This window comes from Amycolatopsis sp. VS8301801F10 (genome assembly GCF_046195355.1).
Classification (GTDB): Bacteria; Actinomycetota; Actinomycetes; order Mycobacteriales; family Pseudonocardiaceae; genus Amycolatopsis.
This window is the reverse complement of the sequence record NZ_CP176065.1, coordinates 8,752,058-8,809,567: the sequence shown is the minus strand read 5'-3', so window position 1 is coordinate 8,809,567 and position 57,510 is coordinate 8,752,058. Positions and strand designations below refer to the sequence as shown.

The following is a 57,510-nucleotide window of genomic DNA, read 5'->3' as shown; positions in this document are numbered from 1 at the left end:
TCCACTTCTTCGTCGCGGGTCCGGTCCTCCGGCTTCAGGCAGAGGTGCAGCCGGTTCTTGCCCGCCTTGGGTTCGGGGACGGAGATGAACAGCAGCGTGACGCCGGAGTCGAGCGTGATGCCGATTTCCGGGTCGCCCTGACGGTCGTCCTCGCCGACCGGGCGGCCGGTCGCTTTGGTCCAGAACTGGGCCAGTTCCCACGGGTCCGCGCAATCGACGGTGATGTTGTCCACGACTGAGGTCATCGGGCTCCTTGTGCTCAGGGGTTCCGGGGCGGAGTCTGCCCGGAATGCCCGATGCGCGCGAGGGATTTCCTGTCGAGTGGCTGTCAGCTCGGGGTTCGGCTCGCGCGCCCGCGCGGAAGTCGCGGAGGATGGCGGGGTGGAGAACCCGAATCCGGTGCGGCTGCTCGTCGTGGACGACGAACCGCACATCGCCGACCTGGTCGCGACCGTCGCCCGGTACGAGGGCTGGCAGGCCGTGACGGCCGGATGCGGCGCGGACGCGCTCGCGCGCGCCGCGGAGTTCGCTCCCGACATCGTCGTGCTCGACCTCATGCTGCCCGACTTCGACGGCTTCACCGTGCTCGACAAACTGCGCGAGAAGCACGACGCGGTCCCGGTGGTGTTCCTGACCGCGAAGGACGCGACCGCCGACCGCATCGCCGGCCTCACCCGCGGGGGTGACGACTACCTCGTCAAGCCGTTCTCCGTCGAGGAGCTGATGGCGCGGCTGCGCGCGGTGCTGCGGCGGACGTCGGAGAAGCCGGACCCCCGCCCGGTCGTGCTGCAGGTGGGCGATCTCACTTTGGACGAGGAGACGCACGAAGTCCGCCGCGGCGGCAGGCTCGCCGAGCTGACGCCGACCGAGTACGAACTGCTGCGCTACCTGATGCGGCGCTCGCCGGCGGTGCTCACGAAGGCGCAGATCCTCGACCACGTCTGGGAGTACGACTTCGGCGGACGGTCCAATGTGGTCGAACTCGCCGTCTCCCGGTTGCGGCGCAAGCTCGACACGGAGGCCGAACCGCTGATCCACACCGTGCGCGGCGTCGGGTATTCCGTGCGGCAGGCGGGCCGGTGAACCGGATCGGGCGCTGGGCTCGCCGGTGGTACCGGGCTTGGCGCGCTTCGCGGCTGGGCACGCGGCTGGCGTTCGGGCTGGGCGCGCTGTCGCTGGTGGTGTTCGCGATCGTCGGCGCGCTGACCGTCGAGCTGATGCACGACTACCTCAACCGGCGGCTCGACGAGCAGCTCAAGACGAGCCAGGTCGCGCAGGTGCCGCATCTGCGCGAGTCGAAGGACAGCCCGGAAGTCGTCTACTCCTGGTACTCCGCGGTTTTCGAGGTGCGGGAGGGACACGCCGTTCCGCAGCCGGGCAGCACCTTGCCGAACGACGTGCGGCCGTTGGCGCGCATTGCCGAAGAGGCGACTGGCGGCGACCTTTTCCGCACGATCGCCTTGCCCGGCCAGGGTTCCTACCGCGTCCGCGCGTGCCCGGTGGAGACGTCGCAGAACGGGACCGCGGGCACCGTGCTGTTGAGTGCCGCGCCGCAAGCCGATCTCGACAACACGGTGCAGCAGCTGATGTTGATCGAAGTGATCGCGTTCCTGATCGCGTTGGCGATTCTCGTCGTCGCTGGCCGGGTCGTACTGCGGCGCGGCTTGCGGCCGTTGTCGGACATGGCTGGCACCGCGCACGACATCGCTTCGCACGATCTCACCGCGACCGCGGCGTTGCCGGTGCGCGCGTCCGGAACTGGCGGTGGCGCGGAGGTCGAGGAGCTGCGGACGGCGTTCAATTTGATGTTGAGCCACATCGAGTCCTCGCTGGCCGCGCGCACCGAGGCGAACGATCGGCTGCGCCGGTTCGTCGCCGATGCTTCGCATGAACTGCGGACCCCGTTGACGTCGATCCGCGGCTACGCCGATCTTTTCCGGTACGCCGCCGCGAACGAGCCGGAGGAACGCGAGGCGCACCTGGAGAAAATCCGGGCCGAGACCGCGCGGATGAGCGTGCTGGTCGACGATCTGCTGCTGCTCGCCCGGCTGGACGCCCGCGATGTCGAACCGCCGGTGCGCCCGCGGCGAATGGATCTCACGGAGGTCGCCGCGGCTGCCGCGGACGCGTTCCGGGCCGGTCGTCCGGGACATCCGCTGACGGTGTCGATTCCGGAGGAACCCGTGCTGCTGCACGCGGATCCGGCGCGGCTGCGGCAAGTCCTGGACAACCTGCTGGCGAACGCGGCCGTGCACACCGCGGAAGGAACCCCGGTGGAGCTGGCGGTGACGGCGGCGGACGGAATGGCCGTCGCCACCGTCGCCGACGCCGGGCCGGGGATTTCCGCGGAGGATCAGCAGCGGATTTTCGACCGGTTCTATCGCGTCGACAACTCCCGGACCCGCGCCGCGGGCGGCACCGGCCTGGGGTTGGCGGTGGTGCATTCGCTGGTGGTGGAGCACGGCGGGACGGTCTCGCTGGACAGCCGCCCCGGGCGGACGGTGTTTACCGTGCGGCTGCCGTTGTCTTCGTGACGCGCGCGGTGACGTGCTCGGGGACGGTCCAGCCTGGCGGCAGGTCGGCGGAGGGTTCCGGCTCGCCGAAGACCGTGCGCACTGGCAGCACCCCAGCCCAGGCGGCGTTGGCGGCGACGTCTTCCGGTTCGTCGTCCGGTCCTTCGGCGCGGAGTTTCACCGAGGCTTCCGTCAGGTCGAGCGCGAGGACCGAAACCGCGGCGAATTCCTTCTTGTTCACCGGCCGGGCGTGCTCCCACGAACCGGGGGAGAGGTGGTCGGTGAGCACGTGCAGGCCGCGCATTTTCTCGTCCGGGTCGGTCACCAGCCGGGCCTTGCCGAGGATGACCGCGCTGCGGTAGTTGACCGAGTGGTTGTTCACCGAGCGGCAGTAGACGATCCCGTCGAGCAGGGTGACCGTCACGCAGACGTCGGTTTCCCCGGTGGCGGCTCGCAGACTGGCCGCGCCCGTGGAACCATGCAGGTACAGGGTGTCGCCGTCGCGGCCGTATCCGGTGGGCAGCACCAGCGGGACGCCGTCGCGGACCACGCCGAGGTGGCAGATCAGCGCCTCGTCGAGCACGGCGTGCAGCACGGCGCGCTCGCTGGCGGCGCGGTGGCGTTTGCGGCCGAGCGTGGTGCGTTCGGTGGGCGAAAGGCTGCTCATGCGTTCAGTGTGCGGCGGGCAAGTGGCTACGTTGAATGTCCACTTCTTCTACACTTGAGAAGTCCACTTCGCTGTGAACGGAGGTCCGCCGTGTCCTACGCCGACACCGCCCTGCCGGTGAGTCTCGACCGCGAAGCGGCCACCCCGCTGGCCGTGCAGCTGGCCGACGCGCTGCGCGAAGCCGCGGCGGGCGGACACCTCCGCGGCGGCGACCGGCTGCCGTCCACGCGCGCACTGGCGGAACGGCTCGGAGTCTCGCGCACGGTCACTTCCGCTGCGTACGAGCAACTTCACGCCGAAGGCTGGATCGCCGGCCGGCACGGTTCCGGCACCTACGTGACCACTCCGCCGACCCGCGCCGCCGCGTCCGTCACGGTGCCCGGTTCTCTGCTCGCCGAGGCCGAATCGGCTCCGCTGCTCGACCTCGCGCCGGGTACGCCGTGGGCGGGCGGGCTCGATCGCGCGGCCTGGCGGCGGGCGTGGCGTGCGGCCGCCGATCCGGAGCCGCTCACGCGCGCGCACCGCGCCGGGTTGCCGGAATACCGCGCGACTGTGTCGGAACACCTGCTGCGCCACCGCGGTCTGGCCGCGGGCTCGGTGCTGGCGACCGGCGGGACGACCGCGGCGGTCGTGGAACTCGCCGCCGCGGTGCTGCGCCGAGGTGCGGTCGTCGCCTTCGAGGAACCGGGTTATCAACGTGCGGTGCAAGCGTTCCGGCAGGCCGGGCTCACCGTCGTGGGCGTGCCGGTGGACGAGGAAGGCCTGCGCCCGGACGCGATTCCGGCCGGAGCGCGCGCGGTTTACTGCTCGCCCGCGCACCAGTACCCGATGGGCAGCCGGATGAGCGCGGCCCGCCGCGTGCAGCTCGTGGAACGCGCTCGCGCGGAAGGCATGCTGGTCATCGAGGACGACTACGACGGCGAGCTGCGCTTCGACGTCGCCCCGCTGCCGATGCTGGCCGCGCTCGCCCCGGACGTCGTCGTGCACCTCGGGACCACCAGCAAAATCCTCACCCCGACGCTCGGCGCGGGCTGGCTCGTCGCGCCCGCCGCGGTGGCCGATTCCATTCTGGCGTACCGGGATCTCACCGGAACCCGTCCGTCGCCGGCCGGTCAGCGGGTGCTGGTCGAACTGGCCCGGACCGGCGATCTGGGCCGGCACCTGCGGAAACTGCGCCGGGAAATGGCCGAACGCCGGACGGTGCTGGTGGCCGCGCTGTCGAACGCCGGGATCCCGTTCGTCGGCGATGACGCCGGTGCGCACCTGGTCGTGCCTGCCGAGAGCGCCGAGGCCGAGGCCGAGCTGATCGCGGCGGCGGAGCGGCATTCGATCCGGCTCGACGGGCTGGCGCGGCATTTCGCGGGAACGCCGACGGTGCACGGCATCGCGCTGGGGTACGCGGGTTGTTCGCGGGAAGCGTTGATGGCCGCGGTGCCGACGCTGGTGGACCTTCTCCGCTGACCGGCTCGGCTCGGACCTCGGGCTCGCACGCCGTCCGACCAGCGCGGACACCCCCGGCGCGCGCTGCCGGCGATGCTCACCCGGTACGGTGACCGGCTATGAGCGCTGAAAAGATCCGGGTCGCGGTCGTGTTCGGTGGCCGCAGCAGCGAGCACACCATCTCGTGCCTGTCCGCGGGCAGCGTGATCTCGAACCTGGATCCGGACCGCTTCGAGGTGCTCCCGGTCGGCGTCACGCCGAGCGGCGGCTGGGTGCTCGGCACCGGCGACCCGAAGCAGCTCAGCATCCGGGGCCGCGAGCTGCCGTCGGTCGAGTCCGGCCGCGCGCTCGTGCTCGCCGGCGACCCGACCAGCCGCGAGCTGCGCACGGTCGACCCGGGCCAGGCCACCGAAGTGCTCGGCACCGTCGACGTCGTCTTCCCGGTGCTGCACGGTGCCTTCGGCGAGGACGGCACCATCCAGGGCCTGCTCGAACTCGCCGACATCCCGTACGTCGGCCCCGGCGTGTTCGCCAGCGCGGCGGCGATGGACAAGGAATATGCCAAAAAGCTGCTCGCCGCGGAGGGGCTGCCGGTCGGCACCTACGCCGCGCTGCGCCGCGGACAGTCCACTTTGGCCGAAGCGGACCGCGAACGCCTTGGCCTGCCGGTGTTCGTGAAGCCCTCGCGCGCCGGTTCGTCGGTCGGCATCTCGCGCGTCGCCGACTGGGCCGGCCTGGACGCCGCGATCCAACTGGCCCGGCGCACCGACCCGAAGGTGCTCGTCGAGGCCGCGGTGCGCGGGCGCGAGGTCGAATGCGGCGTGCTGGAATTCCCGGACGGCCGCGTCGAGGCGTCGCTCCCGGCGGAGATCCGGGTGCTCGCCGAGGGCGAGGACGCCTGGTACGACTTCGAAACCAAGTACCTCGGCGAGGACGCCGAACTGGACATCCCGGCCAAACTGGACGACGCGCTCGCCGACCGGCTGCGCGCGATGGCCGTCGAGGCGTTCCGCGCGCTCGACTGCCAGGGCCTGGCCCGCGTCGACTTCTTCGTGACCGAGGAGGGCGACCTGGTGATCAACGAGGTCAACACGATGCCCGGGTTCACCACGAAGTCCGCCTACCCGAAGATGTGGGAGGTGACCGGGGTGGACTACCCGACGCTGCTGTCGACCCTGATCGACACCGCGCTCGCCCGGGGCACCGGCCTGCGCTGATCGACCGGGTCCGCGGCTTCTCCAGACTGCGCACGCCGCCTGCCCTGAAAACGAACCTGCTCGCCGCGTCGGCGCTGGTCACTGCTCTGCTCGACCGGCGATCGAGGACCGGCATGACGCCGCCCGCGGCCGGTTGCTGAGCGAAGTTCTCGGCGCCGCTCGCGTGTGCTTACGATGCCCGTCGAACAAGCCCAGCAGGTCCCCGTCGTAAGGAAAACAGCGCGTGCAGATCGCTTCCCGGCTCGACCGGCTCCCAGTCACCCGGCGGCACCGGTACTTCGTCGGCGTGGTCGGCATCGCCACCTTTTTCGACCTCTACGACCTGTTCCTCGCCGCGACCATCAGCACCGTCCTCACCAAGGAGTTCGGTGTCACCCCGACGACGCTGAAGTACGTCCTGGCGTCGGCGTTCGTCGGCGCGTTCGTGGGCGCGGTGTTCCTCGGCAGGCTGGCCGACCGGCTCGGCCGGCGCCGCGCGTTCCTGCTCACCCTGGGCCTGTACTCGGTGTTCACCCTGCTCGGCGCGTTCAGCACCGACGTGTGGATGCTGGTGATCTGCCGCTTCATCGCCGGGATCGGCATCGGCGCGGAACTGCCGGTCGCCGACGCCTATCTCGCCGACCTGCTCCCCGCCCGCGCTCGCGGTCGCGCGACCGCCTGGGCCTACACGATCGGCTTCTGCGGCGTCCCCGCCGCCGGATTCCTCGCCCGCGCGCTCGTCGGCCACGCGCCGCTCGGCATCGACGGCTGGCGCTGGCTGTTCGTGATCGGCGCGCTGGGCGCGGCGATCGTCTGGGCGCTGCGGTTCACGCTGCCGGAATCGCCGCGTTGGCTTGCCGCGCAAGGAAGAATCGGCGAAGCGGACGAGATCGTGCGCAAGCTCGAAGCGAGCGCGCCGCAGCCGTTGCCCGAACCGGAGCCGGAACCGCCCGCGCCCGAACCGGTTCGCGCGTCGGCGTTGCTGCGTCCGCCGTGGTTCCGGCGCACGGCGATGCTGTACGTGTTCCAGCTGCTGCAGGCGTTCGGCTACTACGGTTTCGGTTCGCTGGTGCCGATTGTGCTGGCGGCCAAGGGTTTCGGCCTGGTCAGCTCGCTGACCTTCGCCGCGCTCACCTTCCTCGGCTATCCGATCGGCTCGGCGCTGTCCATCCCGATCATCGAACGGCTGGAACGCAAGTGGCTGATCGTCGCGAGCGCGGCGGCGATGGCGGTGTTCGGCCTTGCCTTCGGCTACGCGACTTCCGGCGTGCTGATCGCGGTGTTCGGCTTCTGCTACACCGCCGTCAGCAACGTCTTCTCCAACGCCTTCCACACCTACCAGGGCGAGCTGTTCCCGACGTCGCTGCGCGGCACCGCGGCCGGTTCGGCCTACGCGCTGTCGCGGCTGGCGACGGCCGCGATGCCGTTCGTGCTGCTGCCGATCCTGCATTCGGCGGGCGCGACGACGATGTTCGCCGTGGTCGCGGGCGCGATGGTGCTGCTGATGATCGACGTGGCCGTGCTCGGCCCGCGCACCACCGGCGAATCGCTGGAAACGATCGCGGCTAGAACGTCAAAGGCTTGACCGGCAGCTTCGCCGAGATCGCGTCCGAAATGGCCTGCAGCGGACCGGTGCCCGCGCTCGCCGGGACGGTCAGCGCCACGTACACCGGCCGGTCGACCGCGTACCAGGTGGCCGAGCCGCCCTGCTCGATCTGCAGCCACTGCACCTTGTTGACCACCCGCAGCTGCGCGGTCCGGGTCAGCTCCGGCGGGCGTTCGAGGCCGCAGCGCAGCACGACCGGATCCGGTTCGCCCCACGCGACGGTGGCCTTCGGCGCGGGCTCGGCGAGCGTGCGCGGCGAGAGTTCCTTGCCGTTCGACGTGAGCGTGCCCGGGACCCCGGCGATCAGCTTCGCGCAGTCCGGCGACCCGGCCCGCGGCGCGGGTACGGACACGAGCGCGAGCGGCTGGTTCTGCTCGGGCTGCCCGGAGGAGTTCTTCGTCAGCGCGACGACCGCGACCGCGACCGCCAGCGCGGCCACGAGCAACGACGCGGTGACGAGGACGACCTTCGGCGGGGCCCCGGTGTCGGTGTCTGCCACCGGCTCAGTGGACCACGGCTCAGAGATGCACGACCGGGCAGGTCAGCGTGCGCGTGATCCCTTCCACGTTCTGCACGCGGGCGACCACGAGCTGGCCGAGCTGGTCCACAGTGTCCGCGGCGGCGCGCACGATCACGTCGTACGGGCCGGTGACGTCCTCGGAGCTGGTCACGCCCGGGACCCCGGCGATCTCCGCAGCCACCGCGGCCGCCTTGCCGACCTCGGTCTGGATGAGGATGTATGCGTGGACCACGGCGTGCCCTTTCGTCGGTGGCGATCGAGTCGAGGTAGGAACGGTGTAGGCAACGTAGCGCCAGCCCTGGGAAAAACCTAGGGGATCCGATTGTCGGTGGCCGATCCGACACAGGCGAGGGAAACAGGAGGTGACCGGTGTCACCGGACGAGCACTCGGTGGCCGCGACAGGCGAGTTCGGCCTGATCCGGCGGGTCACCGAAGGACGCGCGCAGCCGCCGTCGACGCTGCTGGGCCCGGGCGACGACGCGGCGGTTCTGGCCGCGCCGGACGGCCGCGTGGTCGTGACGACCGACGTGCTGGTCCATGGCGTGCACTTCCGGCTCGACTGGTCGAGCCCGGAGCAGGTCGGGCGCAAGGCGGTCGCGGTGAATCTGTCCGACGTCGCGGCGATGGGGGCGAAGCCGACTTCGGTGGTCGTCGGGATCGCGTGCCCGGCGGACACTCCGGCGCAGGTCGTGACCGAGATCATGGACGGCATGTGGGCCGAGGCGGGTTCGGCCGGGATCGGAGTGTCCGGCGGGGACCTGGTGAGCGCGGACCAGCTCGTGCTCAGCGTCACCGCATTGGGCGACCTCGAAGACCGCGAACCGGTGACCCGGTCCGGCGCGCGTCCCGGCGACGTGCTCGCGGTGTGCGGACGGCTCGGCTGGGCCGCGGCCGGGCTCGCGGTGCTGCGCCGCGGCTTCCGGTCGCCGGTCGGCGTGGTGAACGCGCAACGCTGCCCGGAACCGCCGTACGCGGCCGGTCCGCAGGCCGCGCTCGCCGGCGCGACGGCGATGATGGACATCTCGGACGGCTTGCTCGCCGATCTCGCGCACCTGGCCGCGGCTTCCGAGGTCGGGCTCGACGTGCAGACCGCGCTGCTCGAGGTGCCGACGCGGCTGAAGGAGGTCGGCAGCGCGCTCGGCGCGGATCCGCTGCAGTGGGTGCTGACCGGCGGCGAGGACCACGCGCTGGTCGCGACGTTCCCGCCGTTCGACGACCTGCCGGACGGCTGGCGCAAGATCGGCGTGGTCACCATGCCCGGCTCCGGGGTCACTGTGGACGGACGGGAGTACGACCAGCAGGGCGGCTGGGAGCACTGGCAGCAGTGATCCTTCATTAGGCTGGCACCGTGGACATCCGTGTCGTGGCCTTCGACCATCCCGACGCCGCCAAGCTGATGGCCGAGGTGCAGCTGGAGTACGTGCGCCGCTACGGCTCCGAGGACGAGACCCCGATGGACCCCGCGGAGTTCGCGCCGCCGCGGGGCCTGTTCCTGGTCGGCTACCTGGACGACGTGCCGGTGGCGTCCGGCGCGTGGCGCGCGCACGACGGTCCCGAGCCGACGTTCCGGCCCGGCGACGTCGAGCTGAAACGGATGTACGTGGTCGAATCCGCGCGGGGCCGCGGTTTCGCCCGCGCGATGCTCGCCGAACTGGAACGCACCGCGGTCGCCGCCGGACGGCGCCGGGTGGTCCTGGAGACGGGCACCGAGCAGCCGGAGGCGATCGCCCTCTACCGTTCGTCGGGCTATGCCGAGATCCCGGCTTTCGGTTATTACGGCGATCTGTCCGAAAGCCGGTATTACGGCAAGGATCTCGCGCCCGACTACTGACCCGGAGGCGGCATTGGCCATCTACGCGCTCGGCGACCTGGTCCCGACGATCCACCCGGACGCCTACGTCCATCCCGACGCCACCGTGATCGGCGACGTCCGGATCGGCGCGCGCGCCTCGGTCTGGCCGCAGACGGTGCTGCGCGGCGACCACGGGTACATCGAGATCGGCGACCGCTCGAACGTGCAGGACGGCTGCGTCATCCACTGCACCGCGCGGCATCCGACGATCCTCGGCCCGTCGTCGGCGGTCGGGCATTCGGTGCACATCGAGGGCGCGAAGATCGGCACCGGCTGCCTCATCGCGTCCGGTTCGGTGGTGCTGAACGGAAGCGTGATCGAGGACGGCGGGATGGTCGGCGCGGGCGCGGTGCTGTCGTACGAATCGACGGTCGGCACCGGCGAGATCGCACTGGGAGTTCCGGCGAAAACGCGGCCGAACAAGTCGTTTTCGGAAGACCAGATCGCCGCGGTGGTGGATTCCTATGTCCGGCGCGGAGCCCGCTTCCGGGCCGAGTTGCGCAGGCTGGACCCGCCACAGTGACGCCCGGCACGTGGCGCTAGGCTCGCGGGCCGTGACTGGACGACCGCTGGACGAAATCGTCGAAGCCGGCTGGGCGAAAGCCCTTGAGCCGGTGGCCGCACAGGTCGCCGCGATGGGGGAGTTCCTCCGCGCCGAGATCGCCGCGGGCCGCACTTATCTTCCCGCGGGCGAGCACGTGCTGCGCGCGTTCAAGCAGCCGTTCGACGACGTCCGCGTGCTCATCGTCGGCCAGGACCCGTACCCGACCCCCGGGCACGCGGTCGGGCTGAGCTTCTCGGTGGCCCCGGACGTGCGGCCGATCCCGAAGAGCCTGATCAACATCTACCAGGAGTACTGCGAGGATCTGGGCCACCCGACTCCGTCCAACGGCGATCTGACGCCGTGGGCGGAGCGCGGCGTGCTGCTGCTGAACCGGTCGCTCACCGTGCAGCCGTACAAGTCCAACTCGCACCAGGGCAAGGGCTGGGAGCAGGTCACCGAGCAGGCGATCAAGGCGCTCGCCGCGCGCGGCGGCCCGCTGGTGGCGATCCTGTGGGGCCGCAACGCGCGGAACCTGCGGCCGATGCTCGGCGACGTGCCGTGCATCGAATCGGCGCATCCGAGCCCGCTGTCGGCGCGCAACGGGTTCTTCGGGTCGCGTCCGTTCAGCCGGGCGAACCAGCTTCTGGTCCAGCAGGGCGCGGAACCGCTCGACTGGAAACTTCCCTGACGCGGCGTGTCCCGTTCCGGCGGCCGGTTCCGACCACCAGGGTAAGCACCGGCTGAAACCCTGGAGGAAAACCATGACCGCCACCGTCACGTCCGCCGACGGCACCCCGATCGCCTTCGACACCTACGGCTCGGGCTCGCCGGTGCTGCTGGTCGGCGGCGCGGTGAACGACCGGACGACCGTCGCCGGGCTCGCCTCGGTGCTCGCCGACGCCGGTTTCACCGCGATCGCCTACGACCGGCGAGGCCGCGGCGACAGCGGCGACGCGCAGGTCTACGCGGTCGAGCGCGAGATCGACGACCTGGAAGTGCTGATCGAGGCCGTCGGCGGCTCGGCCGCGGTGTTCGGGCACTCGTCCGGCGCGATCCTGGCCCTGGAAGCGGCGGCGCGCGGCCTGCCGATCACGAAGGCGGCGGTGTACGAACCGCCGTTCGTCGTCGGCGACCGCCCGCGTCCCGCCGAAGACCTGGTGGACCGGGTCAGCGCCCGGCTCGCCGACGACGACCGGGACGGCGCGGTCGAGCTGTTCCTGGTCGAGGGCACCGGGACGCCGAAGGAGATCGTGGAGTCGATGAAGGCCGCGCCGGTGTGGGGCTGGTTCGTCGGCTTGGCGCACACCCTGCCGTACGACCTGACCGTCTGCGGCCGCGGCAACCACCTGCCGACGGACCGGCTGGCGGCGATCACCGTCCCGGTGCTGTCCCTGTCCGGCGGCGCTGGGGAGGCGTGGATGACGTCGTCGGCGAAGGCCGTCGCGGCCGCGGTCGGGCACGGGCGGTGGGAGGAGATTCCCGGGCAGGATCACGGGGTGCTGAACGCGCCGGAGACCCTGCGCGGGGTGCTGGCGGACTTCCTGAGGTGACGAAAAAGGGGCGGGTGCCGAAGCACCCGCCCCTTTTCCTGCAGCTTTACCCCGAAGGTGACCCCACGCGGGGGTCCAGGGGGCTTGCCCCCTGGCGGGGGCCCGGGGGTTCGACCCCCGGAAGACACGTAGCGACAAAAAATGGCGAGTGCTCTCCACGAGCACTCGCCATCCTTCACGTTGTCGCTACCCGCGGACGACCTTGCCAGCCTTGATGCACGAGGTGCAGGCGTTGAGCCGCTTGCGCTGGGACACGCCGACCTTCGCGTGCACAACCTGGATGTTCGGGTTCCACCGGCGGTTGGTACGCCGGTGGGAGTGCGAGACCGACTTGCCGAAGCCGGGTCCCTTGCCACAGACGTCGCACACGGCAGCCACGTCGAACTCCTCTGGATATGGGACAAAGAATGCGCGCCCGAACGGGCCGGGCAACTCGACCATAGTAACGAGTGGTCTCCGGGGCCTTGCCGCGGGGTCGTTACCCTCGCGGGGACCGGCTAGGAGGTTACGGGGTGCGGGTGCTGGACGCGGCGGCGGTGCGGGGCTGGGCGGCGGCTTCGGTGCGCAGCTTGGACAGGCTGCGCGGGGCGATCGACGGCATCAACGTCTACCCGGTCGCGGACTCCGACACCGGCTCCAACCTGCTGTACACGATGACCGGCGCGCACGAGGCGCTCGCCGCGGCGGAACCGGACGGCGCGGCCGAGGCGCTGGCCGCATTGGCACGCGGGGCGGTGGCGCACGCGCGGGGCAATTCGGGCGTGATCCTCTCCCAGGTCATGCGGGGGATGGCCGACTGGGCGGCCGCCGGCGGGGACCTCGACGGGGCTGGTCTCGCCGCCGCGCTCGGGCAGGCGGACCAGGCCGCCACGGGCGCGGTCAGCAGGCCGGTCGCCGGGACGATGCTGACCGTCCTGCACACCGTGGCCGCCGCCGTCCGGGGCTCGACGCGGACGTTGCCCGAGGTCGCGCGCGAGGTCGTCACGGTGGCTGCGGCGGCTTTGGAGGAGACGCCCAAGCAGCTTCCCGCGCTGGCCAAGGCGGGGGTCGTCGACGCGGGAGGCCGCGGTCTGGTCGCGGTGCTCGACGCGCTGGCCGGCGTGATCACGGGCGAACCCGTGGACCCCGGGCACGACCTGAAGGCGGTCGCTTCGCTGCCGGAGCCGGCGCCGTACGCGTGGGAGGTCATGTACTTGCTGGACGAGATCGACGAAGCCCGCCTGCCCGCGTTGCGGAAGGAGCTGAGCGGCTTCGGCGACAGCGTGACCGTGGCCGGCGACGGTTCGGGCAGCCACGCGGTGCACGTCCATTGCGCGGACATCGGCGCGGCGATCGAAGCCGGGCTGCAGCTGGGCCGGCCGCGGAAGATCCGCGTCGAACCGCTGCGCACGCCGACGCCGATCGAACCCGGAGGCGGCCTCGACCGGTCCGTGGTCGCGGTGGTGCGCGGCGGCGGGCTCGCCGAACTGCTGCGGGCCGAGGGCGTCGCGGTGCTGGCGGTGCCCGACGGCGAACTCCCCAGCGTCGAGGACATGATCGGGCTGTTCAACGAGGCGGCCGGACAGCATCTCAGCGTCCTGCCGGGCGGACCGGACCTCACCGCGGCCGCCGACGCCGCGGCCGGGCATCCGATGGCGGGCGAGCGCGACGTCGTGGTCATCCCGTGCGCGTCGCCGGTGCAGGTGCTGGCCGCGCTCGCGGTGCACGACAGCGGCCGCCGGGTCAACGACGACGTCGTCGCGATGGCCGAGGCGGCCGCCGCGACCAGGCGTGGCGAGCTGCGGATCGCGCACGAGGAGTCGCTAACCTGGGTGGGCCGGGCCCAGTCCGGCGACGTGATCGGCCTGGTCGACGACGAGGTGGTGCTGATCGAGCCCGCCCCGGCGTCGGCGACGAATCTCGTCGCGGCCGCGGTCAGCGTGCTGAACCGGATGCTGGCGCTCGGCGGCGAGCTGGTCACCGTGCTGAGCGGGGCGGACGCACCGCCGAGGGTGGCCGCCGAACTCGCCGAGCAACTGCGGCTGGAACACCCCGAGGTGGAGTTGACGAGTTACGCCGGCGGGCAAAGCGACGCTGTGCTGCTGATGGGGGTCGAATAATCATGGCCGGGCTTCGCGACAAGCTCCCGCTTCTGCTGGGCGCGAAAACGGCGAAGGCGTTGTCGACCGCGCTCGGCATCGAGACGGTTTCCGATCTGCTGCGCCATTATCCGCGCCGGTACGCCGAACGCGGCGAGCTGACCGACATCGCCGGACTGGAACTGGGCGAGCACGCGACCGTGCTGGCGCGGATCGAGAAGATCAGCAAGCGCCGGATGAAATCCCGCAACGGCACCATCCTCGACATGGTGATCACCGACGGCAAGCGGCGGCTCGCGTGCGCGTTCTTCAACCAGACGTGGCGCGAGAAGGAGCTGGTCCCCGGCAAAACCGGCCTGTTCGCGGGCAAGGTCACCGCGTTCCGGGACACGCTGCAGCTGGCCAACCCGGAGTACGAACTGCTCGACGCCGAACGCGAGGCCGAGGCGGTCGACAACTTCCTCGCCGAGATCATCCCGGTCTACCCGGCGGCGCAAGGCATGCCGACGTGGTCGATCGCCAAATGCGTGCGGCAGGTGCTGGACGTGCTGGAGGTCGGCGAGGACCCGATGCCCGAGGAACTGCGCAAGCGGCACGGATTGCCCGGCCTCGAGCGCGCGCTGCGCGGCATTCACCGTCCGGAGGACTGGGCGCACCTGGAGTCGTCGCGGCACCGGCTCAAGTGGGACGAAGCGATGGCCGTGCAGCTGATTTTCGCGCAGCGGCGGCATTCCGCGGTGTCGCGTCCGGCGAAGGCGAGCCCGCACGTCGACGGCGGCCTGCTCGACGCGTTCGACAAGCGGCTGCCGTTCGACCTCACCGCGGGCCAGCGCGCGATCGGCGACGAGATCGCGGCCGACCTGTCGACCGAGCATCCGATGAACCGGTTGCTGCAGGGCGAGGTCGGTTCCGGCAAGACGGTGGTCGCGCTGCGGGCGATGCTGCAGATCGTCGATTCCGGGCGGCAGGCGGCGATGCTCGCGCCCACCGAGGTGCTGGCCGCGCAGCACGCGCGCTCACTGCGCGAAATGCTCGGCGACCTCGGCATGGCGGGCGAGCTGGGCGCGGCCGAGAAAGCCACCCGGATCACGCTGCTCACCGGGTCGATGGGCGCGAAGGAACGCAAGAAAGCGTTGCTGGAGACGGTAAGCGGCGAGGCGGGCATCGTCGTCGGCACGCACGCGCTGATCCAGGACACCGTGCAGTTCGCCGATCTCGGGCTCGTGGTCGTGGACGAACAGCACCGGTTCGGCGTGGAGCAACGGGACGCGCTGCGCTCCCGCGGGGCCGATTCGACGAGTCCGCACGTGCTGGTCATGACGGCGACGCCGATCCCGCGCACGGTCGCCATGACGGTCTACGGCGACCTGGAAATCTCGGCGCTGCGCGAAATGCCGGTCGGCCGCTCGCCGATCAAGACGACGGTCGTGCCGGTCGCGGAGAAACCGGCGTGGTTCGACCGGGTGTGGCAGCGGGTCCGCGAGGAGGTCGGCAAGGGACACCAGGCGTACGTCGTGTGCCCGCGGATCGGCGACGAACCTCCGTCGGACAAGAGCGACAAACGCCCGCCGCTCGCGGTGCTGGACGTCGCGCCGGACCTCGCCAACGGCGCGTTGAAGGGGTTGAAGATCGCCGCGCTGCACGGCCGGATGCCGACCGACGAGAAGGACGCCGTCATGCGGGCGTTCGGCGCGGGGAAGATCGAGGTGCTGGTCGCGACGACGGTGGTCGAGGTCGGCGTGAACGTCCCCAACGCGACGGCGATGGTCATCCTCGACGCCGACCGCTTCGGCGTGAGCCAGCTGCACCAGCTGCGCGGCCGCGTCGGGCGGGGGAGCGTGCCCGGATTGTGCTTGCTGGTCACGGAAACCCTCGACGGCACGTCCACGCGCGAACGGCTGGCCGCGGTCGAGTCCACCACGGACGGGTTCGAACTGTCCCGGTTGGACTTGGAGCTGCGCCGCGAGGGCGACATCCTCGGCGCGGCCCAGTCGGGCAAGCGGTCCGGGCTGAAGCTGCTGTCGCTGCTGCGCGACGAGGACCTGATCACTGAGGCGCGGGCACAGGCGCAGGAGCTGGTGGCGGGCGATCCGGAGCTGGCTTCCCTGCCGGGCCTGGCGCAGATGGTGGCCGACGTGGTCGACCTGGAGCGGGCGGAGTACCTGGAGAAGAGCTGACGCGCTGGTTTCGGCTGAGGCGTGGCCCGGGGGTTTCCGGGCCACGCCTTTTGCTTGGTGGCGGCGGGTTTCGCGGTGCGTCAGGCGTCGTAGAGGTCGTCGTCGGAGTCGTAGCCGCGATTCCTGCGGCCGCTGCTGCCGCCTCCGTAACTGCCGCCGTAGCTCCCGCCATGGCTGCTGCTGCCGTAGCTGCCTCCGTAACTGCCGCCGCCGGAGGACCGGCTCGGTTTCGGCGGCACCAGATCCCAGTCGTGTTCCGGATTGCCCACGTAGCCGGATTGGTTCTTGTCCCAGTAGACCCGGTTGGAGTTCGACGGGTCCGGGGCCTTGAACCTGGGCTCCTGGGATCCGCTCGCGGCGGAGGCTTTCGCCGGTTCGAGGTGCTTGAAGATCCGGACGTCGGAGTTGTGCGCGAAGTTCTGCGCGGGAGTCTGGTGAATGCCGGTCTGGTTGAAGTGGGTTCCGGCCGACGGGTTGTGGCCCATCACGACATTGCTGTGGCTGCGGACGATGCCGGTGGGATTGCCCAGGTAGTCGTACGTCTGGTAGCGCCGCCTCGGGTCCATGTACCACTTCGTGTCCTCGCCGCGCCTGCGGAACGTCGGCGGCGGCGAAACCGCGTGCTGCTCGAACAGCGGCCGCATCTTGGAATGCCGGTGCGACAGGTTCTTGTAGCCGTAGTGCTCGCGCCTGCGCGCGCCGGCCGCGATGGTCGGCGGCCCCTCCTGGTAGACCCGGCCGCCGGGGGACCGCACCCGCCGCTCCCCGCTCGGGCCGGGGCTGGGCGTGCGCAGGCGGCTCCGGCCGCGCTGGGAACCGCCGCCGGGGCCCTGCCCGCCGCCGAGGCCGCGGGAGGTGTTGCAGGACCCGCCGACGAGGCCGAGCGGGTCGACCGAGACGTGCGGGTTGCTGACGTAGGCGTGCGGGTCCAGCCCGCCGCCGAGGCCGAGCGGGTCCGGGCTGAGGTAGCGGGCGAGCACCGGGTCGTAGTACCGGTGGAAGTTGTAGTGCAGCCCGGTTTCCTCGTCGAAATACTGGCCCTGGAAGCGGAGCGGGATCCCGGTTTCCCCGGACTCGGCGACCACCACGCCGAACAGGCTGCTGCGGGCCTGCCAGACGATCTCGCCGCGTTCGTCGAGCAGTTCGGTCGGCGTGCCGGACGGTTCGGCAACGATGGCGAAGAACTGCTCGTCGACGCGGTGCTGGTCCGCGGAACCGGTGCGCCGGCGCTGCAGCAGCGGCACGAAGGAATCCGGTTCGTAGTCCCACACCGTGGTTTCGGCGGTGTTCGGGCCGGACCTGGTCGCCTCGGCCAGTGTTTCGCCGTCCCAGGCGAAGTCGACGCGTTCGAGCAGCGTCCTCCGGTCGGCGGCGAAGTGTTCCTTGCGGATCCGGCGGCCGAGCGGGTCGTAGGTGTAGCGCCAGGCCGTGCCGTCCGGGACCTCGACCGCGACGAGCCGGTTCAGCGGACCCCAGGCGTAGGTCCAGGTCCGGCCGTCCTCGTGCCGCCGGGTGCGCATCCGGCCGGCCTGGTCGTAGGTGTAGCGGACGCCGCCGGCTTCGGTGATCACCGAAGCGGGTCCGGCCCGCCTGCCGCGCCGGTCCTCGTCCTCGGGCGCGGGCCAGTCGGCGTCGACGAGCCGTCCGGTCGGATCGTAGGCGTACTGCTCGTTCCAGCCCCTGGCGCGCACCGAGATCACCCGGCCCCGGACGTCCATCGCGAGCCAGCGCGATCCGGCCGTGCGGTCGTCGATCCGGTCGGGGAGGCCGTCGGGTCGGTAATGGTACTGCCGGTCCTGGCCGAATTCGCCGCTCGCGGACCGCACCGCCTGCCGGGCGAGCCGTCCGGCAGGGGTCCAGGAGCGGACGATCGCCGCGTCCTGGCCGAACGCGCGGAGGGTTTCGCGGCCCGCCCGGTCGTACTCGAACCGGGTGGTCCGGCCCGCGGCCCGCACCGCGGCCGGGACTCCGGCTTCGCGGTATTCCCAGACGCTTTCCGCTCCGGACGGCGTCTGCCGCCGGGTCTGGTTGCCGGAGGAGTCGAATTCGGAGCGGACGGTGCGGCCGTTGACCGTTTCGCCGACGATCCGGCCGGCCGCGTCCCGGGCGTACTCGATGCGGGTCGTCCCGTCGTCGAGAGCGACGAGTTCGCCGAGGACGTCGTACTCGAAGCGGGTGCGCAGGGTCCCGGACGGTCCTTCGACGATCTCCTCGGCGATGTTGCCGCGCACGTCGCGGAGCAGGGTGACGACCTCGCCCGCCTCGTTGCGGATTTCGGTCAGCTCGCCGGCGGCGTTGTAGCCGTAGGACGTGGAAGCGCCGCCGAAGTCGGTCTCGCGGGAGAGGTTGCCGGCCAGGTCGTATTCGTAGCGCCAGACCTGGCCCTGTTCGTTGGTCACCGCGGTGAGCCGGAGTTCGGTGTCGTAGGAGTATTCGAGCCGGGTGCCGTCCGGCCGGATCTCGGCCGAGACCAGGTCGAAGTGGGTCACCTCCCGCTGGGTGAGCGCCGAGGAGGCGTCGGAGTGCAGGCGGTTGTTGCCTTCGCCGTCGTAGCGCCATTCCTCCGTCGACCCGTCCGGCAGCCGGTGCCAGGCGAGCGCGCCGTCGACGGTGTAGCCGAATTCCTCGGTCGCGCCGTTCGGATCGACAATCGCGGAAAGCCTGCCGAAACAGTCGTAGGCATAGGCAGTCGTCGCGCCGCGGGCGTCGGTGACGGTGATCGGATTGCCCGCGTCGTCGGACACCACGGTCAGCGTCGAGCCGTTCGGATCGGTTACCGACGCGACGTGCCCCCACTCGTCGTAGGTGTAGCTGGTGACTCCGCCGCCCGGTTCGACGACGCGGGTCACGTTGCCGCGTTCGTCGTATTCCCACCGGGTTTCGACGCCCGGTGCCTCGGCCATGCGGACCGCCTGGCCGAAATCGTTGCGCTCGATGGTCAATTCCGTGCCGTCCGGCCGCTGGAGGGCGACCAGGTTGTTCATCTCGTCGTAGCGGTAGGTCCGCCGCCTGCCCAGTTCGTCGGTTTCGCCGACCAGCCGGTCCAGCGCGTCCCATTCGTAGGAGCGCGCCGCGCCCGTCGGGTCGACTTCGCGCACGACCCGGCCGGTTTCGTTCAGGTGGTAGGCACTGCGACGGCCCAGCGAATCGACGACGTGGGTGATCCGCGCGGCCAGGTCGTAGTCCATGGTGACGGTGAGGCAGTCGCCGGAGCCCTCGGTGCGCACGACCCGGCCCTCGCGGTCGTAGCGGAAGCGGTACCACTCGCCGTTGCGGTCGGTCCATTCGACGATCCGCCCGAAACTGTCGTAGGCGTAGCGGAACGGAAGGCCGGATTCGTTGACGATCTCGGTCAAATTGCCGTCGGTGTAGCCGTAACGGACCAGCGGCACCTCGTCCCCGTCGCCGGTCACCGTGGACAGCCCGGTCACGAGCCCGCCTTCGGTGGCGATCTGGATCAGGTAGCCGCCGCTGTGCCGCATCGCGACCGGCGTGCCGTGCTGGTCGCGCTGGAAGTGGATGTGCTCCTTGCCGCGGCCGCTGATCGAACGGATCGGCCGGACCGGGCCGGAGCCTCGCTCGAAGGTCAGCACCCGCTCGCTTTCGCGGTCTTCGAGGACGAACCCGCCGCCGGGTTCCTCAGCGAGATACCGCGCGGGCCCGTGCTCGGCGGCGACCCACTGGTCGCCGCGGGGGCGGGGGAACGCCTGGACGATCCCGTCCGCGCCGGCGAACCACACCTGGTCCTCGTGCACCTCGATCCGCTCGTCCAAAGTGGACACCCAAGCCGGGCCGAGCCAGCCGCCAGCGCGGAACGACGAGAAGTGCGTGCGCTCGAAGACCATCGGCAGCGCGCTGAGGAAGGTCGCGTCGGTCTCGGCCATCACCATCTGGCCGCTGGCGACGTCGATCGGATCGCCGGTGGTGCAGATGTTGTCGAGGCCGCGCGAGTTCTCGCCCTGTTTGTCGAGCGACCGGGAGCCGCCGCCGTTCCCGCCTCCGCCTGGGGCGGAACTGCCGGAGACCGACGTATGGCCGTCCTGCCCGCTGTTTTCGTGGTTGCCGTTCGTGTTGCCGGAATCGCCGTGGTGCCCGCGGGTGCCTCCGCCGGCGCTTCCGGCGCTGGAGGTATGCGTGCCCTCGTCCCCGCCGGGATGCGACCGGGCGCTGTCCCCGGATTTGACGTTGATGTCCTTCGGCTTGGGGCTAGGCTTGGTTTTGCCGCCCTTGAGCCCCTTCAACGCCTTCCCCGCGTCCGCGAACAGCGTCCCGGCCTTCTTCAGAAGCGGGATCAGCGCCTTGAGCGCCTTCACCAGCTTCGTCGTGACCTGCGTGATCTTCGAAGCCGTCTTCGCCACCGCGGAAATCACCTGCGGCACCACCCAGGCCATCCCGATCCCGAGCGTGAACACCACCTGCAACGCCCACGAAATCAAGTGCCCGACCAGATCCGCGATCGTGTCCCGAACCAACGACCGCACCGCGGCGACGATTTCCCCCGCGGTCTTCACCCCGCTCGCCGCGCCCTCGCTGCCCTTCTGCGCACTGGCGATCAACGCGGAAGTGTCCTCGGCCTTCTTGCGGTAGGCGTCGGCCGCCTCGCCCTGCCAGTCCTGCAGATCCTTCTTGACCAGCTCCGTCAGCTCCGCCGAAACGCTCTCCAGCTCCTTGGCGACATTCGTCCACGTCTCCGACTGGGACTTGATCTCGTCCGCGTTGCCGGTCAACGCGTCAAGCGCCTCCTTCAACGGCCCGACATGCTCCATCAGCCACCCGACCCCCGCGGCGAAAATCGCGCCGAACGGATCCATCACCGCGGTGAGCACATCCAGCGCGGTCCCCACCGCCCCGATCGCGACGGCCGCCCAGTTCTTGCTCTCGATCGCGGTCTTGAGGCCGGTCGCGTCCTCCAGCAACGGAACCCCGGCCATCGCCGACGTCTCCTTGACCGGTGCGATCAACGGGTTGGTCATCGGTTGTCCCATTTCCTGGTGCGCACGGGCAGGACGAAGGAGCGGAGCATGATCCGCCAATCCGACGAGGCTATCGGCCGATGCCCCCAGCCGCCGCCGAGACGAGGCGGCGATGCCTGAACTCCCGGACCCCTTTGCCCGAACTTTCCCCCTGACTGTCCTTTGTGGCCGCCCGAGCAAATCACGTGCGAGCAGGCATGCTCTCGTGCTGAACTGCCAGAAGCCCGCTCGACCCCCTGGAGGTACCGGTGCCCGCCCCGGAAATCCGCCCCGCAACCCCATCCGACGCGGCAGGCATCGCAACAGTCCACGTCGCCTCCTGGCAAGCGGCCTACGCAGGCCTGCTGCCGGAGGACTTCCTGTCTGCCCTGTCGATCGAGACGAGGGAACGGTTCTGGGCTTCGAACCTGGCAGACCCTTCCCGCCCGCACAGCATCCTGACGGCCCGGGCGGCGGACGAGATCACCGGCTTCGCAGTCTTCGGCCCCAGCCGAGACGACGACGCCACCCCGAAAACGGGCGAACTGTCATCGATCTACCTCCTGCCGTCCGAGTGGGGCAGGAGGACAGGCCGTGCGCTGCACGAGGAGTGCCTGCGCAGCCTGTCGACCCAGTTCGAGACGGTGACGCTGTGGGTGCTGTCGACGAACACGAGAGCCCGCGCGTTCTACGAGCGGGCCGGGTGGATCCCGGACGGAAAGACCAAGGTAGAGACGATGTCCGACGGGGCGGTGACGTTGGAGGAGGTCCGGTATCGGGTGGTGTTGGGGGAGTAGGCTTCGTTGCTTCGTTGCTTCGTTGCTTCGTTGCTTCGTTGCTTCGTTGCTTCGTTGCTTCGTTGCTTCGTTGCTTCGTTGCTTCGTTGCTTCGTTGCTTCGTTGCTTCGTTGCTTCGTTGCTTCGTTGCTTCGTTGCTTCGTTGCTTCGTTGCTTCGTTGCTTCGTTGCTTCGTGCCGCCGCCTGTCTCTTTGCTCTCGTTAGCTACTGCTCGGTCTCGCTCCCTAGGTAGCTTCTCGCCGTCGCCGTCGCCGTCGCCGTCGCCGTCGCCGTCGCCGTCGCCGTCGCCGTCGCCGTCGCCGTCGCCGTCGCCGAACCGCCGCCTACCGACGACCGCTGCATCCAGCCACCGGCAGACGACCCGCCCCCGTCCCGTCCCCGCTGTTGTCGCGAACGCAGCCACAGCCCTACGATCCGCGACCGAGCGGCGACTGCCCACCAACCCTGTTCCTCAAGCGCGCGCTGTGCCCGTCGCCGTTGTGCGGCAACTGCCTAGCCACCCTGTTCCTCAAACAGGCTTCGCCCGTCACCGTTTCGCGGCGACTGCCAGGTCCGCGAGCCCGACGTTCTCGGCGTTGTCGCCGTTAGGTGACGACTGCCTGGTCCGCGCCTCCGGGCACCCGGCTTTGTCGCCATTCGATGGCGTCTGCGTAGTCTGCCCGCTTCGGTCTGCTTGGCTTCGGTCTGCTTGGCGTTGTCGCCATTGAGCGGCGACTGCCCGGTCCGCGCGCCTGGGCCGCTCGGAGTTGTCGCCATTCAGTGGCGACTGCCCGGCCCGCGCGTCTCGGCCTGTTCGGTGCTGTCGCCACTCGGCGGCGACTGCCCGGTCCGCGCGCCTGGGCCGCTCGGAGTTGTCGCCATTCAGTGGCGACTGCCCGGTCCGCGCGTCTCGGCCTGTTCGGCGCTGTCGCCACTCGCCGGTGACTGCGGAGTCTGCCCGCCTCGGCCTGCTCAGCGTTGCCGTCATTCGGTGGCGACTGTCGAGTCCGCGCACACCCCGGGCACTAGGTGCTGCCGCCATCTCCTAAATCCGCCACCCGAACGCTCGACCTCGTCGCCATCCAGCGGCCACCAGCCTGCGAGACCGCTCCCCAACCGCCTCGCCTCCGCTGAGCACAGATGCTCAACCCCGGCTCGACACGGGACGTTCGCCGTTTCGCGGCAATTCCGAAACCACCTCATCCACCAGCCCCGCTCGTCTTTCGCCGTTCCGCGGCAACAGACGAGCCGTCCCCAGCCGCCCCGTTCCACCCGTCGCCATTTTCCGGCAACGACCCCTAACCCGCCCCGGGCAACAACCCCCAGCCCAGCCCCGGAATCAACCTCCGTCGCCATTCCCCGGCAACCGCCTGCCCAAGACCCCCGCCCGAGCAGCCGCAGCCCCCGCCTCCGCCGCGACCTCAGCCGTCTCCTCCGACACCGGTTCCCTCGACACGAACAGCCGGTAGAACACCGGCCCACACACTGTCCGCGTCACCTCGTCCGGATCGGTGTCGGCCGGAATTTCTCCGCGCGCGACCGCCCGCTCCACGATCACCGCGGCCCGGGCATGCCGGTCCTGATAAAACTCCTGCAACGCCTCGGCTGCCCGTTCCGAGTGGAACGCCGCCAGCACCGCAGCGGTCGGAAGCTCGCGTGGCCCCGGAGTGGTCAACGCGTGCACCACGTCCAACGCCATTTGCCGCAAATCGGCAACAAGCGAACCGGTGTCCGCCGGGCTCCACGGTTCGCCGGCACCGAACCGCAACGCGGCCGCGACCAGTCCTTCGATCGATTCCCACCGTCGGTAAACCGTCGTCTTGTGCACGCCGGATCGTTCGGCGACGGCCTCGACCGTCAGCTCGGTGAACCCGACCTCCGCCAGCAGATCGAGCGTCGCCCGCAAAACGGCGACGCGCGTGCGTTCCGTGCGCCCGCCCGGCCGGCTGGTCCCTGGTAACTCGGTTGCCAATCGCTACCCCTGTTGCATTAGTGTCCTCAGTATGACACCGCTGAGCACCCGTTCGCCGCTGGATGGCGACGTCGCCTCGATCACCAGCCTGATCGGTGACGCGCGCATCGTCGCGATCGGCGAGAACAACCACCACATCCGCGAGTTCGGCGAACTGCGCACCCGGTTGCTCCGCCGCCTCGTCGAGGATCACGGGTTCACGGTGCTCGGCTTCGAATCGGGATTCGCCGAGGGCGACCTGGTGCAGCAGTGGCTGAGCGGTGGTCCCGGCACGGTCGCCGAGGTCGCACGAGAAGGGTTCACCTTTTCCCTCGGCGATTCGGTCGAGGTGCATGAAATGCTGACCTGGATGCGCAGCCATGGCGGCCTCCGCTACTCCGGACTCGACTTGCCCAGCTCGAGCGGTTCACCGCAGCCGGCGTTGCGGATCGTCCGCGGCTTCGTGGAGGAGGTCGATCCGGAGGTTCTTCCGCTGGTCGACGCCGCGATCACCGCCTCCGAGCCGTATTCGGCGGTCAGCAACGCGGTCGCGCCTGGCCGTTATGCGGCAATGGCCGCCGCGGAGCGGGACGCGGCCACGGCTGCGTTGACCACGCTCGTGGCGCACCTTCGTTCTTTGTCGCCAGTTTATCGGCAACGGACTGACCCGGACCGGTACGCAATTGCGGAACACCACGCGGTTGGCGCGCTTCGCGTCGACACGTACCTGCGTGAGCTGAGCGCGATGATGGCGGGAACAGCACCGTCAGTCCAGGGGTCGTCTCGCGACACGTACATGGCTTCGACAGTGAAGCTGCTTCGCAAGCTGTATGGCGAAGGCGAGAAAATCGTGGTGATGGTCCACAACGGACACCTCCAGCGAGTGCCGTTCGCCGCCTTGCCGACCATGACGTTCCCTTCCGCGGGCACGCACCTCGCCGAGGAGTTCGGCGACGACTACTTCGCCCTCGGCCTGACCGCGGGCACCGGCACGACCACCGGCCTCGAACCGGACGAGAGCGAGCGTCTCGGGTTCCGGGTCTATGGACAGGAACTGGAGCCGCCCGTCGAGGGCAGCGTCGAAGCGGCTTTGACCGGCGCGGATCCGTGCGTGGTCGATTTGCGGCCAGACCGAGTGCGAGGACTGACCGGACCGTCGAGCATGCGGCACGCGCACATGTTCACGAAGGTCGACGTCGTGCAGGCCTTCGACGCGCTGGTCTACCTGCCGACAATGTCGGTGAGCGCGCACGTCCCAGCGGCGAAGTAGCTGGCGGACTGCCAACGGTTGGCCAGTTAACGGCAACATCTCTCGACCGGCCAACCGTTGGCCACTCAGTGGCGAGAGATCGGCCAACCGTTGGCCACCTGGCGGCGAGACCTGTCGATCGGCCGTCCGTTGGCCACCTAGCGGCGAGACCTGTCGGTCGGCCAACAATTAGCCACCTAGCGGCGAAACATCGGCAGGTGCAGATCATCGCCCCTCCGCACCTGTCGTTTGTTGGTACGGCCAGGCGGCCGACCGTCGGACCGCGACCAGCCCATCGTGTGACGTCGAGTTGCCGCTGGATGGCGACCGGGATACGACCGCAGGCATGCGGAACCGAGCGGCGCGTGGCCTTTTTTCGGCAACTCTGACATTTCTGCTGGTCGCCGGGGTGCAACCGGCCGCCCTGGCGGCGAGCGGGTTTCAGGCCAATCCGCCGAGCTGGGCGCTCGACCGGATCGATCAGCGAACCGGTCTCGATCAGAAGTACCACTACGACTCGGACGGATCTGGCGTCACCGTCTACGTGATCGACAGCGGTGTCGACGCCAAACACCCGGATCTGCGGGACCGGGTCCTGCCCGGCAAGGATTTCCTCACCACTGGCACGGACACGTCGGACACCAACGGCCACGGCACCCGGGTCGCGGGAATCGTCGCGGGACGCAGCTACGGCGTCGCCAAAGGCGCGCAGATCTTCCCGGTCCGGGTTCTCGACAAGGCTGGCGGCGGCGCGACCGACACGATTATCGCGGGTCTGAACTGGGTAGCCCAGAACGCACACCAACCAGCGGTCGCGGTGCTGGGCATCGGCGGCGTGCCGAACGAACAGCTCGACAACGCGGTCAAAGGAGTCGCCGCGGTCATGCCGATCGTGGTTCCGGCAGGGGAGGGCAGCACTGACGCCAGCCAAACTTCGCCCGCGCGAGTGCCGGAAGCCCTTACCGTGGGCGCGACCGATGTCCAAGACCAGGTCGCGCCGTTCTCGAACTTCGGCATGCCGCTCGACCTGTACGCGCCGGGCGTCGACATCCCCGCGCCCATCGCCGGTACCGCGGAGGTCGGGACGTTGTCCGGGACCTCCATGGCCGCCGCGGTGGCAGCTGGTGTCGTGGCCCTCTACCGGTCCGCGCGCCCCGACGCCGCGCCCAATGCGGTCAGCGAAGCAATTGTGCAGGACGCAACGCAGAACGTGGTCAAGAATGCGCCCTCCGGAACCGCGAATCGGCTGCTGTGCACACTGCCTGCGGGAACGCCCTGACGGTTGCGGCGCGGCGGCTCGGCCAGCATCATGCATGCAGGTCGGCGTGCATGATGTCCATCACCTGGACTACGGCTCCCGCACTGCGGGACTGACCGGGTAACGTGCCTTCGATACCGATCCGAAAAGGGAAGGACCGGGCATGTTCCGCAAAGTGCTGGTGGCCAATCGCGGCGAAATCGCGATCCGGGCGTTCCGCGCAGGCTACGAACTGGGCGCGGGCACAGTCGCTGTGTTTCCGCACGAAGACCGCAACTCGCTGCACCGGCTGAAGGCCGACGAGGCCTACGAGATCGGCGAACCGGGCCATCCGGTTCGCGCCTACCTCTCGGTCGAGGAGATCGTCAAGGCCGCCAAGAAGGCGGGCGCGGACGCGGTCTATCCGGGCTACGGCTTCCTGTCGGAGAACCCCGACCTGGCCATGGCCTGCGAAGAAGCGGGGATCACCTTCGTCGGCCCGAGCGCCGAAATCCTCGAACTCACCGGCAACAAGGCGCGCGCGGTCAAGGCGGCGCGCGAGGCAGGCGTCCCGGTGCTCGGTTCGTCGCAGCCGTCCAGCAACGTCGACGAACTGGTCGCGGCGGCCGACGAACTCGGCTTCCCGGTGTTCGTCAAGGCGGTCGCCGGCGGCGGCGGCCGGGGCATGCGCCGCGTCGAGGACCCGGCGTTGCTGCGCGAGTCGATCGAGGCCGCCGCGCGCGAGGCCGAGTCAGCGTTCGGCGACCCGACCGTGTTCCTGGAGAAGGCCGTGGTCGAACCGCGGCACATCGAGGTCCAGATCCTCGCCGACGGCGAGGGCAACGTGATCCACCTCTTCGAACGAGACTGTTCCGTACAGCGCCGCCACCAGAAGGTCGTCGAGCTGGCCCCCGCGCCGAACCTCGACCCCGAACTGCGCGACCGCATCTGCGCCGACGCCGTGAAATTCGCCCGGCAGATCGGCTACCGCAACGCGGGCACCGTCGAATTCCTGCTGGACCGCGAAGGCAAGCACGTGTTCATCGAGATGAACCCGCGCATCCAGGTCGAGCACACGGTCACCGAAGAGGTCACCGACGTCGACCTCGTGCAGTCCCAGCTGCGGATCGCCGCCGGGGAGACACTCGCCGACCTCGGCCTGTCGCAGGACAAGATCTACCTGCGCGGAGCCGCGCTCCAGTGCCGCATCACGACCGAGGACCCGGCCAACGGGTTCCGTCCGGACATCGGCATGATCAGCGCCTACCGCTCGCCGGGCGGTTCGGGCATCCGGCTCGACGGCGGAACCGCCTTCTCCGGCACCGAGATCAGCGCGCACTTCGACTCCCTGCTGGTGAAACTCACCTGCCGCGGCCGCGATTTCCGCACCGCGGTCGGCCGGGCCCGCCGCGCGGTCGCCGAATTCCGGATCCGCGGAGTGGCGACGAACATCCCGTTCCTCCAGGCGGTGCTGGACGATCCGGACTTCCGCGAGGGCAACGTCACCACGTCGTTCATCGAGGAACGGCCGCACCTGCTGACCGCCCGGCACTCCGCCGACCGCGGCACGCGCCTGCTGACCTACCTCGCCGACCAGACGGTGAACCGGCCGAACGGCGAGCGTCCGCGCACCCCCGACGCAGTGACGAAGCTGCCGAAGCTGCCCGCGGATCTCATTCCGCCGGACGGCTCCAAGCAGAAGCTGACCGAACTCGGCCCGGAGGGATTCGCGCGCTGGCTGCGGGAAACGCCGCAGCTCGGCGTCACGGACACCACCTTCCGCGACGCGCACCAGTCGCTGCTCGCGACGCGCGTCCGGACGAAGGACCTGCTCGCCGTCGCGCCGGTGGTCGCCGCGACTGTGCCGCAGCTGCTGTCCCTGGAGTGCTGGGGCGGCGCGACCTACGACGTCGCGCTGCGTTTCCTCGCCGAGGACCCGTGGGAACGGCTGGAGCAGCTGCGCAAGGCCGTGCCGAACATCTGTCTGCAGATGCTGCTGCGCGGTCGCAACACCGTGGGCTACACGCCTTACCCGACCGAGGTCACCACGGCCTTCGTCGAGGAGGCCACCGCGACCGGCATCGACATCTTCCGCATCTTCGACGCGCTCAACGACGTCGAGCAGATGCGGCCGGCCATCGACGCCGTCCGCGCCACCGGCACCGCGGTCGCCGAGGTCGCGCTCTGTTACACCTCCGATCTGTCCGATCCGAACGAAAAGCTCTACACGCTCGACTACTACCTCAAGCTCGCCGAGCAGATCGTCGGAGCCGGGGCGCACGTCCTGGCGATCAAGGACATGGCCGGCCTGCTCCGCGCGCCCGCCGCGGCTCGGCTGGTGACCGCACTGCGCAAGGAATTCGACCTCCCGGTGCACATCCACACGCACGACACCGCAGGCGGCCAGCTCGCCACCTACCTGGCTGCCATCCAGGCCGGTGCCGACGCCGTGGACGGCGCCGTGTCGTCGATGGCGGGCACCACGTCGCAGCCGTCGCTCGGTTCGATCGTCGCGGCCACCGACCACTCCGACCGCAGCACCGGCCTCGACCTGCACGCGATCGGCGACCTGGAGCCGTACTGGGAAAGCGTCCGCAAGATCTACGCCCCGTTCGAGGCTGGTCTCGCGTCGCCCACCGGGCGCGTCTACGACCACGAGATCCCCGGCGGCCAGCTCTCCAACCTGCGCACGCAGGCGATCGCGCTGGGCCTCGGCGACCGCTTCGAGGACATCGAGGCCATGTACGCCGCGGCGGACAAGATCCTCGGCCACCTCGTGAAGGTCACGCCCTCGTCCAAGGTGGTCGGCGACCTGGCGCTGCACCTCGTCGGCGCCGGCGTCTCCCCGGAGGACTTCGAGGCGGAGCCGAACAAGTTCGACATCCCCGATTCGGTGATCGGATTCCTGCGCGGCGAACTGGGCGACCCGCCCGGCGGCTGGCCGGAACCGTTCCGCACCAAGGCCCTCGAAGGCCGTTCGGCGGCGAAACCGGTCGCCGAACTGTCCGAAGAGGACCACAAGGAACTCGCCGACAACCGCCGCGGCGCGCTGAACCGGCTGCTGTTCCCCGGGCCCACGAAGGAATTCCTCGCGCACCGGGAGGCTTACGGCGACACCAGCGTGCTCCCGAGCAAGGACTTCTTCTACGGTCTGCGCCCGGGCGAGGAGTACTCGGTCGACCTCGAGCCCGGCGTCCGGCTGCTCATCGAGCTGGAAGCCATCGGCGAGGCCGACGAACGCGGCATGCGGACCGTCATGTCCACGCTCAACGGCCAGCTCCGGCCGATCCAGATCCGGGACCGGTCCATCGCCTCGGACATCCCGGCCACCGAAAAGGCCGAGAAGGGCAACCCGAAGCAGATCGCCGCGCCGTTCGCCGGCGTGGTGACGCTGCAGGTGGCCGAGGGCGACGAGGTCGCGGCCGGTGCGACCGTGGCGACGATCGAGGCCATGAAGATGGAAGCGTCGATCACCGCTTCGGCGGCGGGCAAAGTCGGTCGGCTGGCAATCACCTCCGTTCAGCAGGTCGAGGGCGGGGACCTTCTCATCGTGCTCGAATAGCCCGCTTTCGCGCCACTTTTTAGCGCACGAAGGGTCCCTTCGCTCCAAAACGGAGCGAGGGGACCCCTCGCACCATTTACTGCTCGCTTTTTCCGGGGTGTTCGCGCTAGCGTCGATGCATGCTGATCAACGCGGTGCCGCAATGGCAGGGCGCGATCAGTCCCCGAGCGAAGGGGCTGATCGAGGGCTGCCGCGCACTTTCCGAACTGGCCGGGCACGTGCTCGGCAAGCCGGTGCACCACGTACGTCAGGACGCAGCGACGTCCGACGTCGTCGCCGGAATAGCCAACCGGGCCGTGCTCACGGGCACGAACCGGCAGTTGCAGCTCGCTGCGCTCGAAGCGCCGGAAGGCCCGGTGCTCACGATCGGCGGCGACTGCGGCGTCGAGCTGGTCCCGGTCGGCGTCGCGCGTTTCCGTTACGGCGCAACGCTTGGCGTCGCGTGGTTCGATGCGCACGCGGACTTGAACACGGCGGATTCGTCGCCTTCGGGCGCGTATCACGGCATGGTGCTGCGGTCGTTGCTCGGCGAGGGCGACAAGGATTTCGCCGCGAGCCCGGCTCTCGAACGAGGCCGGGCGGTGCTGTTCGGCACCCGCTCGCTCGATTCCGCGGAAGAGGAAGCCATCGCCGGTGGTCTCGCCGTGCGCTCCGACGACGTCGCCGGAGCGCTGAACGCCGCGGGAGCGGACCGCGTTTATCTGCATGTGGATCTGGACATTCTTGATCCCGCCGAGTTCCCCGGAGTGAATTATCCGGAGCCGGGCGGGCTCACGATCGCCGAATTAGTGGAAGCAATCGACGGGCTTTCCGGAATGGAGGTCGTCGGTGCGGGCATCACGGAATGCGTCGGCACGGAGGTCGCCGCGCTGGAACCCGTGCTGGCCGCGGTGGGGAGGGTGCTGATGGAGGGCTGAACCTCCGCATCGAGGCGGTGGGATCCGCGCCTCGTCCGGTGAGTGGACCACGGGAACGCACGGGCAATAAGGAGGTGCGCCCGAGACCGTGCGGAAGACGGTTCACAGAACGGCGAAAACCGCGCCGGCCGGACGATCGAGACGGATTCACTGCGGCGGTGCGTCCAGGCTCGCCAATGCCGCGCGCACGGCGTCGACGGCGTCGTCCGGCGTGACCCCGAGTTCCCGGCTGTGCCGGGCGTATTCGGCGGCCGCGGCGCGAAGCAGCGTGCCCGGATCCGGTCGTTCGGCCGGGCCGGTCACGACGGTTCCGCGTGCCCGTGCGGTGGTGACCCATCCGGCGGACTCGAGTTCGCGGTACACGCGGGCGACAGTCCCGGAGGCGAGTCCGAGGTCCCTCGAAAGCTGACGGATCGGCGGCAGACGGGCGTCCCGGGCAAGGGAGCCGGTCGTGATCGCGCGGACTATCTGGTCGTGCACCTGACGCCAGGGCGGAACCCCGCTTTCGGCGTCGACCACCACTCGCAGCGGCATCTACCGCGCTGCCGTGGTTGTTGTCGCGCGCTGCTTCGGCGGCGGGCCGACGATCGCGAGGAACGCGGCGACGGTGGCCACGAACGCGAGGAACGAGGTGAGGTCCCCGACCGTCCAGCCGAGCGTGGCAGCCGTTCCGGTGCCGAGCCCGAGAGCGACGCGGGCGCTGCGAACTCGCAGTGCCTGGTCGACTTCCGGGTCGCCGGCGGCCGGACGCCGCACCGCGAGGAGCACGATGGTCCACGCCACCGCGGCCGCGCCGACGGTCACCGCGAGCGGACCCCATTGCCGCAAAACGGCGAGATGCCCGACGGCGGCGACGGTGGCCAGCCCGGAGACGACGACCGTCCACAACGGAGCGAAATCGAGCACGCCGCGTGGTGCCAGCACAGCTTCCCTGCGGGGTCCCCGCGAGGGGCGCTGGGCGAGGATTTCGGCGGCCAGCCCGCCGAGCAGCACCACGAACACCAGCGAGTTCGCGGTCCGTTCGCCGACCAGATTCGTCGCGCCCGGGATGAGGGGGAGGCCGAGGAACAGCCACGGATACCAGAATCGCCGACGGCGCAGGTAACGCACGGCCACCGGCACTTGGTCGGCGGTCGGGTTCCGCACGCCCCACTTCGCGAGCAATCGGGCACCTTGCTTCTCTCCCGGCCACAACGCGACGAGGATGATCAGCCCGAACAGGCCGGTGATGCCCGCGACGGCGAGCGCCGAGTCGAGTTGCATCGTGGACCCCTCCCTCTTGTATCAAGTGCATGCTACAAGAGGGTTGCGCGTCCTGCCGGGTGACGCTCCGTGGTCGTTTTCGCTGCCCGTCCGGGTCGCCGCTGAAGGCAGGCATGAGGGTTGCCCCGTTTGCACGCATGACGTAGTGCGCCCGGTGGTGTGTTGTCGCGATGTGCTCCTTCGACCTCGTGAACTTGTCACGAACGTGACAAGAAATCGGTTTCTTCGCGGACTGATGACACATTTGGCGTGGGATTTTCGATGTGTCGGGTGTCACCCCTCAATGGATGCGGGGGCTTCCGGCAGCGCGGAGGCGCGGCCGGGGAACCGGGGCGGAGCGAAGGAGCTGCGATGTCGGTGGAGCGGGGACTCGATCACGCTGTGCCGTCGGCTGCGCTGCCGCGCAAACTCGCCGAGATCCTGCGGCCCGAGCTGGCGAGCCTGTCCGCCGAGATCGTCGACGAGATCCGCGCGACGATTCCCGCCTACGCGCGGCCGCTCGACGGTCCGTACGGGAGATCGATCCGGGCGGGCGTCGAGTATGCGATCACGTTGTTCGTCGCGCAGATCGCCGATCCGCGGGCGTCAAAGGAACAGTCGCACGAGGTGCACCATCGGCTCGGGCAGAACGAGATGCGCGAGGGGCGGAGCCTCGACACCTTGCAGTCGGCCTATCGGGTGGGCGCGCGGGTGTCGTGGCGCCGGATCATGCGCGTCGGACGGCGCGCTGGCCTTTCGTCGGCGGTGATGTCGCAGCTGGCTGATGCGATGTTGGCGTTTATGGACGAATTGGCGTCGGTCGCGCTGGATGGCTATTTAGAGGCGAAAGCCCGCACCGCCGGCGCATTGGACACTTGGCGGCGACGGCTGCTCGGCGTCCTGCTGGAGGTGCCGCCCGCCCCGCCGAAGGCGATCGCGGAGCTGGCGCAGCTCACCGGTTGGGCAGTGCCGGAACAGGCGTCGCCGATTGCTGTCCAATCGCCGCTGAACGGCAGGGCTCGCCGGCACGCGACACTGGACTCGGACATCCTGGCCGAGCTGGACTCCGCCGAACCGTGCATCGTCGTGCCCGGCGCGGTCACTGGTGCCCGGCTGGCGACTCTTCAGGCCGCGCTGCCGAATTGCCGCCTGTCCGTCGGGCCGTGCGTGCCGCTGGCGAGTCTCGCCGATTCCCTGCGGTGGGCACGCCGAACGCTGGTTCTCGCCGATAGAGGGCGAATTCCTGGTGAGCGAGTGCTCCGCGCGGAGGAACACCTCGCTGCCTTGCTGGTGCATTCGGACGACGCGCTGATCGACCTCCTCCGCACCCGGCTTTTCGCCCCCTTGGCGGACATGACCGACAAGCAGCAGGACCGTCTGCTCGAAACGCTGCGGGCTTGGCTCGACAGCCAGGCGAACGTGGTCGAAATCGCCGAGCGGCTGCAAGTCCATCCGCAGACGGTGCGGTACCGCATGCGCCAATTGCAGGCGACGTTCGGTGAACTGCTCCGCGATCCGGCGGCGCGATTCGAAATGGAACTGGTCTTGCGCGCGACCGCGGACGACCGGCCGCGGCCGGGACCGTCGTGGCGTCCGCACCTGACCGCGACGACCGTGGTGCCAGCCAGTCGTCGGCCATCCTCGTGCGAGGACTCGCCTAGTCGCCGCTGAGTGGCGAAAGCTGTCGGTCCCGCCGGTCAGAGGGCTATGGCGTGGCGAATGACAGCGGGCGTTTCGCAGTATCGGTGGCTGCCGCCGATCCGGCAGGGTCTTCGTGTCGCGTGCGGAGCGGACTATGCGTCACGAATCCGTGGTGCACGTCTGGGGCCCAGGCCGTCGTCTTTGATTGGCGGCGGTCGGCCTGCGATGCCTCCACAGTTTCACGAGATCGTGCGGCGCTGTTCTGTCGAGCCGTGATTTGGCGGAGGGACTGACCTGGGGCGCATGGCGTGCCGTGGCGGGTCTTGGAGCGGGGTGAGTGAGCAGGTCGTCGATTTCGGGCATGCCCGGTTTCGTCGATCGGGTTGGTGACTGGGGGCGGGCGGAGGGCGGAACCCCGTTCCGTTGAAGGTCCTCGTCTTTTCGCCGAAGTTCGGCTATTTCGCCAGGCGATGCGTCAGCTCGGCTTCAGCGGGGAGGAGTGTCCGGGATCGGCTTGCACTTCGTGTGGTCCGGGAACTTGTTCGAGGCGCATTCGACGAAGTTGACGTTGACCACCTTGGCCTGGTTCAGGTTCTCCGCGGTGGAGGCCATGCCGGTGAGCAGCGGACTGAGTGGTTCGGTGGTGCCGCAGTGAACGAAGGGCGGCAGGGCGAAGCCGCGGTAGTCGGGGTCGGGCGAATTCGGGTCGGTGCTGATGATGCCGCCCGTCGTGGCGTTGTATTTGCCGGACAGGTTGAGGGAGACCGGTTTGGCGGTGACGCAGTCCGGGCCGAGGTCCAGTGGCACGCCGTTGACTTTGGCGTTGCTCATCCGGGCCATCACCTGGACGCGGGTGGTCAGGCGGACGCCGCCCCAGAGCTGGCCGGTGAGGTCGATCAGCTTGGAATTGCGGTAGTCGACGGGCAGGAACTCGACAGTCGCGGTCACCGGCACGAAGCCGAAACCGAGGAAGGTCGCGGTGACTGGCCGGAAACCGACGACGCCGGAGATCGTGCTCGGGTCGCGCGGGATGTAGTCGGGAGGGTCGAGGATCACCGTCCAGGATCCGTTGAGCACTCCGGTTTTGCTGCTGGCGACGGTGGCTCCCAGCCGGTAGATCGAGGAAGTCGCGGTGACCTGGACGTAGTTGAGCGGGGTGACGAGCGGGAAGCCGTCGTCTTTCGGCGTGACTGCGTCGCGTTCGGCAGCGGGCGGGGTCGGCGCTGGCGGGAGCTTCGGCTTGTCCGGGCTCGGGGCGGTGGCCGGGGCTTGGGTGGCGAGGATCGACGTCAGAGTCGTCGTCTGGTCCGGGAGCAGGGTGCAGGCGACTGGAGTCGCTTCGGCAGCACCCTCGGCAGCAGACTTCAATGCGATGGTCGGGGCGCCGAGGTCGAAGCTGACCTTGCCGGGGACGGTGATCGTCTGTTCCGGCAGGTCTGCGGTGGCGGTGAGCTTGACGTCGCCGTTTTCTGGCAACGGGGTCGCGGCGATCGTGAAGGGGATCGGGATCGCGGCGTGCTTTTCGCCTTGATGTGCCGTCAGGCCAAGGGTGAGACCGCCACGGATGCCGTCTGAGGACGTCGGCACCAATTGGGCGGCCACGGTGTGGGGGAGGAGGAAAGATGCGGTCAGAGAGCGGAATTTTAATCCGGAGCCGACTTGCACCGTCGCGGGTACTGTGGCGGAAGCGGTGAGGGTGATTTGCTGGGAGCCCGCGGGGGCGGCGAAGGGACAGTCGAGGACGACGTCTTTGCTGACTTGTTGCTCACCGGCCGAAGGCGGCGGCGGGGCGGCAGGCGTGGACGTCTCGGTCGAGGCGGAGCTGACGCCGGTGAGCGCTCCGGTGCCGATCGACAGGGCGGCGAGGACTGCGAGAGCGGCGAGAGTCGTCCGGCGGCGGGTAGTGCGGCCGCGTGATTCCGGCATGGTGCGCCTCCTCGCCCGTCGGACCCGAGAAATGGCTTCCGAGCGAAGTTACCGGTGAGTTTCGCCGGGGGCAAGCATGTCCGGGCGACGACGGTTTTCCGTTGTTCCCAAGGGGTTTTCTTAGATTCATGGGCTAGTTCGGGATCGGGTTTTCATCGGATTCTGACAAAGAACTCGCACGTTTGCCTCGACGGGCCGCAGGGCTGGAATCATCTTTGCCAGACGTTCGGAGGAAGGAGCTGCGATGGCGGCCGGACACCGGCGATGGGGCAAGGGCGCGGCGGCGGTCGCCGCGGTCGTCGTGGTGGGGGCCGGGGCTGCGTCGAGCGGCCCGGCAGTCGCAGTGAACGCGCTGCAGCCGAAGTCGGCGGGTTCCGTGCCCGCGACGCAGTTCGACGCAGCGGGAAGCGCGGCCGGCGCGGCGAATGTGCCGCAGTTGACGGCGGTCGGGGGTATCTACCAGTGGGGGACCCGAGGCATGTCGGGACTGCCGGCGGCCACCACGTCCGGCCTCTCCGCGGTTTCGGCCGGCGGATTGTTCGGGCTGGCGCTCAAGAACGGTGCCGTGCTCGCCTGGGGCGACAACAATTTCGGCGAAAGTGAGGTGCCGGCGGACCTGTCGTCCGGCACCACCCAGATCGCCGCTGGCTGGCTGCACGGGCTTGCCCTCAAGAATGGCAAGGTCTACGCGTGGGGCAACGACTGGTACGGCCAGACGGAGCTTCCGGCATCGGTGTCCAGCGGGGTCACCGCGATCTCCGCCAGTACGGTGCACAGCCTCGCGTTGCTGCGGAACGGCCAGGTGGTGAGCTGGGGCAGCCGGGCGGACGTGCCGGACTTCGCCCAGTCCGGTGTCGACGCGATCTCGGCGGGCGGGGACCACAACCTCGTGCTGAAGAACGGCGTCGTCCTTGCCTGGGGCAGCAACGCCTTCGGTCAGTCGGCCGTTCCCGCGGCGGCGCAGTCCGGAGTGACCGCCATTTCGGCCGGGTATGAGCACAGCCTCGCGCTGAAGGACGGCGGCGTGCTCGCCTGGGGGCACGACAACTACGGGCAGACCAACGTTCCCGCAGCGGCCAAAACCGGGGTTGTCGCCATCGACGCGGGGTGGAACCACAACCTGGCGATCAAGGCGGACGGGTCGCTGGTCGCCTGGGGCAACAACTCGTACAGTCAGGCGACGGTGCCGAAGCCGCCGGTGTGCGGGCCGGTCACCGGTGCGTCGGCGGGCTACGAGTTCGGCCTTGTGATCACGGACCGGTCGGTTCCCTGTCGTCGCTGACTGGCCGGTTCCCCGGAAATCCGTTGCGCTGAGAAGGAATCGTGGGACGTCGGGGCGGTTCCTGAGCGCGTTGGAGAGGGCTGGCTGTGCGGGTTCTTTGTTCTGGAAGTGAAAGCTTGCCCAACGTCGGGCCGGGAGAAGGTTGCGCAGCCGGGGCGGCCTCTTCCCTAGACGGAGTGCTGTTGCCGTACTCGGCGCTGGTTCCCTGTCGCTGGGCCGATTCTCGCTGCGGGAGAAGCCGAATCGGTGCCTGACAGTCCGGCGAAACGACGACGGAGGGACGGCATCCAGCCGCCCCTCCGTCGAGGTCGGGTCAGGAAATGGTGCCCGACGGGCTGAAGTTCGTGCCCGACGGGGCGGTGCACGTCATGGTCCACGGGGTCCAGCTGTCGTCCGACGGCTTGTGGAATTCGAGCTGCGCGGAGAGCGTCGTGTCGAGGCCGAACGTCACCGAGCCGGGGCTGCTCGGCGCGGTATAGGTCGGGATCGACGACGTCGAGGTCTGCGCGATGTTCACCGTGATCGCGCCGCCCGCCGGGTAGATCTGCTCCGGGATCTGCAGGCCGGAGGCGGACGACGGGGACAGCGAACCGTTGTCGACGGTGATCGGGACGTCGGCGGTGCCGCGGATGCCGTCGTACCCGGCGGCGGTGAGCAGCGCGTGGACCAGCGCGGTGATGGTCGCGGTGCCGGACACGTTGGACGGCGTCGTGGTGCCGTTCACCGGGATCGTGTCCGGGCCGTCGAACTGCGCGGTGACCGCCACGGTCTGCGGCGGGATGGCCGGGAACGTGCAGCTGTAGTTCGCGGGGCCGGCCTTGTAGGTCGCGGTGGCGGCCGAGGCCGTGCCCGCGGTCAGGACCGCGATCGCGCCTACGGCGACGCCGGTCACCACGCCCGTGGACAGTTTGCTGAGCCGGGGCATACCATTCTCCTTAGATCGGACTGCAGTTTTCGCGGCGATCCTGCGCGGTGGGGGCGGAGGTTTCCGCGGATTCCGTTCCGGATCAAGTCTTCGGGAACGGGAAACGGCTCGGTGGGGACTACCGGCCGCGAGTCCAAGGTTACCCGCGAGTTCAGTCGGCAACAACCCTGGTATGCGCCTGTTCTGTGGTTCGGAAACTGGACCGATTCTTTTGTCATTGTCCGCGTAAACAGTATCGGCGTCTCGTGTGCTGCTGACAATTCCGGGAAGATCGAGTATGCGAAAAACGGAGTACCGGCACAGTTTCCGGTACTCCGTTTTCGTGTGGTTGATCAGCTCTTGGAGGTCAGGGTCAGGGAGATGGTGTTGTCCGGTCCGGACACCAATGCGCCGAGTGCGAGATCGGCGATGAAGCAGTTCTTGAATTCCGGAATGGCGTAATTGCCGGTGAGGGTGATCGGCTTGGTGATGTCGACGTTCGCCGCGGTCAGGGTCAGGTCGATCGGCTTGACGGTCGTGCAGCTGCCGGGCACGGTCGGCACCGGGAAGACCGGCACGATCGGGCCCGCCCAGATGTCGCTGATCTCCATGTTCGCGGTTTCGTGCGTGGTGAGGGTGCCGTTCGCGAGACTGCCGGTCGCGGGCGCGGTCGGGATCACGGTGACCTTCGCCTTGATCCGGAATCCGCCTGCGAGCAGCGAAATGTTGGCGGTGGACGGCGGCAATTGCAGATTGGCGTTGAGACCGACGGCTCCGGTTTGGTCGTCGACCAGGAGATTCCCGGCGAGGCTGCCCGGGCCGAGGTTGAGAGTGCTGCCGGTTTTCTTTACTACGGTGCTGCCGGTGACCGAGTAGGAGATCGGAATGGGTATTTCGGTCGCTGCTGCGGGAACTGCGGAGGCGAGACTGACCGCGGTCGCGGCGGCTGCTGCGAGCACGCCGATTCGGGCGAGCCGGAAAATGGGCATGACGGTACTCCTTCGGCGGTGAGGAAACAGAATTTCATCGGGGCACGAGATCGGTGACGAACCAGTTTCCGTCCATGCGCTCCGCGGTGACGGCCAGTTGTGCCGCGGCTGTCTCCGGAGTGGCGGAATTCCCTCTTACGGCGGACTGGTCGAGGAAGACGAGCAACTGTGCGTGGTCTTCGGTGAGTTGCTGGACGGAGGTGGCGGAGACTCGCGAGGTGAGGCTCAGCTGTTGATTCGGGGCCATTGTGCGGACCTGGGCGAAGAGTTTCGCGTAGGAATCGCGGGCGCGGCCGCGCAGCAAGGTGGCTGCGGCGTTCTCGGTGACGCCGGTTTTGTCGTAGGTATAGGAGAAGATCTTGTTGAGGGTGAGGCTGACCGCGGACGTGACGGCGGCGGTGCCGGGCTGATCGGTCAGCGCGTGATTCGAGGAGGCGGAGGACGCGGTGGTGGAGCGGGCTTCGACGGTGCACCAGACGCCGACGGCGGTGAGGACGACGGTCAAGGCCAGGAGGAGTGCGGGAAGGCGGTTTGTCTTGGGGGAAGGGGAGGGATCGGGGTCGGTGGGAGGCGGGGTCGGCTCGGTGGAAATGGGGTCGGGTTCGGAGAGTTGGGTGGACACGGGGTCAGGCTCAGAGGGTCGGGTGGCAACAGGATCGGAGGCTTGGGTGGCAACAGGATCGGAGGCTTGGGTGGCAACCGGATCGGAGGTTTGGGTGGACACGGGGTCGGGATCGGAGGGTCGGGCGGCAATGGGCTCGGAGTCGGAAGGCTGGGTGGGGTCGGTGGCGACGCGTGCGTGGTCTGTGTCAGCGGTGTCTGGCTGGGCGGCTTTGGCCGCGACGGGTGTCTGGTCCGCATTGGCTGCGCTTGGCCGGGTGGGTCCGTCGGTGATGGGAGGGTGGTCTGTGCTGGGTTTGCTTGGCGCGGTGAGTTCGGTGGCGATGGGTGTCTGGGCTGCGTTGGCCGGGTCTGTTTGGGCCGCTTCAGCTTTGACAGAAGCCGGTTCTGCGTTTGGCTGGGTGGCTTCGGCTGCGATGGGTGCGTGGTCCGCGTTGGTCGCGTTTGGCCGGGCGAGATCGGCAGCGACGGCGGGCGGGGGGTCGGATTCGCTGGTGGCCGTAGGGGAATCGGCAGGCTCTGTGCCTCGCCGAGACTTGCGCGGGGGGAGTTTCACGATCCGGCCACCCCCAGCTGTTCCAGTGAGCTGAGTTTCCAGCCGGAGGCTGTGCGGGCCATCGTCGCGGCTAAGCGGGTGCGGCGGACCGGCTGTGCGGTGCCGTTCTCGGTCACGGTGATTTCCACCGAGGCGAGGAGTTTCGCGGTACCGGCTTCGGTGTCCAGGTCGGAGAGTCCGGCGTCGAGGACGTGGCCGGTGGTGGCGGAGCCGTCGGGTGGGACGTTGCTGGGCAGGGACGTCTGGAGAGCGCCGGTCGTCGCGGCTTGCCAGTGGGCTAGGTCTTGGTCGCGGTGTTGGGGGTCGAAGGTGGTGACCGTGGCGATCAGGGTGCGTCCGGCGGTCACGGCCTCGTCTCTGGCCGCGCCGGCGGTCGCGGCGGGGGAGGTCGCGGCGGCGTGCCACGACCAGGCTGACCAGGCGGCGAAGGCGGCTGCTGCGGTCAGGGCGATTCCGGCTGCCCACGTCAGGGCGCGGCGGGGGTTGGTGGTGTTCAGGCGGGGGGAGGAGGGAACGGCGGGAGCGGACGGGTTCGGTGACGCTGCGGTGTCAGTGGTGGACGCGTCAGTGTCGGCTGGATGGGGCGCGGCGTGCCCGGTGATGGGAGCGGGATCAGCAGGTTCGGCGGAGGCGTCCGGCGTGGAGGCGGGGTCGCTGGCGGGTCGCGCGGCAGGAGACTCGGCGCGAGCGGAGTCATTGGCGAGGCGCGCAGTATCTGGTTCGGAGGAGGCAGGGTCGTCGGCGAGACGTGCGGCGGCAGGTTCGGCGGAGGCGGAATCGTTGGTGGGTCGCGCGGCAGTGGATTCAGCAGGAGTGGATTTGCTGGAGGGACGTGCGGCGGCAGGCTCGGCTGTTGCAGAGTCATTGGCGAGGCGCGCGGCATCAGCTTCGGCGGAGGCGGAGTCACTGGCGGGTCGCGCGGCAGCGAATTCAGCAGGAGCGGAGTCGTTGGCGGGACGTGCGGCAGCAGACTCGGCGAAAGCGGAACCACCGACGCCCCGCGCAGCAGAAGGCTCCACCGCCGCAGGAGGCAATGCGACACCGTCAGAACAAACCGCCCCCGGTGAGTTTTTCAGTTTCCCCGGCGTAGCCACAGCATCTCCTCCAGATCGGTCGACGTCGCGAGCCCCGGTGCCGCCCCGGGAAGGCCGCCGGGTTTGGCTGGTTCTGGGACCCCTGGGTGCGGAGCATGCTGGGACCCCCGCACCGAGGACGGGTCTCCGGCGGGCAGGGTGCAAGCTGCGGAGGTGTTGAACGGCAGTACGGGCAGTTCGGCGCTGCTCCGGACTTTCGTGCTCTCGTACCCTTTCCGGCACGGTGGCGGGTCGAAGAACGTCAAGGCCAGCGACAATCGTCCGCTGTCGGGGGTGATGGCTGACGACGTCGCGGCTACGGTTTTCGGCAGGGTCACCAGCAGTTGCTCCACGCCGTCGGTTCGGGCGCTGAAGACGTCGGCTGTCGTCAGCAGGTTTGCCAGCAGGATTGGCAGGCCTGGGCTGTTGTCGCGAAGCAAGCCTGTGACCTGGGAAGCGGCCGGCGGGGCGGTGGCGATCAGCTGGCGCAGGTCGCCGTCCGAGGACGCTAGCTGCGAGGCGAACAGGTGGGCGTTTCGGCTGAACTCTCGCCATGCGGTCGAGGACTCGGCTTGCGTTTTCAGGACCGTCGAACCGTCGTTGATGAGTTTTGTTGTCTGGGGGAGGTGGGTCGAAGCCGAGTCGGTGAAGGACCTCGCGGTGTCCATCAGCAGTTGCAGGTCTGGGCCGCTGCCTTGCAGGGCGTTGTCGAGTTCGTTCACCACGGTGCGCAGGTCTTCGGTCGGCACCGAGGCCGTCAGCGAGTCCACATCGGACAGGAAGGTTTGCACTGGCAAGGGCAGGACAGTGGAACTGCGGGGGATGACGCTGCCGTCCTCCAGGTACGGGCCCTGGGTGCCGGACGGTTGCAGGTCGACGTACTGCTCGCCGACGGCGGAGCGGTTCGCGACGATGGCTCGGGCGTTCGAAGGGATCCTTGGCGAGGAGGTGTCCAGCAGCAGGTCCGCTTCCATGCCGTGCTCGGTCAGGCGCAGCTGGCCGATCCGGCCGACAGCCACGCCTAGGTAGGTGACTTCGCCGTTGGTGAAGATGCCGCCGCCTTCCGATAATTCGAGGCGCACGGTGTAGGTCCCGGCACCGAACAGGCGCGCGATTCCGGCGTATTTCGCGCCGACGAACGAGGTCGCGGCCAACGCGACTACCACGAAGGCGATGACCTGCAGCCGGATCCGTCTGGTGAGCATCAGCGGCCCCCCGACGGGGGCGGCAGCGTCGGGAGTCCTGGCGGGACGCCTTGGCCGGGCGGAGGCAGCGGGACGCCGGCGCCTGGAGTCACCGTGGCGTAGACGTTCAGGTAGTCGCCTTTGAGCGCGTCCAGCACGGGGTCGGTGAAGGGGAACGAGGGGAGGATTTCCAGCGCTCGGGGCAGGTTTTGCCCCGCATCGGCGAGACGGCGCAGGATGGGGGCGAGGGCGCGCAGGTCGGCGGCCAGGTCGTCGCGGCTCTTGTTCGCGACGTCGGTGGCCACTGTGGACAGCTGGTCCAGAGACTGCAGCATCGTCACCAGCTGCGGTCGCTGGTCGGTGAGGGTTTTCAAGCCTGGGGTCAGGTCGGTGAGGGCGTCGGCGATCTGCTGGTTCCGGTCCGCCAGCGACGCCGACAGGTGGTCGAGGCCGTCCAGCGCGGCGGTGATGTCGCGGCGGTGGGCGTCGAGGTTCGTCATCAGCTGGTTGACCCCGGACAGGAAGCTGCGGATCTCCTCCTCGTTGCCGTCCATCGCCTTGGTCAGTTCGCGGTTGATCGTCTGCAACTGCTCGATCCCGCCGCCGTTGAGCAGCAGGGACAGCGCGCCGAAGATCTCCTCGAACTCCGGGTTGCGGTTGGTCCGCGACACCGGGATGACGGCTTTGTCCGCCAGCTGTCCGGAGGGGGCGGCGACCGGCGCGGCCAGTTCCACGAACTTCTCGCCCAGCAGCGACGATTGCCGCAGCCGGGCGACGGCGTTCGCGGGCAGGTGGACGTCGCCGTTCACGGCCAGGACGGTTTCGGCGGTCCAGCCGTCGGCGCCCAGCCGGATCGACTGGACGCGGCCAACGGGAACGTCGTCCACCTTCACCGCGGCCTGCGGGACCAGGTCCAGGACGTCGGCGAACTGGACGGTGACCTCGTACGGATGCGCGCCGAGGTCCGCGCCGCCGGGGAGCGGGAGGTCGTAGACGCCCCGGAAGCCGCCGGGGGCCGCGCAGCCGGCGAGCGTGCTTACCGCCAGGGCCAGGACAAGCCGTCGCGCCTTCATCGGCCGCCTCCCGTCACGGCCGCGTCCGTCGCCGGGAACGGCAGGTAATCCAGCAAGTTGGCACGGCCTTGCAGGCGTCCGGTCTCCGGGTCGATCGCGTTCAGCACGTTCTGCGCGGCCAGTGGGGCGACGTCCAGCGTTTCGGCGAGCGAAGCGCGTTGGTCCACCAGCGTCCGCGTTGTCTTGGCCAGTTTGTCCACATTGGACTTGAGGGCGGCCCGGTTGTCCCGGATGAAGCCCTGGACCGAGGCCAGCGCGCTGCCGAGCGAGCGCAGGGCCTCGGACAGCTCGCCGCGGTTCGCCGCGAGGGTGGCCGACACCTTGGCCAGCTGCTGGTTCACGTCCGCGACCTGCCGGTCGTTCGTGGCGAGCATGGTGGTGAACTTCTGCAGCTCGTCGACCGTTCCGAACAGGTCCGACGAGTTGCCCGCCAGCGTGCGGGCGAGGCGGGCGAAGTCGCGGACGGACGTGTTGAACGCCTTGCCGTTGCCGTCGAGGTTCGCCGCGCCGGTGCGGAGGAGGTCGGACAGCGCGCCGTTCGAGTTCGCACCGTTCGGGCCGAGGGCTTTGCTCAGCGTGTCGAGGCTCGAGTACAGCTGGTCCAGCTCCACCGGCGTGCCGGTGCGGTCGGTGCCGATGACCGCGCCGTCGGCCAGGCGCGGGCCGCCTCGGGCGAGTTTGCCCAGCTGGACGTAGCGGTCGGCGACCACGCTCGGCGCGATCACCAGCGCGGTGGTGTCGGCGGCGACCGGGATGTGCGGATCTACCGACAAGTCGACCCGGACCTGGCCGCCCTGCGGAAGGACCGCGGTGACCTCGCCGACCTTCACCCCGAGCACCCGGACGTCGGATCCGCTGTAAACGCCGACAGCCCGCGAAAAGTACGCCGTGACGCGGTATCGGCCGGATCCGGAGAACACCCACCACATGACGCCGCAGATCACCAAGGCCATGACCAGCAGGAAAACCACGAAACGGTATGCGCGCGCGGTCATTTCGCGCCTCCCTTCGGCGGGGTGCACGGATCGCGGTTCTCCGGGAGGAGGCCGCACAGGTAGCTGTCGATCCAGCGGCCGTTGCCTGCGGTGTTGGTCAGCACGCGGAAGTACGGCCCGGCCAGCTTGAGGCTTTGCGCGAGGTTCGCGTCTTGGCGCTGCAGCAGGTCCGTCACCTGGTTGAGCTGCCGCAACGCCGGAGCGAGCTGCGCGGTGTTGTCCGAAACCAGCGCGGACAGCTGGTTCGCGAGCTGCTGGGTTCCGACGAGCAACTGGTGGATCGCGTCGCGGCGGTGGTCCAGTTCGGTGAGCAGCAGGTCGCCGTCCTTGACGAGGTTTTCGAAGTCGTCGTTCGAGTTGGCGATCGTGGTGGTCAGTTTGCGTGCGTTGGCCAGCAGTTCGGCGATCTCGTTGTCACGCGACGAGACCGTCTTCGACAGCGCGCTGAGCCCGTCGAGCGCGGTACGGACGTGCTGCGGCGAGTTGCGGAAGGTGTCGCTGATCGTGGAGAAGCTGGTCGCGAGCTGTTTCGTGTCGATCGCGCCCGCGGTGTCGGCGAGGCCGTTGAACGCGTCGGTCACGTCGTACGGGGTCACCGTGCGGTCGCGCGGGATCGGCCGGTCCGGGTTCTGCTCCGCCCGGCCGGCTGGGTCGAGGGCGAGGAACTTGCGGCCCAGCAACGTTTTGATCTTGATCTGCGCCGACGTCCGGTCGCCGATCCACGCGTTCTTGACCCGGAAGCTGACCAGCACATGGTCGTCGTCCAAGTCCACTTCGGACACTTCGCCGACCTTGATCCCGGCGATCCGCACCTCGTCGTCCGCCTGCAGCCCGGCCGCCTCGGTGAATTCGGCCTGGTAGGTGGTGCCGCCGAGGAACGGCAGGCGGTGGTAGTTGAGCGTGCCGGTGAGCACCGCGGCCAGCGCGACGCTGCCGACGATCCCCAGCACGAGCGGATTGCGCTCCCGGAACGACTTCACGCGCCACACCTCGCCGCGGTCGCCGCCACGCCGCGCGGCGGCGACGTTTCCAGGACGGCTTTGCACAGGTAGAAGTTCATCCACGAGCCGTACGACCCGAGCGTGCCGATGCGGTCCATCTTCTTGGGCAGAGTGGTCAGTGCCTTGTCCACGTCGGCCTCCCCCTTGTTCAGGTTCCGGGTCAGCGCGTCGAGAGCGGAGATGCTGTCCTTGAGCCCGGGCCGGATCTCGGTGAGCAGCCCGCTGGTCGACTGCGTCAGCTCGGCCAGGCCGGACACCGCGTCGCCGATCGCCGTGCGGTCCTCGGCGAGCCCGGACACGAGCTGGCGCAGGGTCGACACCAGCGTCGCGAGCGAATCGCCCTTGCCGTTGACGGTTTTCAGCACCGAGTTCAGGTTGCCGATCACCTCGCCGATCACCTTGTCGCGGCTGGCGAGCGTGCTGGTGAGCGACCCGGTGTGCTGCAGCAGTTCGGTCACCGTGCCGCCTTCTCCCTGCAGCACCTGGACAATCTCGCCGGACAGGTCGTTGACGTCCTTCGGCGACAGCGCCTGGAAAAGCGGTTTGAAGCCGTTGAACAGGTCGGTCAGGTCGAGTGCCGGGGTCGTGCGGTCCAGCGGGATTTCGCCGCCCGGCGGCAATACTCCGGCCGCGGCGCGGGGGCGTTCCAGTGAGAGGTAGCGCTGGCCGACCATGTTGCGGTACTTGATCACCGCGGTCACGTTGGCGGGCACCGTGCGGCCGTTCTCCAGCGAGAAGCTGACGTGCGCGCGGTTGCGGTCGACCACGTCGAGTCCTTCGATCTGCCCGACCTTGACCCCGGAAATCCGCACGTCATCGCCCACGTTCAACGCGGTGGCGTCGACGAAGGTGGCCCCGTACCGCTGGCTTCCGCCGACCGATCCGCCGGTGATCGACAACGCGAGAACGACCGTCGCGAGGACGGTGACCAGGATGAAGATCAGGCTTTTGACCAGGGGAGCGGCAAGGTTTCTCACTTCGCCGTCACCTCCGTTCCGCGGTAGAGCGGGCCGACGAGCACGCTGCTCCACATCGGCACGTCAGCGGTCGAAACGCCCAGCGAAGGCGCGATCAGCGGGGCCAGGAACTGCTGCTCTTGCGGCGAATTCGCGATGCCGAGGTCACCGGTCGACGGCACGGTCGCCGGGGTTCCGGCGGTCGGCATCACTCCGCTCGGGTAGCAGCGCGGGCCGGTTTTCTCGCTGTACGCCGGATTGTCCTTGCCCGGCACGTATTTCCCGCGCGACTTGGACACGGTGACCTCGACGTGCAGCCCGGGCTCCTTCGTTCCGGCGCCGAGCACCCGATCCATCGACGGCTTCAAGTCGGTGAGTGCCTGTAGAGTGCAAGGGAAGCTGGGGGAGTACTTAGCGCCGATTTCGAGCGGACGGCGGCTGTCCGAGGACAACGCGATGAGGTTGTTCCGGTTCTGCCGCAGGAACGTCGTGAGGTCCCGCGACGACGTGGTGACCTGCTGATACAGCGAGCCGAGGTCGGTTCGCTTGGCACTGACCGTGCCGAGCGTGACCGACGCGTCGGTGAGCGCGTCGAGCAGATCGGGCGCGATGTCGCCGTACATCTGGGTGACGGTGGCGAGGTCGCGCACGTTTCGGTCCAGCTGCGGCAGGTTCGGGTTGAACCGCCGCAGGTAATCCGACGCGGTCGCCAGCGTCTGGCCCAACTGTGCGCCGCGGCCCTGCAATGCCGTGGAGACCGCGGTCAGCGTGGTGGCCAGTTTCTGCGGCTGAACGGCTTTCAACACCGGGAGCAGGTTGTCGAAGACACGCTCCAGTTCGATCGCGTTCGCCGACCGGTCCTGCGAGATCACGTCTCCGGCTCGCAGCGGCCGCTGCCGGTCAGTGTCCGGAATGGACAGTTGGACGTACCGTTCGCCGAACAGCGTCTTGGGAACCAGCAGCGCGGACACGTTGACCGGCAGCCACCGCACCTGCTCCGGGTCCAGTGCGAGCGAGATCTCCGCACCGCCGCGGATCGCGTGCACGCCTCGGATTTCGCCGACCACGACCCCGCGCGCCTTCACCTGCCCGCCGGCGCGCAGCTGGTTGCCGACGCGGTCGGCCTGCAGGGTCACCGGGACCGTGGTGGTGAAGTCCTTGTTGTAAATCTTCACCGTGAGCAGCACGAACGCCGACAGCGCCGCCAGGAACAGCACCCCGGCGGTGCGGACTCCGGTCTTGTGCCAGCGCCGGTTCATCCGGCCACCTGCACGGTCGTCGTAGCGCCCCAGATCGCGAGGCTGAGGAAGAAGTCCAGGACGCTGATCGCGACGATCGCCGTCCGCACCGCCCGGCCGACCGCGACCCCGACGCCAGCCGGGCCGCCGCTCGCACGGAAGCCGTAGTAGCAATGCGCGAGCACCACGACGACGCTGAAGATCAGCACTTTCCCGAACGACCACAGCACGTCGCCGGGTGGCAGGAACAGCAGGAAGTAATGGTCGTACGTGCCCGCCGACTGCCCGAAGCCCCACACGGTGACCTGCCGCGACGCGAGATACGACGACAACAGCCCCACCGCGTACAGCGGAATCACCGCGATGAACCCGGCGATCACCCGGGTGGTGACCAGATACGGCACGCTCGGGATGCCCATCACCTCGAGCGCGTCGATCTCCTCGGAGATCCGCATCGCGCCCAGTTGCGCGGTGAACCCGCAGCCGACCGTCGCGGACAACGCCAGCCCGGCCACCAACGGCGCGATCTCACGTGTGTTGAAGTACGCTGAAATGAACCCCGCGAACGCCGACGTGCCCACCTGGTTCAGCGCCGAATACCCTTGCAGCCCAACGACAGTACCGGTCGCCACGGTCATCCCGACCATCACGCCGATGGTCCCGCCGATCACCGCCAGCGCGCCGCTGCCGAAGCTCACCTCGGCGAGCAGCCGGACGATCTCGCGCAGGTACCGGCGCACCGCGCGCGGCACCCAGCCGAGCGCGCGCAGGAAGAACAGGATCTGGTCGCCGAGGGTGTCGAGGAAGCCCAGCCTGCGGTCGATGGCCTCGAGCACGCGCGTCGGAGTCGGGGTGGCCATCAGCTTCCCTTCGGCGGCACGAGCTGGAGGTACACCGTGGTGAGGATCAGGTTCAGCACGAACAGCAGCAGGAACGTGATCACGACGGACTGGTTCACCGCGTCGCCCACGCCTTTCGGACCGCCGCGCGGGTTCAGCCCCCGATACGACGCGACGACCGCGGCGACGAACCCGAACAGCAGCGCCTTGATCTCGCTGATCCACAGGTCCGGCAGCTGGGCCAGCGCGGAGAAACTCGCGAGGTACGCGCCCGGCGTGCCGCCCTGCATGATCACGTTGAAGAAATAGCCGCCGAGCACGCCGACCACGCTGACCATGCCGTTCAGGAACACCGCCACGCCCATCGCGGCCAGCACCCGCGGCACGATCAGCCGCTGGATCGGCGAAACCCCGAGCACCTCCATCGCGTCGATTTCCTCGCGGATGGTGCGCGAACCGAGATCGGCGCACATCGCGCTGCCGCCCGCGCCCGCGATCAGCAGCGCGGTCACGATCGGGCTGGCCTGCTGGATGATCGCGAGCACGCTCGCCGCGCCGGTGAACGACTGCGCGCCGATCTGCGTGGTCAGCGACCCGATGTGCAGCGCGATCACCGCGCCGAACGGGATCGACACCAGCGCGGTCGGCAGGATCGACACGCTCGCGATGAACCAGAACTGCTGCACGAGTTCGCGGAACTGGAACGGACGGCGGAACGTCAGCCGGACGACGTCGAGCCCCAGTGCGTAAAGCCGTCCGGTCTGGTGCAGTGCCGCGGCGCCGGGAAACGCCATCGCCCGACCTCCCAGCAATGTCCGGGCACGGCGGAATGCCCGCCGAACGTCCGTTCCGGTGCTGCTCCGTTTGGCGGACCGGCGGGAAGGAAAGCGTCGGCAGGGGGTTACCGTGCGGTTTCGTTACTGGTCAGTACGCTAACGAGGGCTTTGCCCGCAGACAAGAACTTGCCCTCTGCCGCGGGGTCACGGAGGCGTAACCGCGGAATTCTTGTGCGGTTTTGACAACTGCCGGGAATGCGCTTGTCAGCGCAGGAAAATAAATACCAGCGCGGCGGTTTCCGGATATTTCAGCGAGCGAGCCAGCGGTGCAGCGAAGCCGTCAAAGCCTCGGGTGCGTCGAGCTGGATCAGGTGCCCCGCCGAACGGACCAATTCCAGTCCGGCCCCCGGGATCATCCCGGCGAGCCGGTGTGCGCGGTCGACCGGGATCCAGGTGTCCTCGGTGCCCCACACCACGAGCGTGGGCACGCTGACGTCGCGGTAGCGCGGCTCGATCTCGTCGGTGTAGCGCTGATCTGCTTGCGCGATCTGCCTATAGAAGGCGGCCTGTCCAGTCGAACCGAGCCACGGCGCGACGAGCATGTCGTGCGCTTCGGCGGACAACGGACGATGCGCGGCGCCCGCGATGTACTCCCGCACCAGCGCTTCGTGCAGATTCGGCGGCAGCTGCGCGAACACGGCCGCGTTCTCCGCCACCAGACGGAAGAACTCCGAACCCCACGGCGCCAGCGCGACGACGTCCACCAGCGCCAGCGACCGGTAAGCCGCGCCGTGCAACAGAAACGCGCGCAGGCTGACCGCGCCGCCGTAGTCGTGCGCCACCACGTCCGGCTCTTCGAGCCCCCAATGGTCCAGCAGCGCGGCGAACGTCTCGCCCTGCGCGGCCAGCGAAACGTCCTGGCCCTCGGCCATGGTGGAACTGCCGTAGCCCGGCATGTCCCACAGGTACACCGTGAAGTCCGGCGCGAAGGTCGAAGCGATCGGCTCCCACAGCTTCGACGACCACGGCGTGCCGTGGCAGAACACGAGGGGCGGCCCCGAACCCTGCCGGGACCACCGAACCTCTTGGCCGCGCCAGTGGAAGACCTCCATCAGCGCTTCAGGTCCGCCACGATCTCGTACGAGCGCACCCGGTCCTCATGCCCGTGCACCATCGTGGTGATCATCAGCTCGTTCGCGTCGGTGTCGGCCAGTAGCTGGTCCAGTCCCTTCCGGACGGTCTCCGGCCCGCCGACGATGCTCGACCCGAACCGCTCGGCCAGGAACGCGCGGTCCATCTCGGTGTACGGGTACTCGGCGGCGTCCTCCGGCGTCGGCAGCGCGATCGGGCGGCCGCGGCGCAGGCTCAGGAAGGTCAGCCCGCTCGGCCCGGCCAGGAACTCCGCCCGCTCGTCGGTCTCGGCGGCGATCACCTGCACGCCCAGCATCACGTACGGCTCTGAAAGCACCTCGGACGGACGGAAGTTCTCGCGGTACTGGCGTAGTGCCATCAGCGTGTTCTCGGCCGCGAAGTGGTGCGCGAAGGAGAACGGCAGCCCCAGCCGTCCGGCCAGCTGCGCGCTGAAGCCGGAGGAACCGAGCAGCCACACCGGCGGCTTGTTGCCCTCGGCGGTGACCGCGTTGACGCCCCGCGCCGGGTCCGGCTCGAAGTAGCTGATGAGCTCCATCAGGTGCTCGGGGAAGTTCTCCGCGGACAGCCCGCCCGGCCCGCGCAGCGCGAGCGCGGTGCGCTGGTCGGTGCCCGGCGCACGGCCGATGCCCAGGTCGATCCGGCCCGGGTGGAACGCCTCCAGCGTGCCGAACTGCTCGGCGACCACGAGCGGCGCGTGGTTCGGCAGCATGATCCCGCCGGAGCCGACGCGGATGCTCTCGGTGGCGTCCGCGACGTGCCCGATCAGCACCGCCGTGGCCGAGCTGGCGATGCCCGGCATGTTGTGGTGCTCGGCGAGCCAGTACCGGTGATAGCCCAGCCGTTCGGCGTTGCGGGCGAGATCGAGCGTATTGCGCAGCGCCTCGCCGACCCCCTTCCCTTCGGAAACGGGGGACAGGTCGAGCACGGACAGCGGCACGTCAGGCAGGGAAGTCACGTAAGGGCGTAACGCACGGGGCGGCGGTTCCCTTCCCGGTCGCCTTCTCGTGAGCGGCGATCACGGTTCTAGCCGCGATCGCCGCTCACGAGGCGGGCAGCCAGTCCGGGTTCGAGGCGAGCACGATCAGCTGCTGGGTCGCCCGGGTGAGCGCGACGTACAGCACGCGCCGCCCGGTCGAGGACTCGGTGACCAGGTCCATCGGCTCGACCAGCACGACCGCGTCGTACTCGAGGCCCTTCGAATCGAGGCTGCCCACGACCTTCAGCCGCTCGTCGGTCTGCCCGGCGAGCCAGCCTTCGACCTCTTCGACGCGGTCCATGGCGGTGATCACACCGACCGTGCCCTCGACCGCGCCGAGCAGTTCCTTCGTCGCGGTCTGCGTCGCCGTCGCCAAGGCGGCCCGGTCGACCGGGCGGACCTCCGGCTCGATTCCGGTGGTGCGCACCGCCTTGGGCAGCTCGTCGGCCCGCGCGTGGCCGGCCACGACCTTCGCCGCCAGGTCGAAGATCTCCGCCGAGTTCCGGTAGTTCGTGCGCAGCGTGAAGCGCCGCCGCGTGGTCTTCACGCCGAACGCCTGGTCGCGCGCCTGCGCCGCCTCGTCCGGGTCCGGCCACGAACTCTGCACCGGGTCGCCCACGACGGTCCAGCTCGCGTACTTGCCGCGACGGCCGATCATCCGCCACTGCATCGGCGAAAGGTCCTGCGATTCGTCGACGACCACGTGCGAGTACTCGTCGTAGTGCTCCGGACGGTGCGGCGCGCCGCCGGAACCGCCGCGCTCCGGGGCCGCCTCGACCACGGTCTGGCGACGGCGGCGCTTCGGCTCCGGCCCGACCAGCACGCGCAATTCGTCCAGCAACGCGACGTCCGCGACCGACCAGCCGCGGGAACGGTCCGCGAAATCGGCCGACAGCAGGCTGATCTCGTTCCGGTTCAGGATGCCCTTGGCCGCCGCGGCCATCCGCTTCTCGGCGCCGAGCCACTTGAGCACCTGCGCCGGGTACAGCACCGGCCACCACACCACGAGGAAGCGGTGGAAGTCGATGCGCTCGCCGAGGTCGTTGATCAGCTCCGCGCGATCGATCTCCTTGCCGTCCGCCTTCGCGTACTCCTCGGCCTTGTCCGCCAGCGCGGCCAGCAACAGCTCTGCGACGCGTACGCGCGAACGGTTCGGCGGCGCGCCCTGCGTGTGCGCCTTGCGCCGCACCTTCTCCAGCTCGCGCGCGGTGAGCTTCAGGACTTCGCCGCGATAGACGATCTTCAGCTCCGTCGGCGCTTCGGGCGGGGTGTCGCGCAATGCGCGCAGAAGCACCTTTCGCATCCGAAGCGAACCCTTGATCGCGGCCAGCGCAGCCGTGTCCTGTCGCGTCGCTTCGAGACCATCGAGCACTTCGCCGAGGGCGCGCAGCTCTACGTTCGTTTCGCCCATCGACGGCAACACACGCGAGATGTACGTGGTGAAGACGCCCGAAGGACCGATCACCAGCACGCCCGCGCCACCGAGCTGACGGCGGTGCCGGTACAGCAGGTACGCCGCACGGTGCAGCGCGACGGCCGTCTTGCCGGTGCCGGGACCGCCGGTGATCTCGGTGACCCCGCGCCACGGCGCGCGGATGACCTCGTCCTGTTCCTTCTGGATCGTGGCCACGATGTCGCGCATCTTCTCGCCGCGCGAACGGCCGAGCGCGGCCATCAGCGCACCCTCGCCGACGATCTGCATGTCCTCGGGCACGGCGTCGGCGATCAGCACGTCGTCGTCGACGTCCAGCACGGTCTGCCCGGAGCAGCGGATCACCCGGCGGCGCACGACGTCCATCGGCTCTTCTGCGGTGGCCTGGTAAAACGCGGCGGCCGCGGGCGCGCGCCAGTCGGTGACCAGGTTGTCGAACTCGGTGTCGCGGATGCCGAGGCGGCCCACGTAGATGTGCTCGCGGTCGAGGTGGTCGAGCCTGCCGAAGACCAGGCCCTCGTACTCGGCGTCGAGCGTCTGCAGGGTCTGGTTCGCGTGGTAGACCATCATGTCGCGCTCGAACAGCATCGACGCCTGCTCGAAGATCGCTTCGCGCTGTGCGCCCTGGCCCAGCTCGTAGCCCTTGGCCCGCATCGCCTCGGCTTGGGTCCGCAGCTCGGCGAGCCGCGTGTAGACCCGGTCGACGTGGGCCTGCTCGACGGCGATCTCAGCCCGTCTCACCCGGGGTTCGGACACGCAACGCTCCCTTGAACTCCATCAACGCGCCCCTGGAGGGCGAAGGACGACTCTACGCGCCCGCGCGCGCGGGTTCGGCAAGTCCTGCCCAACGCCACATCGCGACCTTGGGCGAAGATGGCCGGGTGACGAGGATCGTGGCGGGGAAGGCGGGCGGACGACGGCTGAAGGTGCCGCCCAAAGGCACCCGTCCGACGTCGGAGCGGGTGCGGGAAGCACTGTTCAACGCCCTCGAAGTGGCCGGTGAACTGGACGGCGCCCGCGTGCTCGACCTCTACGCCGGCTCGGGCGCGCTCGGTCTCGAAGCGCTTTCGCGCGGTGCCGCGGACGCGTGGTTCGTGGAAGCCGATCGTCGCGCGGCAGACGTGCTTCGCGGCAACGTCGCCGAGTTGCGGCTAGGCGGCACGGTGCGCGCCGGTCAGGTCGAGACCGTGGTCGCCGCGCCTGCGCCAGTGCAGTTCGACGTCGTGCTCGCAGATCCGCCGTACGCGGTCGACGCTGCTTCGCTGGGCGCGGTGCTCGCTTCGCTGCACAGCGGAGGCTGGCTCGTTGAAGGCGCGTTGACGGTGATCGAACGCGCTGCGCGCGACGGTGCTCCGGACTGGCCGTCGACCTTCAAGCCGCTTCGCGAGAAGCGCTACGGCGACACGGCGCTGTACTGGGCTGAGTACGACAGCTCATCTGGGGTGTGACGCAGTCGTCACGAGAGCGCGCGCGGCGGCGCGGCTTGATAGCGTCCGCGCCATGCGGCGTGCGGTCTGTCCCGGTTCTTACGATCCGGCCACCAACGGACATCTCGACATCATCGAGCGGGCTTCGAAGCTCTTCGACGAGGTCGTCGTCGCGGTGGGGGTGAACAAGAGCAAGAAGGGCCTCTTCAGCGTCGAAGAACGCATGGAGATCCTGCGCGAGATCACCGCGGAACTGCCGAACGTGCGCGTCGATTCGTGGCAGGGCCTGCTCGTGGACTACTGCCGCGACAACGACATCGCCGCGGTCGCGAAGGGCCTGCGCTCGGTCAGCGACTTCGACTACGAGCTGCAGATGGCCCAGATGAACCGCGAGCTCACCGGCCTCGAAACGCTGCTGATGGCCAACAACCCGGCGTACGGGTTCGTGTCCAGCTCGCTGGTCAAGGAGATCGCGGCGCTCGGCGGCGACATCGAGAACCTGGTGCCGCCGGTCGTCCACGAACGCCTCCTCGCGGTCTACGCCAAACAGGACTGAGCACCGCGTCCGGCCGCGAGGCCAGTCCAGCGGCCGATTTAGCCTGAACGGATTACTGCCTTCGTCGGGACTTCGGCCGCGGCCCGAAGCTGTTCACCTCGCGTCATTCTGCGGACTACCCGTCCGGGTTACCGTCCGAAAATGACCAACAACCGCAGCCGCATAGTCGGTGTCCTTTTCGCACTGCTGGTCGGTTTCCTGGGGTTCGGCACGGCCGCGGAGGCCGTCCCGCTGTCCCCGGCGGCTCCGGCGTCCGTGCAGCCGAAGCAGAACTCCTGTGGGGATCTGTCCGGTTTCACGCATGTCAAGCTGTCGGCGCTGCCCCCGGAGGCGACTGACACCTACAAGCTGATCCAGACGAACGGGCCGTTCCCGTACCCGAAGAACGACGGGGTCGTCTTCACCAACCGCGAGGGGATCCTGCCCTCCTGCGCGTCGAGCTACTACCACGAGTACACCGTGCCCACGCCCGGTTCGAGCACCCGCGGCACCCGCCGGATCGTGACCGGCCAGGGCGGCGAGTACTTCTACACCGGCGACCACTACGCGACCTTCCAGGTCATCGACATCGACGGCGGCAGCACCCCGGCGAAGTGCGGCGACCTGTCGAAGCTGAGCCCGGTCGGCTACTCGACGCTGTCCGACGACGCCAAGCAGGTCGTCGACGGCGTGCGCGCCGGCACCCTCAGCGACGGCACGACCTACCAGAACCGCGAGGGCGTCCTGCCCGCGTGCGACGCCGGCTACTACACGCTGTACGACGTCGGCTCGGAAGACCGCGTGATCTCCGGCAAGGGCGGCGAGCTCGCCTACACGCCGGACCACTACGGCACCTTCCAGAGGATCGATCTGGCGGGCTGACCCCGGCCAGGCGGGGGCGGTCCCACCGGCCGGGTGAGACCGCCCCCTTCCTCGCGAGGCCAGGACACGCCCGGTCGGGTGCTCGTTCACCGGTTCAGGCTGCGAAGCGGGCAGACTGGAAGCCAGTGATCGGGGAAACTGCTTGAGGGAGTGGCCGTGTACCGGGTTTTCGAGGCACTCGACGAGCTCGTCACGATCGTCGAAGAGGCCCGTGGGGTTCCCATGACGTCCAGCTGCGTGGTGCCCCGCGGCGACGTCCTCGAGCTGCTCGACGACGTCCGCGACGCGCTTCCCGGCGAAGTGGACGACGCGCAGGACGTGCTCGACAAACGCGACGACCTGCTGCTGGCCGCGCGCAAGGAGGCGGGGGAGACCGTCGCCAGCGCGAACGAGGAAGCCGAGCGGACCGTGTCGGACGCCACGTCCGAGGCCGAGCGCATCCTCGCCGACGCGCGCGCCCGCGCGGAGCAGATGCTGAGCGACGCGCACAACGAGGCCGAGCGCATGGTCGCGAGCGGGCAGGCCGAGTACCAGAACCTCACCGAACGCTCGCGCGCCGAATCCGAGCGGATGATCCAGGCCGGCCGCGACGCCTACGACCGCGCGATCGAGGACGCCCGCGCCGAACAGGCCCGGCTCGTCTCGCAGACCGAGGTCGTGCAGGCCGCGCACGCCGAATCCGCGCGCATCGTCGACGAGGCGCACGCCGAGGCCGACCGGCAGCGCGTCGACTGCGACGCGTACGTGGACGGCAAACTGGCCGAGTTCTCCGAACTGCTGGCCACCACGCTGCGCACCGTCGACTCGGGCCGCAACCACCTGCGCTCGCCCGCCACCGGCCACGGCGGCGGCCGTTCCACGCTGTACGACTACCAGGTCTGAGGCGTTTTCCCTCGCCCGCGAGGCCGCGGAACCGGCCGAACGCGGGCCCGGCGGCGAGAGCGTCGGGCAGGCCCGCGCCGGCCCTCCGCGGCAGCCTCGTTCACCAGGTCTGACCAGCCGCTGCGGCGACCCGCGCGGGGGCTGCGTACGCTGGTGGGCGATGTCCGAAAACCCTGCCCAGAACCCCCGCCCCGCGCAGCTCGACGACCGCAGCCCGTGGGTGGTCGACACCCGTGAGCTCGGCCGCCGCGCGGGACTCAGCCGGGAGCTGCGCCGCAGCGCGCCCGTGCCGGCCTCGCTCGGCGTGCCCGGCGTGCTCGAAATCCGCGAAGGCGAGCCGGTCGAGCTCGACCTGATGCTCGAATCCGTCGTCGAGGGCGTTCTCGTCACCGGCACCGCCGCCGCGGTCGCCACCGGCGAGTGCTCGCGCTGCCTCGACCCGGTCACCGAGAACGTCGAGGTCGACCTCACCGAGCTGTTCGCCTATCCGGGCTCGGCCACCGAGGAGACCACCGACGAGGACGAGATCCCTCGCCTGGTCGACGACCGGATCGACCTCGAGCCGACCGTCCGCGACGCCGTGGTGCTGGCGCTTCCGCTCGCCCCGCTGTGCCGCGAGGACTGCCCCGGACTGTGCATCGAATGCGGTGTCAAGTGGGCCGATCTCGAGCCCGGACACGGGCATGAGAAGATAGACCCTCGGTGGGCCGCGCTGGTCGAGCGATTCGACGAGAACGCGGGCGAAAAGCCTGCGCACGGCTCCGGAGAGCAAGCCTGACGAGCGCCCAGCTCGATCCGGGAGAAAGCAAGTTCGCTCGCATCCGCGAGCAGACCGTTTGAAGGAGATCTACTCGTGGCCGTCCCGAAGCGGAAGATGTCGCGATCCAACACGCGCTCCCGCCGCAGCCAGTGGAAGGCGGCTCCGGTTCAGCTGGTGCCCTGCTCCAACCGCGCCTGCCGCCAGCCGAAAATCCAGCACGTCGCTTGCCCGGCTTGCGGCCAGCACAACGGCCGCCAGGTCGTCGAGCCCGCCTGAGCGGGCAGCCGACCATGGGGGGTAAGCCCGTCGGAGGACCCGCGGCCGATCCCGCATCGTTGCTCGAGGCGCTCGGGGTCGAACTCGACCCCGAGCTGCTCCGT

At 69.3% G+C, this 57,510-nt stretch carries 51 protein-coding genes (2 of these 51 only partly in view); 26 read left to right on the top strand and 25 right to left on the bottom strand.

Going from position 1 to position 57,510, the window contains the following annotated elements; all coding sequences use genetic code 11:
* On the bottom strand, positions 1–245 hold the 5' portion of the coding sequence (locus tag F9C11_RS40370; protein WP_409182588.1) for a VOC family protein. Its footprint begins 130 nt before the window's first position; 245 of the gene's 375 nt are visible here — the first part of the coding sequence; its start codon is at positions 243–245; its stop codon lies off the left edge, out of view.
* Between the two features lie 136 nt (positions 246–381).
* On the opposite strand from F9C11_RS40370, the gene F9C11_RS40365 reads away from it, so the two are divergent.
* Positions 382–1,083 carry a response regulator transcription factor gene (locus tag F9C11_RS40365; RefSeq protein ID WP_409187083.1) on the top strand — a complete coding sequence of 234 codons (702 nt, stop codon included), beginning with the start codon at positions 382–384 and terminating at the stop codon, positions 1,081–1,083.
* Complete coding sequence (locus F9C11_RS40360) at positions 1,080–2,534, top strand: sensor histidine kinase (RefSeq protein WP_409182587.1); 1,455 nt, start codon at positions 1,080–1,082, stop codon at positions 2,532–2,534. The genes F9C11_RS40365 and F9C11_RS40360 overlap by 4 nt, the downstream gene beginning before the upstream one ends.
* On the opposite strand, the gene F9C11_RS40355 is transcribed toward F9C11_RS40360, so the two are convergent.
* The gene (locus tag F9C11_RS40355) at positions 2,506–3,180 is read right to left on the bottom strand and encodes a pyridoxamine 5'-phosphate oxidase family protein (protein WP_409182586.1); all 675 of its coding nucleotides are present in this window, start codon (positions 3,178–3,180) and stop codon (positions 2,506–2,508) included. The two genes, F9C11_RS40360 and F9C11_RS40355, sit on opposite strands and share 29 nt — an antisense overlap.
* Before the next feature lie 90 nt (positions 3,181–3,270).
* On the opposite strand from F9C11_RS40355, the gene F9C11_RS40350 reads away from it, so the two are divergent.
* The 3 genes from F9C11_RS40350 to F9C11_RS40340 all read left to right on the top strand — a co-directional run bounded on the left by F9C11_RS40350 (position 3,271) and on the right by F9C11_RS40340 (position 7,401).
* The gene (locus F9C11_RS40350) at positions 3,271–4,641 is read left to right on the top strand and encodes a PLP-dependent aminotransferase family protein (RefSeq protein WP_409182585.1); all 1,371 of its coding nucleotides are present in this window, start codon (positions 3,271–3,273) and stop codon (positions 4,639–4,641) included.
* Between the two features lie 98 nt (positions 4,642–4,739).
* On the top strand, positions 4,740–5,837 hold the full coding sequence (locus tag F9C11_RS40345) for a D-alanine--D-alanine ligase family protein (RefSeq protein WP_409182584.1): 1,098 nt from the start codon (positions 4,740–4,742) through the stop codon (positions 5,835–5,837).
* 223 nt (positions 5,838–6,060) lie between these two features.
* A complete protein-coding gene (locus tag F9C11_RS40340; RefSeq protein ID WP_409182583.1) occupies positions 6,061–7,401 on the top strand; it encodes an MFS transporter in 1,341 nt (446 codons plus the stop codon).
* Here F9C11_RS40340 and F9C11_RS40335 read toward each other — a convergent pair.
* Positions 7,382–7,921 (bottom strand): DUF3515 domain-containing protein, encoded by a 540-nt coding sequence (locus F9C11_RS40335; RefSeq protein ID WP_409182582.1) that lies wholly within the window; start codon positions 7,919–7,921, stop codon positions 7,382–7,384. The genes F9C11_RS40340 and F9C11_RS40335 overlap by 20 nt on opposite strands.
* Before the next feature lie 19 nt (positions 7,922–7,940).
* Entirely contained in the window at positions 7,941–8,174 is a 234-nt protein-coding gene (locus tag F9C11_RS40330) for an Lrp/AsnC ligand binding domain-containing protein (RefSeq protein ID WP_009074118.1), read from the bottom strand.
* A gap of 137 nt (positions 8,175–8,311) precedes the next feature.
* On the opposite strand from F9C11_RS40330, the gene F9C11_RS40325 reads away from it, so the two are divergent.
* The 5 genes from F9C11_RS40325 (at position 8,312) to F9C11_RS40305 (ending at position 11,889) form a co-directional block, all read left to right on the top strand.
* A complete protein-coding gene (locus F9C11_RS40325) occupies positions 8,312–9,271 on the top strand; it encodes a thiamine-phosphate kinase (protein ID WP_409182581.1) in 960 nt (319 codons plus the stop codon).
* Between the two features lie 20 nt (positions 9,272–9,291).
* Complete coding sequence (locus F9C11_RS40320; RefSeq protein WP_409182580.1) at positions 9,292–9,774, top strand: GNAT family N-acetyltransferase; 483 nt, start codon at positions 9,292–9,294, stop codon at positions 9,772–9,774.
* A gap of 13 nt (positions 9,775–9,787) precedes the next feature.
* Positions 9,788–10,318 carry a gamma carbonic anhydrase family protein gene (locus F9C11_RS40315; protein WP_409182579.1) on the top strand — a complete coding sequence of 177 codons (531 nt, stop codon included), beginning with the start codon at positions 9,788–9,790 and terminating at the stop codon, positions 10,316–10,318.
* Positions 10,319–10,349: 31 nt separating this feature from the next.
* Entirely contained in the window at positions 10,350–11,027 is a 678-nt protein-coding gene (locus tag F9C11_RS40310) for a uracil-DNA glycosylase (protein WP_409182578.1), read from the top strand.
* A gap of 73 nt (positions 11,028–11,100) precedes the next feature.
* Positions 11,101–11,889 carry an alpha/beta fold hydrolase gene (locus tag F9C11_RS40305; RefSeq protein WP_409182577.1) on the top strand — a complete coding sequence of 263 codons (789 nt, stop codon included), beginning with the start codon at positions 11,101–11,103 and terminating at the stop codon, positions 11,887–11,889.
* Between the two features lie 186 nt (positions 11,890–12,075).
* Here F9C11_RS40305 and rpmB read toward each other — a convergent pair whose 3' ends face one another.
* Positions 12,076–12,267 carry a 50S ribosomal protein L28 gene (gene rpmB, locus F9C11_RS40300; protein ID WP_009074135.1) on the bottom strand — a complete coding sequence of 64 codons (192 nt, stop codon included), beginning with the start codon at positions 12,265–12,267 and terminating at the stop codon, positions 12,076–12,078.
* 134 nt (positions 12,268–12,401) lie between these two features.
* Here rpmB and F9C11_RS40295 point away from each other — a divergent pair, with 134 nt between their 5' ends.
* Together F9C11_RS40295 and recG are read left to right on the top strand one after the other, a co-directional pair.
* Positions 12,402–13,988 carry a DAK2 domain-containing protein gene (locus F9C11_RS40295; RefSeq protein ID WP_409182576.1) on the top strand — a complete coding sequence of 529 codons (1,587 nt, stop codon included), beginning with the start codon at positions 12,402–12,404 and terminating at the stop codon, positions 13,986–13,988.
* A 2-nt stretch (positions 13,989–13,990) separates the two neighbouring features.
* Positions 13,991–16,144 (top strand): ATP-dependent DNA helicase RecG, encoded by a 2,154-nt coding sequence (gene recG, locus F9C11_RS40290; RefSeq protein WP_409182575.1) that lies wholly within the window; start codon positions 13,991–13,993, stop codon positions 16,142–16,144.
* Positions 16,145–16,224: 80 nt separating this feature from the next.
* Here recG and F9C11_RS40285 read toward each other — a convergent pair whose 3' ends face one another.
* Positions 16,225–21,117, bottom strand: a complete 4,893-nt coding sequence (locus F9C11_RS40285) for an RHS repeat-associated core domain-containing protein (protein WP_409182574.1) — start codon at positions 21,115–21,117, stop codon at positions 16,225–16,227.
* Between the two features lie 248 nt (positions 21,118–21,365).
* Here F9C11_RS40285 and F9C11_RS40280 point away from each other — a divergent pair, with 248 nt between their 5' ends.
* Complete coding sequence (locus tag F9C11_RS40280; protein WP_409182573.1) at positions 21,366–21,893, top strand: GNAT family N-acetyltransferase; 528 nt, start codon at positions 21,366–21,368, stop codon at positions 21,891–21,893.
* A 1,318-nt stretch (positions 21,894–23,211) separates the two neighbouring features.
* On the opposite strand, the gene F9C11_RS40275 is transcribed toward F9C11_RS40280, so the two are convergent.
* On the bottom strand, positions 23,212–23,844 hold the full coding sequence (locus tag F9C11_RS40275; RefSeq protein ID WP_409182572.1) for a TetR/AcrR family transcriptional regulator: 633 nt from the start codon (positions 23,842–23,844) through the stop codon (positions 23,212–23,214).
* 31 nt (positions 23,845–23,875) lie between these two features.
* On the opposite strand from F9C11_RS40275, the gene F9C11_RS40270 reads away from it, so the two are divergent.
* The 4 genes from F9C11_RS40270 (at position 23,876) to F9C11_RS40255 (ending at position 30,788) form a co-directional block, all read left to right on the top strand.
* The gene (locus F9C11_RS40270; protein WP_409182571.1) at positions 23,876–25,093 is read left to right on the top strand and encodes an erythromycin esterase family protein; all 1,218 of its coding nucleotides are present in this window, start codon (positions 23,876–23,878) and stop codon (positions 25,091–25,093) included.
* 325 nt (positions 25,094–25,418) lie between these two features.
* Positions 25,419–26,351, top strand: a complete 933-nt coding sequence (locus F9C11_RS40265; RefSeq protein WP_409182570.1) for a S8 family peptidase — start codon at positions 25,419–25,421, stop codon at positions 26,349–26,351.
* A 142-nt stretch (positions 26,352–26,493) separates the two neighbouring features.
* A complete protein-coding gene (locus tag F9C11_RS40260; RefSeq protein WP_409182569.1) occupies positions 26,494–29,871 on the top strand; it encodes a pyruvate carboxylase in 3,378 nt (1,125 codons plus the stop codon).
* A gap of 119 nt (positions 29,872–29,990) precedes the next feature.
* Positions 29,991–30,788, top strand: a complete 798-nt coding sequence (locus F9C11_RS40255) for an arginase family protein (protein ID WP_409182568.1) — start codon at positions 29,991–29,993, stop codon at positions 30,786–30,788.
* A 147-nt stretch (positions 30,789–30,935) separates the two neighbouring features.
* On the opposite strand, the gene F9C11_RS40250 is transcribed toward F9C11_RS40255, so the two are convergent.
* Complete coding sequence (locus F9C11_RS40250; RefSeq protein WP_409182567.1) at positions 30,936–31,322, bottom strand: GntR family transcriptional regulator; 387 nt, start codon at positions 31,320–31,322, stop codon at positions 30,936–30,938.
* Positions 31,323–32,051: a hypothetical protein gene (locus F9C11_RS40245; RefSeq protein WP_409182566.1), complete on the bottom strand. Its 729-nt coding sequence runs from the start codon at positions 32,049–32,051 to the stop codon at positions 31,323–31,325.
* A 351-nt stretch (positions 32,052–32,402) separates the two neighbouring features.
* On the opposite strand from F9C11_RS40245, the gene F9C11_RS40240 reads away from it, so the two are divergent.
* On the top strand, positions 32,403–33,701 hold the full coding sequence (locus tag F9C11_RS40240) for a PucR family transcriptional regulator (protein WP_409182565.1): 1,299 nt from the start codon (positions 32,403–32,405) through the stop codon (positions 33,699–33,701).
* A gap of 456 nt (positions 33,702–34,157) precedes the next feature.
* On the opposite strand, the gene F9C11_RS40235 is transcribed toward F9C11_RS40240, so the two are convergent.
* Positions 34,158–35,597, bottom strand: a complete 1,440-nt coding sequence (locus F9C11_RS40235) for a DUF6801 domain-containing protein (RefSeq protein ID WP_409182564.1) — start codon at positions 35,595–35,597, stop codon at positions 34,158–34,160.
* Between the two features lie 244 nt (positions 35,598–35,841).
* On the opposite strand from F9C11_RS40235, the gene F9C11_RS40230 reads away from it, so the two are divergent.
* Entirely contained in the window at positions 35,842–36,879 is a 1,038-nt protein-coding gene (locus F9C11_RS40230; protein ID WP_409182563.1) for an RCC1 domain-containing protein, read from the top strand.
* Positions 36,880–37,192: 313 nt separating this feature from the next.
* Here the strand turns inward: F9C11_RS40230 and F9C11_RS40225 are convergent, their stop codons facing one another.
* The 15 genes from F9C11_RS40225 to F9C11_RS40155 form a co-directional block, all read right to left on the bottom strand.
* Positions 37,193–37,804 (bottom strand): DUF6801 domain-containing protein, encoded by a 612-nt coding sequence (locus F9C11_RS40225; RefSeq protein ID WP_409182562.1) that lies wholly within the window; start codon positions 37,802–37,804, stop codon positions 37,193–37,195.
* A 332-nt stretch (positions 37,805–38,136) separates the two neighbouring features.
* On the bottom strand, positions 38,137–38,772 hold the full coding sequence (locus F9C11_RS40220; protein ID WP_409182561.1) for a hypothetical protein: 636 nt from the start codon (positions 38,770–38,772) through the stop codon (positions 38,137–38,139).
* Positions 38,773–38,806: 34 nt separating this feature from the next.
* Positions 38,807–39,277, bottom strand: a complete 471-nt coding sequence (locus tag F9C11_RS40215) for a hypothetical protein (protein ID WP_409182560.1) — start codon at positions 39,275–39,277, stop codon at positions 38,807–38,809.
* A 668-nt stretch (positions 39,278–39,945) separates the two neighbouring features.
* The gene (locus F9C11_RS40210) at positions 39,946–40,296 is read right to left on the bottom strand and encodes a hypothetical protein (protein ID WP_409182559.1); all 351 of its coding nucleotides are present in this window, start codon (positions 40,294–40,296) and stop codon (positions 39,946–39,948) included.
* Positions 40,297–41,021: 725 nt separating this feature from the next.
* Entirely contained in the window at positions 41,022–42,227 is a 1,206-nt protein-coding gene (locus F9C11_RS40205) for an MCE family protein (RefSeq protein ID WP_409182558.1), read from the bottom strand.
* Positions 42,227–43,279: an MCE family protein gene (locus tag F9C11_RS40200; RefSeq protein WP_409182557.1), complete on the bottom strand. Its 1,053-nt coding sequence runs from the start codon at positions 43,277–43,279 to the stop codon at positions 42,227–42,229. The genes F9C11_RS40205 and F9C11_RS40200 overlap by 1 nt, the downstream gene beginning before the upstream one ends.
* Positions 43,276–44,274 carry an MCE family protein gene (locus F9C11_RS40195; RefSeq protein WP_409182556.1) on the bottom strand — a complete coding sequence of 333 codons (999 nt, stop codon included), beginning with the start codon at positions 44,272–44,274 and terminating at the stop codon, positions 43,276–43,278. The genes F9C11_RS40200 and F9C11_RS40195 overlap by 4 nt, the downstream gene beginning before the upstream one ends.
* Positions 44,271–45,254, bottom strand: a complete 984-nt coding sequence (locus F9C11_RS40190) for an MCE family protein (RefSeq protein ID WP_409182555.1) — start codon at positions 45,252–45,254, stop codon at positions 44,271–44,273. Before F9C11_RS40190 ends, F9C11_RS40195 begins: the two co-directional genes overlap by 4 nt.
* Positions 45,251–46,252 (bottom strand): MCE family protein, encoded by a 1,002-nt coding sequence (locus F9C11_RS40185; RefSeq protein ID WP_409182554.1) that lies wholly within the window; start codon positions 46,250–46,252, stop codon positions 45,251–45,253. The genes F9C11_RS40190 and F9C11_RS40185 overlap by 4 nt, the downstream gene beginning before the upstream one ends.
* Positions 46,249–47,490: an MCE family protein gene (locus F9C11_RS40180; protein ID WP_409182553.1), complete on the bottom strand. Its 1,242-nt coding sequence runs from the start codon at positions 47,488–47,490 to the stop codon at positions 46,249–46,251. The genes F9C11_RS40185 and F9C11_RS40180 overlap by 4 nt, the downstream gene beginning before the upstream one ends.
* The gene (locus F9C11_RS40175; protein WP_037712855.1) at positions 47,487–48,329 is read right to left on the bottom strand and encodes an ABC transporter permease; all 843 of its coding nucleotides are present in this window, start codon (positions 48,327–48,329) and stop codon (positions 47,487–47,489) included. Before F9C11_RS40175 ends, F9C11_RS40180 begins: the two co-directional genes overlap by 4 nt.
* The gene (locus F9C11_RS40170; protein ID WP_009074192.1) at positions 48,329–49,102 is read right to left on the bottom strand and encodes an ABC transporter permease; all 774 of its coding nucleotides are present in this window, start codon (positions 49,100–49,102) and stop codon (positions 48,329–48,331) included. The genes F9C11_RS40175 and F9C11_RS40170 overlap by 1 nt, the downstream gene beginning before the upstream one ends.
* A 290-nt stretch (positions 49,103–49,392) precedes the next feature.
* A complete protein-coding gene (locus F9C11_RS40165; protein ID WP_409182552.1) occupies positions 49,393–50,196 on the bottom strand; it encodes an alpha/beta fold hydrolase in 804 nt (267 codons plus the stop codon).
* Positions 50,196–51,191, bottom strand: coding sequence for an LLM class flavin-dependent oxidoreductase (locus tag F9C11_RS40160; protein ID WP_409182551.1), 996 nt, complete (start codon positions 51,189–51,191; stop codon positions 50,196–50,198). Before F9C11_RS40160 ends, F9C11_RS40165 begins: the two co-directional genes overlap by 1 nt.
* A gap of 85 nt (positions 51,192–51,276) precedes the next feature.
* Entirely contained in the window at positions 51,277–53,400 is a 2,124-nt protein-coding gene (locus F9C11_RS40155; protein WP_409182550.1) for a HelD family protein, read from the bottom strand.
* A gap of 125 nt (positions 53,401–53,525) precedes the next feature.
* Between F9C11_RS40155 and rsmD the strand changes: the two genes are divergently transcribed.
* The 7 genes from rsmD to rnc all read left to right on the top strand — a co-directional run.
* On the top strand, positions 53,526–54,092 hold the full coding sequence (gene rsmD / locus F9C11_RS40150) for a 16S rRNA (guanine(966)-N(2))-methyltransferase RsmD (RefSeq protein ID WP_409182549.1): 567 nt from the start codon (positions 53,526–53,528) through the stop codon (positions 54,090–54,092).
* 52 nt (positions 54,093–54,144) lie between these two features.
* Positions 54,145–54,627, top strand: coding sequence for a pantetheine-phosphate adenylyltransferase (coaD, locus tag F9C11_RS40145; protein WP_409182548.1), 483 nt, complete (start codon positions 54,145–54,147; stop codon positions 54,625–54,627).
* Between the two features lie 141 nt (positions 54,628–54,768).
* Complete coding sequence (locus tag F9C11_RS40140; protein WP_409182547.1) at positions 54,769–55,488, top strand: ribonuclease domain-containing protein; 720 nt, start codon at positions 54,769–54,771, stop codon at positions 55,486–55,488.
* Between the two features lie 156 nt (positions 55,489–55,644).
* Positions 55,645–56,370 (top strand): DivIVA domain-containing protein, encoded by a 726-nt coding sequence (locus F9C11_RS40135; RefSeq protein ID WP_409182546.1) that lies wholly within the window; start codon positions 55,645–55,647, stop codon positions 56,368–56,370.
* Between the two features lie 160 nt (positions 56,371–56,530).
* The gene (locus F9C11_RS40130) at positions 56,531–57,148 is read left to right on the top strand and encodes a YceD family protein (protein WP_409182545.1); all 618 of its coding nucleotides are present in this window, start codon (positions 56,531–56,533) and stop codon (positions 57,146–57,148) included.
* A 75-nt stretch (positions 57,149–57,223) separates the two neighbouring features.
* Positions 57,224–57,406 (top strand): 50S ribosomal protein L32, encoded by a 183-nt coding sequence (gene rpmF / locus F9C11_RS40125; RefSeq protein WP_009074209.1) that lies wholly within the window; start codon positions 57,224–57,226, stop codon positions 57,404–57,406.
* A 14-nt stretch (positions 57,407–57,420) separates the two neighbouring features.
* Positions 57,421–57,510, top strand: partial view of a ribonuclease III gene (rnc, locus tag F9C11_RS40120; RefSeq protein WP_409182544.1) — the 5' portion only. 651 nt of this gene lie beyond the right edge of the window; only the first 90 of its 741 coding nucleotides appear in the window; its start codon is at positions 57,421–57,423; its stop codon lies off the right edge, out of view.

Excerpts from the sequence above, each read along its gene's own strand:
- F9C11_RS40355 (WP_409182586.1), bottom strand. The coding sequence starts at position 3,180 with ATGAGCAGCCTTTCGCCCACCGAACGCACCACGCTCGGCCGCAAACGC.
- F9C11_RS40345 (WP_409182584.1), top strand. The coding sequence starts at position 4,740 with ATGAGCGCTGAAAAGATCCGGGTCGCGGTCGTGTTCGGTGGCCGCAGC.
- F9C11_RS40305 (WP_409182577.1), top strand. The coding sequence starts at position 11,101 with ATGACCGCCACCGTCACGTCCGCCGACGGCACCCCGATCGCCTTCGAC.
- recG (WP_409182575.1), top strand. The coding sequence starts at position 13,991 with ATGGCCGGGCTTCGCGACAAGCTCCCGCTTCTGCTGGGCGCGAAAACG.
- F9C11_RS40285 (WP_409182574.1), bottom strand. The coding sequence starts at position 21,117 with ATGACCAACCCGTTGATCGCACCGGTCAAGGAGACGTCGGCGATGGCC.
- F9C11_RS40270 (WP_409182571.1), top strand. The coding sequence starts at position 23,876 with ATGACACCGCTGAGCACCCGTTCGCCGCTGGATGGCGACGTCGCCTCG.
- F9C11_RS40265 (WP_409182570.1), top strand. The coding sequence starts at position 25,419 with ATGCGGAACCGAGCGGCGCGTGGCCTTTTTTCGGCAACTCTGACATTT.
- F9C11_RS40260 (WP_409182569.1), top strand. The coding sequence starts at position 26,494 with ATGTTCCGCAAAGTGCTGGTGGCCAATCGCGGCGAAATCGCGATCCGG.
- F9C11_RS40255 (WP_409182568.1), top strand. The coding sequence starts at position 29,991 with ATGCTGATCAACGCGGTGCCGCAATGGCAGGGCGCGATCAGTCCCCGA.
- F9C11_RS40250 (WP_409182567.1), bottom strand. The coding sequence starts at position 31,322 with ATGCCGCTGCGAGTGGTGGTCGACGCCGAAAGCGGGGTTCCGCCCTGG.
- F9C11_RS40245 (WP_409182566.1), bottom strand. The coding sequence starts at position 32,051 with ATGCAACTCGACTCGGCGCTCGCCGTCGCGGGCATCACCGGCCTGTTC.
- F9C11_RS40240 (WP_409182565.1), top strand. The coding sequence starts at position 32,403 with ATGTCGGTGGAGCGGGGACTCGATCACGCTGTGCCGTCGGCTGCGCTG.
- F9C11_RS40235 (WP_409182564.1), bottom strand. The coding sequence starts at position 35,597 with ATGCCGGAATCACGCGGCCGCACTACCCGCCGCCGGACGACTCTCGCC.
- F9C11_RS40230 (WP_409182563.1), top strand. The coding sequence starts at position 35,842 with ATGGCGGCCGGACACCGGCGATGGGGCAAGGGCGCGGCGGCGGTCGCC.
- F9C11_RS40225 (WP_409182562.1), bottom strand. The coding sequence starts at position 37,804 with ATGCCCCGGCTCAGCAAACTGTCCACGGGCGTGGTGACCGGCGTCGCC.
- F9C11_RS40220 (WP_409182561.1), bottom strand. The coding sequence starts at position 38,772 with ATGCCCATTTTCCGGCTCGCCCGAATCGGCGTGCTCGCAGCAGCCGCC.
- F9C11_RS40205 (WP_409182558.1), bottom strand. The coding sequence starts at position 42,227 with ATGCTCACCAGACGGATCCGGCTGCAGGTCATCGCCTTCGTGGTAGTC.
- F9C11_RS40200 (WP_409182557.1), bottom strand. The coding sequence starts at position 43,279 with ATGAAGGCGCGACGGCTTGTCCTGGCCCTGGCGGTAAGCACGCTCGCC.
- F9C11_RS40195 (WP_409182556.1), bottom strand. The coding sequence starts at position 44,274 with ATGACCGCGCGCGCATACCGTTTCGTGGTTTTCCTGCTGGTCATGGCC.
- F9C11_RS40180 (WP_409182553.1), bottom strand. The coding sequence starts at position 47,490 with ATGAACCGGCGCTGGCACAAGACCGGAGTCCGCACCGCCGGGGTGCTG.
- F9C11_RS40175 (WP_037712855.1), bottom strand. The coding sequence starts at position 48,329 with ATGGCCACCCCGACTCCGACGCGCGTGCTCGAGGCCATCGACCGCAGG.
- F9C11_RS40170 (WP_009074192.1), bottom strand. The coding sequence starts at position 49,102 with ATGGCGTTTCCCGGCGCCGCGGCACTGCACCAGACCGGACGGCTTTAC.
- F9C11_RS40165 (WP_409182552.1), bottom strand. The coding sequence starts at position 50,196 with ATGGAGGTCTTCCACTGGCGCGGCCAAGAGGTTCGGTGGTCCCGGCAG.
- coaD (WP_409182548.1), top strand. The coding sequence starts at position 54,145 with ATGCGGCGTGCGGTCTGTCCCGGTTCTTACGATCCGGCCACCAACGGA.
- F9C11_RS40140 (WP_409182547.1), top strand. The coding sequence starts at position 54,769 with ATGACCAACAACCGCAGCCGCATAGTCGGTGTCCTTTTCGCACTGCTG.
- F9C11_RS40130 (WP_409182545.1), top strand. The coding sequence starts at position 56,531 with ATGTCCGAAAACCCTGCCCAGAACCCCCGCCCCGCGCAGCTCGACGAC.